The organism is Pseudomonas sp. KCJK9111 (genome assembly GCF_046231935.1).
Classification (GTDB): domain Bacteria; phylum Pseudomonadota; class Gammaproteobacteria; order Pseudomonadales; family Pseudomonadaceae; genus Aquipseudomonas; species Aquipseudomonas parafulva_B.
The window spans coordinates 1-56,372 of the sequence record NZ_JBJJMO010000007.1 but is presented as its reverse complement, the minus strand read 5'-3'; the positions used below and the strand labels follow the sequence as shown (position 1 = coordinate 56,372).

The 56,372-nt window shown below is 61.7% G+C and carries 49 protein-coding genes, 1 tRNA gene and 1 pseudogene (1 of these 51 running past the window's edge); 23 read left to right on the top strand and 28 right to left on the bottom strand.

Features of this window, described 5'->3' with window-relative positions; translation table 11 throughout:
* A protein-coding gene (locus tag ACK59L_RS05015; protein ID WP_409272206.1) for a Fic family protein crosses the window boundary here: on the bottom strand, window positions 1-992 show its 5' portion. It extends 151 nt beyond the left edge of the window; the window shows 992 of its 1,143 coding nt (coding positions 1-992); its start codon is at window positions 990-992; the stop codon falls past the left edge of the window.
* A 292-nt stretch (window positions 993-1,284) separates the two neighbouring features.
* Here ACK59L_RS05015 and ACK59L_RS05010 point away from each other — a divergent pair, with 292 nt between their 5' ends.
* Entirely contained in the window at window positions 1,285-2,241 is a 957-nt protein-coding gene (locus ACK59L_RS05010) for a tetratricopeptide repeat protein (RefSeq protein WP_409272204.1), read from the top strand.
* Window positions 2,242-2,315: 74 nt separating this feature from the next.
* On the opposite strand, the gene ACK59L_RS05005 is transcribed toward ACK59L_RS05010, so the two are convergent.
* From ACK59L_RS05005 to rpsU, 5 genes and pseudogenes are all read right to left on the bottom strand, one after another.
* Window positions 2,316-2,389 (bottom strand) — tRNA-Ile (locus ACK59L_RS05005).
* A 16-nt stretch (window positions 2,390-2,405) separates the two neighbouring features.
* Window positions 2,406-5,369: pseudogene (locus ACK59L_RS05000) on the bottom strand (EAL domain-containing protein); the annotation flags it as partial.
* A 333-nt stretch (window positions 5,370-5,702) separates the two neighbouring features.
* Window positions 5,703-7,550: an RNA polymerase sigma factor RpoD gene (rpoD, locus tag ACK59L_RS04995; protein WP_409272202.1), complete on the bottom strand. Its 1,848-nt coding sequence runs from the start codon at window positions 7,548-7,550 to the stop codon at window positions 5,703-5,705.
* 67 nt (window positions 7,551-7,617) lie between these two features.
* Complete coding sequence (gene dnaG / locus ACK59L_RS04990) at window positions 7,618-9,594, bottom strand: DNA primase (RefSeq protein WP_409272200.1); 1,977 nt, start codon at window positions 9,592-9,594, stop codon at window positions 7,618-7,620.
* Between the two features lie 301 nt (window positions 9,595-9,895).
* The gene (rpsU, locus tag ACK59L_RS04985) at window positions 9,896-10,111 is read right to left on the bottom strand and encodes a 30S ribosomal protein S21 (RefSeq protein ID WP_003255575.1); all 216 of its coding nucleotides are present in this window, start codon (window positions 10,109-10,111) and stop codon (window positions 9,896-9,898) included.
* A 204-nt stretch (window positions 10,112-10,315) separates the two neighbouring features.
* On the opposite strand from rpsU, the gene tsaD reads away from it, so the two are divergent.
* Window positions 10,316-11,341 (top strand): tRNA (adenosine(37)-N6)-threonylcarbamoyltransferase complex transferase subunit TsaD, encoded by a 1,026-nt coding sequence (gene tsaD / locus ACK59L_RS04980; RefSeq protein WP_196134830.1) that lies wholly within the window; start codon window positions 10,316-10,318, stop codon window positions 11,339-11,341.
* Between the two features lie 2 nt (window positions 11,342-11,343).
* Here the strand turns inward: tsaD and plsY are convergent, their stop codons facing one another.
* Window positions 11,344-11,913 carry a glycerol-3-phosphate 1-O-acyltransferase PlsY gene (plsY, locus tag ACK59L_RS04975; protein WP_058603030.1) on the bottom strand — a complete coding sequence of 190 codons (570 nt, stop codon included), beginning with the start codon at window positions 11,911-11,913 and terminating at the stop codon, window positions 11,344-11,346.
* 74 nt (window positions 11,914-11,987) lie between these two features.
* Between plsY and folB the strand changes: the two genes are divergently transcribed.
* Together folB and folK are read left to right on the top strand one after the other, a co-directional pair.
* Window positions 11,988-12,344 (top strand): dihydroneopterin aldolase, encoded by a 357-nt coding sequence (gene folB, locus ACK59L_RS04970; protein WP_027913621.1) that lies wholly within the window; start codon window positions 11,988-11,990, stop codon window positions 12,342-12,344.
* The gene (gene folK, locus ACK59L_RS04965; RefSeq protein ID WP_058639612.1) at window positions 12,335-12,844 is read left to right on the top strand and encodes a 2-amino-4-hydroxy-6-hydroxymethyldihydropteridine diphosphokinase; all 510 of its coding nucleotides are present in this window, start codon (window positions 12,335-12,337) and stop codon (window positions 12,842-12,844) included. Before folB ends, folK begins: the two co-directional genes overlap by 10 nt.
* 94 nt (window positions 12,845-12,938) lie before the next feature.
* On the opposite strand, the gene ACK59L_RS04960 is transcribed toward folK, so the two are convergent.
* The 11 genes from ACK59L_RS04960 to ACK59L_RS04910 form a co-directional block, all read right to left on the bottom strand.
* Window positions 12,939-14,045 carry a multifunctional CCA addition/repair protein gene (locus ACK59L_RS04960; RefSeq protein WP_409272197.1) on the bottom strand — a complete coding sequence of 369 codons (1,107 nt, stop codon included), beginning with the start codon at window positions 14,043-14,045 and terminating at the stop codon, window positions 12,939-12,941.
* Window positions 14,046-14,100: 55 nt separating this feature from the next.
* On the bottom strand, window positions 14,101-15,669 hold the full coding sequence (locus tag ACK59L_RS04955; protein WP_058603034.1) for a SpoVR family protein: 1,569 nt from the start codon (window positions 15,667-15,669) through the stop codon (window positions 14,101-14,103).
* On the bottom strand, window positions 15,666-16,937 hold the full coding sequence (locus tag ACK59L_RS04950; RefSeq protein WP_058639609.1) for a YeaH/YhbH family protein: 1,272 nt from the start codon (window positions 16,935-16,937) through the stop codon (window positions 15,666-15,668). Before ACK59L_RS04950 ends, ACK59L_RS04955 begins: the two co-directional genes overlap by 4 nt.
* A 138-nt stretch (window positions 16,938-17,075) precedes the next feature.
* Window positions 17,076-18,998, bottom strand: coding sequence for a PrkA family serine protein kinase (locus tag ACK59L_RS04945; protein ID WP_058603082.1), 1,923 nt, complete (start codon window positions 18,996-18,998; stop codon window positions 17,076-17,078).
* A gap of 282 nt (window positions 18,999-19,280) precedes the next feature.
* Window positions 19,281-19,610 (bottom strand): thiosulfate sulfurtransferase GlpE, encoded by a 330-nt coding sequence (gene glpE, locus ACK59L_RS04940; RefSeq protein WP_058603036.1) that lies wholly within the window; start codon window positions 19,608-19,610, stop codon window positions 19,281-19,283.
* Entirely contained in the window at window positions 19,607-20,491 is an 885-nt protein-coding gene (locus ACK59L_RS04935; protein ID WP_409272193.1) for a symmetrical bis(5'-nucleosyl)-tetraphosphatase, read from the bottom strand. The genes glpE and ACK59L_RS04935 overlap by 4 nt, the downstream gene beginning before the upstream one ends.
* Window positions 20,491-20,871: a Co2+/Mg2+ efflux protein ApaG gene (gene apaG / locus ACK59L_RS04930; protein WP_058603038.1), complete on the bottom strand. Its 381-nt coding sequence runs from the start codon at window positions 20,869-20,871 to the stop codon at window positions 20,491-20,493. The genes ACK59L_RS04935 and apaG overlap by 1 nt, the downstream gene beginning before the upstream one ends.
* 160 nt (window positions 20,872-21,031) lie before the next feature.
* Window positions 21,032-21,832 carry a 16S rRNA (adenine(1518)-N(6)/adenine(1519)-N(6))-dimethyltransferase RsmA gene (gene rsmA, locus ACK59L_RS04925; RefSeq protein WP_078479218.1) on the bottom strand — a complete coding sequence of 267 codons (801 nt, stop codon included), beginning with the start codon at window positions 21,830-21,832 and terminating at the stop codon, window positions 21,032-21,034.
* Window positions 21,829-22,818: a 4-hydroxythreonine-4-phosphate dehydrogenase PdxA gene (pdxA, locus tag ACK59L_RS04920; protein ID WP_409272191.1), complete on the bottom strand. Its 990-nt coding sequence runs from the start codon at window positions 22,816-22,818 to the stop codon at window positions 21,829-21,831. Before pdxA ends, rsmA begins: the two co-directional genes overlap by 4 nt.
* Window positions 22,815-24,140 carry a peptidylprolyl isomerase SurA gene (gene surA / locus ACK59L_RS04915; RefSeq protein WP_088523757.1) on the bottom strand — a complete coding sequence of 442 codons (1,326 nt, stop codon included), beginning with the start codon at window positions 24,138-24,140 and terminating at the stop codon, window positions 22,815-22,817. Before surA ends, pdxA begins: the two co-directional genes overlap by 4 nt.
* Complete coding sequence (locus tag ACK59L_RS04910; RefSeq protein WP_409272189.1) at window positions 24,115-26,922, bottom strand: LPS-assembly protein LptD; 2,808 nt, start codon at window positions 26,920-26,922, stop codon at window positions 24,115-24,117. The genes surA and ACK59L_RS04910 overlap by 26 nt, the downstream gene beginning before the upstream one ends.
* 130 nt (window positions 26,923-27,052) lie before the next feature.
* Here ACK59L_RS04910 and ACK59L_RS04905 point away from each other — a divergent pair, with 130 nt between their 5' ends.
* From ACK59L_RS04905 to ACK59L_RS04895, 3 genes are read left to right on the top strand one after another with little or no spacing between them, the layout of a single operon-like run.
* On the top strand, window positions 27,053-28,072 hold the full coding sequence (locus ACK59L_RS04905) for an aminoglycoside phosphotransferase family protein (RefSeq protein ID WP_409272187.1): 1,020 nt from the start codon (window positions 27,053-27,055) through the stop codon (window positions 28,070-28,072).
* Window positions 28,069-28,740 (top strand): N-acetylmuramate alpha-1-phosphate uridylyltransferase MurU, encoded by a 672-nt coding sequence (gene murU / locus ACK59L_RS04900; RefSeq protein ID WP_409272185.1) that lies wholly within the window; start codon window positions 28,069-28,071, stop codon window positions 28,738-28,740. The genes ACK59L_RS04905 and murU overlap by 4 nt, the downstream gene beginning before the upstream one ends.
* A 1-nt stretch (window position 28,741) precedes the next feature.
* On the top strand, window positions 28,742-29,509 hold the full coding sequence (locus ACK59L_RS04895; protein WP_078479213.1) for a TerB family tellurite resistance protein: 768 nt from the start codon (window positions 28,742-28,744) through the stop codon (window positions 29,507-29,509).
* Window positions 29,510-29,551: 42 nt separating this feature from the next.
* Here the strand turns inward: ACK59L_RS04895 and ACK59L_RS04890 are convergent, their stop codons facing one another.
* Window positions 29,552-30,547, bottom strand: a complete 996-nt coding sequence (locus ACK59L_RS04890; RefSeq protein WP_167338872.1) for an alpha/beta hydrolase family protein — start codon at window positions 30,545-30,547, stop codon at window positions 29,552-29,554.
* Window positions 30,548-30,642: 95 nt separating this feature from the next.
* Between ACK59L_RS04890 and ACK59L_RS04885 the strand changes: the two genes are divergently transcribed.
* The 9 genes from ACK59L_RS04885 (at window position 30,643) to trpE (ending at window position 41,517) form a co-directional block, all read left to right on the top strand.
* Window positions 30,643-33,045 carry a PAS domain S-box protein gene (locus ACK59L_RS04885; protein WP_409272182.1) on the top strand — a complete coding sequence of 801 codons (2,403 nt, stop codon included), beginning with the start codon at window positions 30,643-30,645 and terminating at the stop codon, window positions 33,043-33,045.
* Complete coding sequence (locus ACK59L_RS04880) at window positions 33,042-33,671, top strand: response regulator transcription factor (protein WP_058603047.1); 630 nt, start codon at window positions 33,042-33,044, stop codon at window positions 33,669-33,671. Before ACK59L_RS04885 ends, ACK59L_RS04880 begins: the two co-directional genes overlap by 4 nt.
* 303 nt (window positions 33,672-33,974) lie before the next feature.
* Window positions 33,975-35,099 carry an ABC transporter ATP-binding protein gene (locus ACK59L_RS04875; protein ID WP_058603048.1) on the top strand — a complete coding sequence of 375 codons (1,125 nt, stop codon included), beginning with the start codon at window positions 33,975-33,977 and terminating at the stop codon, window positions 35,097-35,099.
* A 41-nt stretch (window positions 35,100-35,140) separates the two neighbouring features.
* The gene (locus ACK59L_RS04870; RefSeq protein WP_196134840.1) at window positions 35,141-36,175 is read left to right on the top strand and encodes an ABC transporter substrate-binding protein; all 1,035 of its coding nucleotides are present in this window, start codon (window positions 35,141-35,143) and stop codon (window positions 36,173-36,175) included.
* A gap of 60 nt (window positions 36,176-36,235) precedes the next feature.
* Window positions 36,236-37,483: an ABC transporter permease gene (locus ACK59L_RS04865; protein ID WP_058639599.1), complete on the top strand. Its 1,248-nt coding sequence runs from the start codon at window positions 36,236-36,238 to the stop codon at window positions 37,481-37,483.
* 11 nt (window positions 37,484-37,494) lie between these two features.
* On the top strand, window positions 37,495-38,322 hold the full coding sequence (locus ACK59L_RS04860; protein WP_058603051.1) for an ABC transporter permease: 828 nt from the start codon (window positions 37,495-37,497) through the stop codon (window positions 38,320-38,322).
* A gap of 154 nt (window positions 38,323-38,476) precedes the next feature.
* Window positions 38,477-39,151 carry a ribulose-phosphate 3-epimerase gene (rpe, locus tag ACK59L_RS04855; RefSeq protein ID WP_058639616.1) on the top strand — a complete coding sequence of 225 codons (675 nt, stop codon included), beginning with the start codon at window positions 38,477-38,479 and terminating at the stop codon, window positions 39,149-39,151.
* Window positions 39,148-39,966, top strand: a complete 819-nt coding sequence (locus tag ACK59L_RS04850) for a phosphoglycolate phosphatase (RefSeq protein WP_058603052.1) — start codon at window positions 39,148-39,150, stop codon at window positions 39,964-39,966. The genes rpe and ACK59L_RS04850 overlap by 4 nt, the downstream gene beginning before the upstream one ends.
* 69 nt (window positions 39,967-40,035) lie before the next feature.
* Window positions 40,036-41,517 (top strand): anthranilate synthase component I, encoded by a 1,482-nt coding sequence (gene trpE / locus ACK59L_RS04845; protein WP_409272178.1) that lies wholly within the window; start codon window positions 40,036-40,038, stop codon window positions 41,515-41,517.
* A gap of 210 nt (window positions 41,518-41,727) precedes the next feature.
* Here trpE and estP read toward each other — a convergent pair whose 3' ends face one another.
* Window positions 41,728-43,608: an esterase EstP gene (gene estP, locus ACK59L_RS04840; protein WP_409272176.1), complete on the bottom strand. Its 1,881-nt coding sequence runs from the start codon at window positions 43,606-43,608 to the stop codon at window positions 41,728-41,730.
* 368 nt (window positions 43,609-43,976) lie between these two features.
* Here estP and ACK59L_RS04835 point away from each other — a divergent pair, with 368 nt between their 5' ends.
* From ACK59L_RS04835 to ACK59L_RS04820, 4 genes are all read left to right on the top strand, one after another.
* Window positions 43,977-44,570, top strand: a complete 594-nt coding sequence (locus ACK59L_RS04835; protein WP_058639595.1) for an aminodeoxychorismate/anthranilate synthase component II — start codon at window positions 43,977-43,979, stop codon at window positions 44,568-44,570.
* A 9-nt stretch (window positions 44,571-44,579) separates the two neighbouring features.
* On the top strand, window positions 44,580-45,629 hold the full coding sequence (trpD, locus tag ACK59L_RS04830) for an anthranilate phosphoribosyltransferase (protein ID WP_409272174.1): 1,050 nt from the start codon (window positions 44,580-44,582) through the stop codon (window positions 45,627-45,629).
* A complete protein-coding gene (gene trpC, locus ACK59L_RS04825) occupies window positions 45,626-46,459 on the top strand; it encodes an indole-3-glycerol phosphate synthase TrpC (RefSeq protein WP_409272172.1) in 834 nt (277 codons plus the stop codon). Before trpD ends, trpC begins: the two co-directional genes overlap by 4 nt.
* A gap of 142 nt (window positions 46,460-46,601) precedes the next feature.
* Window positions 46,602-47,306 carry a lipoate--protein ligase family protein gene (locus tag ACK59L_RS04820; RefSeq protein WP_196134848.1) on the top strand — a complete coding sequence of 235 codons (705 nt, stop codon included), beginning with the start codon at window positions 46,602-46,604 and terminating at the stop codon, window positions 47,304-47,306.
* Here ACK59L_RS04820 and crp read toward each other — a convergent pair.
* Complete coding sequence (gene crp / locus ACK59L_RS04815) at window positions 47,303-47,947, bottom strand: cAMP-activated global transcriptional regulator CRP (protein ID WP_196134849.1); 645 nt, start codon at window positions 47,945-47,947, stop codon at window positions 47,303-47,305. The genes ACK59L_RS04820 and crp overlap by 4 nt on opposite strands.
* Before the next feature lie 187 nt (window positions 47,948-48,134).
* Here crp and ACK59L_RS04810 point away from each other — a divergent pair, with 187 nt between their 5' ends.
* Window positions 48,135-48,557: an OsmC family protein gene (locus ACK59L_RS04810; RefSeq protein ID WP_023532673.1), complete on the top strand. Its 423-nt coding sequence runs from the start codon at window positions 48,135-48,137 to the stop codon at window positions 48,555-48,557.
* A 37-nt stretch (window positions 48,558-48,594) separates the two neighbouring features.
* Here the strand turns inward: ACK59L_RS04810 and ACK59L_RS04805 are convergent, their stop codons facing one another.
* From ACK59L_RS04805 to hemJ, 5 genes are all read right to left on the bottom strand, one after another.
* Window positions 48,595-49,635 (bottom strand): DUF2157 domain-containing protein, encoded by a 1,041-nt coding sequence (locus ACK59L_RS04805; RefSeq protein ID WP_409272169.1) that lies wholly within the window; start codon window positions 49,633-49,635, stop codon window positions 48,595-48,597.
* Window positions 49,636-49,644: 9 nt separating this feature from the next.
* On the bottom strand, window positions 49,645-50,292 hold the full coding sequence (coq7, locus tag ACK59L_RS04800; RefSeq protein WP_058603061.1) for a 2-polyprenyl-3-methyl-6-methoxy-1,4-benzoquinone monooxygenase: 648 nt from the start codon (window positions 50,290-50,292) through the stop codon (window positions 49,645-49,647).
* A gap of 65 nt (window positions 50,293-50,357) precedes the next feature.
* Window positions 50,358-50,696, bottom strand: a complete 339-nt coding sequence (locus ACK59L_RS04795; protein ID WP_058603062.1) for a histidine triad nucleotide-binding protein — start codon at window positions 50,694-50,696, stop codon at window positions 50,358-50,360.
* Between the two features lie 64 nt (window positions 50,697-50,760).
* A complete protein-coding gene (locus ACK59L_RS04790) occupies window positions 50,761-51,543 on the bottom strand; it encodes an SDR family oxidoreductase (protein ID WP_058603063.1) in 783 nt (260 codons plus the stop codon).
* A gap of 177 nt (window positions 51,544-51,720) precedes the next feature.
* Window positions 51,721-52,146 carry a protoporphyrinogen oxidase HemJ gene (gene hemJ, locus ACK59L_RS04785; protein ID WP_023532455.1) on the bottom strand — a complete coding sequence of 142 codons (426 nt, stop codon included), beginning with the start codon at window positions 52,144-52,146 and terminating at the stop codon, window positions 51,721-51,723.
* Between the two features lie 142 nt (window positions 52,147-52,288).
* Between hemJ and argC the strand changes: the two genes are divergently transcribed.
* Together argC and erpA are read left to right on the top strand one after the other, a co-directional pair.
* Window positions 52,289-53,323 carry an N-acetyl-gamma-glutamyl-phosphate reductase gene (gene argC / locus ACK59L_RS04780; protein WP_409272166.1) on the top strand — a complete coding sequence of 345 codons (1,035 nt, stop codon included), beginning with the start codon at window positions 52,289-52,291 and terminating at the stop codon, window positions 53,321-53,323.
* Between the two features lie 130 nt (window positions 53,324-53,453).
* Window positions 53,454-53,804 carry an iron-sulfur cluster insertion protein ErpA gene (gene erpA, locus ACK59L_RS04775; protein WP_023532751.1) on the top strand — a complete coding sequence of 117 codons (351 nt, stop codon included), beginning with the start codon at window positions 53,454-53,456 and terminating at the stop codon, window positions 53,802-53,804.
* Between the two features lie 63 nt (window positions 53,805-53,867).
* On the opposite strand, the gene ACK59L_RS04770 is transcribed toward erpA, so the two are convergent.
* Window positions 53,868-54,959: an anhydro-N-acetylmuramic acid kinase gene (locus ACK59L_RS04770; RefSeq protein WP_409272164.1), complete on the bottom strand. Its 1,092-nt coding sequence runs from the start codon at window positions 54,957-54,959 to the stop codon at window positions 53,868-53,870.
* A 4-nt stretch (window positions 54,960-54,963) separates the two neighbouring features.
* Window positions 54,964-56,372: peptidoglycan DD-metalloendopeptidase family protein (locus ACK59L_RS04765; protein WP_409272162.1), on the bottom strand; the 1,409-nt coding region annotated here is incomplete at its 5' end.

Below are 56,372 nucleotides of genomic sequence, written 5' to 3'. Positions count from 1 at the left end.
GCGCTGATGCCTTGCTCGAAGCCGCGCTCGCCACCGTCGAGCAGACGGTTGAGTACTTTTACCTGCTCTGCTGATAACCCCTGGCCGCGGTGCACCTGCCAGAATCGCGCCTTTGCCAGTACCCGATCAATACGTACAAGAGCCTTTTCCAGGCTGTTGAGCAAGGTGGTGAGGAACCAATACAGCCAACGGGTGATATCCAGTCCGCTTTTCTGACTGGCTTCCAGGATACGGTAATAACCGGCACGGTCGTCGAGAATGCTCGCGGACATCGCATAGAAACGGATGGTTTGTCGTTCACCCTGCGCCAATGCCAAGTCGGTGAGCGCACGGGTAAGACGGCCGTTACCGTCATCGAACGGGTGTAGGGTAACGAACCAGAGGTGCGCGATACCTGCACGCAAGAAAGGATCCAGGCTCGCATCGCTGCGACTGCGCTCGAACCACGCTAGAAAGTCCGCCAGTTGTGTTTCCAATCCCGTCCGCGGAGGCGCTTCGAAATGGATTGTCGGGCGGTCGATCCGGCCGGACACCACCTGCATGGGCTCATCGCCGCGCAGTGTGCCGATGTGCAGAGGTCTCGCCAGCAACGGGTCATCGCTTGGAAACAACCAACGGTGCCAAATGAAGAGCCGTTCTGTGTCCAGCGTTTGTTGATACCCCTGAGTGGCATCGAGCAGCAATGCTGCCAGGCCTTCGGAGCGTGGTGTGGTCGATTGGCTTTCTTCGTTCAACCCTAAGCGCCGCGCCAGCGATGAGCGCACGGAACCCACATTCAGTTGCTCGCCTTCGATGGCGCAAGACGTGACGATGTTCTGCAGCAGGGCATCCAGGCTGCTTTGCACTTCAGTGTCATGCCCTACGGCATCGAGCATCCCCAATAGACGGCCTTGTACCTGGCCGCAGGCGCGCAGCAGCGGGGCAAGTGTTTCAGTTTGCCAGGTAAACGCTGGCCAATCGGGCTGCTGCCAGATCCATTGCGGGTCGTTCATGGGTAGCGTTCACGTGAGCCGATTAGCGAGCCTATTCGGCTCATTCAGTGAGCCGATAATGCCGGCTATTCGGCTCACTGTCTAATGAATGGAGGGAAAAAAGCGGCCTCATGAGTGGTTTCAACGCGGGCATTGGGTCCATAACGCCGATATGAAGATGAAAAAAAGCCGCACAACTGCGCGATTTCGCAGAGGCTGGTTCAAACCTGCTCAGCAGAGCATCGTCTTGTTGGCTTCTATACACGCCTCTAGAATGGGAGGCCCTCGCAAGGCAGGAAACACTATGTGGTTCATGAACAAGAAAACGCTCAGTGCCGAGCAGGCGACTGCGCTTAATGACCAGGGCTGGGCGGCGTTCCGAGAGCAGGATCTGGACACCGCGCAGGAGTGCTTCGAAAACCTTGCCAAAGCGTGTCCCGACGACCCGCGCTGGATGAATGGCGTTGGCGCGGTGAGCCTGGCGCGTGACGATCGCGCCGATGCCCATCGACACTTCCAGAGGGCCGCTGATCGTGACTATCCCGGCAGCCACTACAACTTGGGCATCATGGCCTACCAGGACGGTAATCACGAGGTCGCCAGCCGACACTTCCTGAGGGCTGCCGAGCACGATTATCCGGGCAGCCACTACAACCTCGGCAGCATGGCCTTTCAGGAGGGTGATCACGACACCGCCCGCCAGTACTTCCAGAAAGCCGCCGAGTACGATTGTGCCCGTAGCCACTTCTACCTTGGCAGCATGGCCTACCAGGATGGCGATCACGATGCCGCCGTCGAGCACCTCAACAACGCCGTGCGCCATGATCATCCCGAGGCGCTGAACCTGCTCGGCGACGTCCATCTGCATGCCGAGCGTTATCCGCAGGCTGAGCAGGCCTACCGGCGCGCGGCCGAGTTGGGCAATGTCGACGGCTACAACAATCTTGGCCTTCTGTACTTGCAGCTCGAAGATTATCAGCAGGCCAAGCAGGCGTTGTTGCAGGCCCTGCAATCCGACCACGTCTACGCCCAGCACAACCTGGCTGTGGCCTATCACCGTTTGGGCGAGCTGGAGGCGGCCGAGCGCTGGTACCTGATCTCGTTCTCTCTGCACGGTAACCTGCAATCGCTGGAGAACCTTGGGCATGTATATGGTGATACTGGGCGTGAGGTCGAGGGCCAGGCGCTGGTCGCGGCTTCCGACAAGCTCTACGAGGATCAGCCTCTCGATGATGACGAGCAGGCGTTGATCGACCGCTTGCTGGCCTGAGCCACGATAGCCTTGCTGCTAGCGCCGCCGACCCAAAAAGCCGAAAGCCGCGCTAAGCGCGGCTTTGAATATAGTGGGCCCACACGGACTCGAACCGTGGACCAAAGGATTATGAGTCCTCTGCTCTAACCAACTGAGCTATAGGCCCTCAGTAGGAGGCGCGATTATAACGAGGGTTTCGCACCTGTGCCATCCGAAAGATCCGTTAGTGCTATGCGAAGAAACCGCGCAGCGAATTCCTCCGGCAGCAAGGGCAGGCTGACGATGTAGCCTTGGATCTGCTCGCAGCCTTCGGTAGCCAGAAAACGCTGCTGGGCCTGGTTCTCGACGCCTTCGGCAATGATGGTCAGTTGCATGCTGCGGCCAAGCGCGATGATGGCGCGGGCGATGGCGGCATCGTGGGGGTCGTCGGGCAGGCCGCGGATGAAGGATTTGTCGATCTTGAGGATGTCCAGCGGCAGCCGCTTGAGGTAGCTCAACGACGAATAACCGGTGCCGAAATCGTCGATCGCCAGTTGCACGCCCAATTTCTTCAACTGGTGCAGCACCGCCAGGGCTTCTTCGGCCTGGCTCATGATGAAGTTCTCGGTGATCTCCAGCTGCAGGTCGCCGGCCTTGAGTTGGTGTTGCCTGAGCAATACCTCGATGCGCCGTGCGAGGTTGGGTTGGCGCAGTTGCGCGCCGGCCAGGTTGATCGACAGCGGACCAAAGGGTTCGTACCGCTGTTTCCAGGCCTGCATTTGGCGGCAGGCCTGTTCCAGTACCCATTCACCCAGTTGCAGGATGGTGCCGTTTTCCTCTGCCAGGTGAATGAAATGCTCCGGTGGCACTTCGCCAAACGTCGGGTGGCTCCAGCGGATCAGGGCTTCGGCACCGACCAGTGTCTGGGTTTGCAGGCTGAGCTTGGGCTGGAAGCACAGGCTCATCTCGTTGCGTTCGATGGCCCGGCGCAGTTCGTGCTCCAAGGCGACACGCTCACTGGCTTGGGCGGTCAGGTCGCGGGTATAGACTTCCACCCGGTTGCGTCCCTTGGCCTTGGAACGGTACATGGCGGCATCGGCGTTGCGGATGAGCGTGGCGACATCGCTGCCGTCGTGTGGGTAGAGGCTTATGCCAATGCTGGCGCTGGTGAAGAACTCATGCTCGCCGGCCTGGAAGGGGGCGTTGAAACACGCCAGCAGTTTGTTGGCGATGGTGCTCGCGTCACTGGGCTTGTGCAGGCCGGGCAGCAGGATGATGAACTCGTCGCCCCCCAAGCGCGCCACGGTGTCCACATCGCGCACCTGCTCTTTGAGACGCTGCGCGATGCCCTTGAGCAGCAGGTCGCCTACCGGATGGCCAAGGCTGTCGTTGATATGCTTGAAACGGTCCAGGTCCAGGAACAGCACGGCGCCCTGGCGGTTGGACAGTTGTCCACAGGTCAGCACGGCCTGGAGGCGGTTTTCGAACAGGGTACGGTTGGGCAGGCCAGTGAGAGGGTCGTGATGTGCCTGGTAGTCCAGTTCGGCCTGGGCATGCTTGATGCTGGAGATGTCGGCGAACACCGCTACGAAGTGCGTGATCTCGCGCTCGGCATTGCGCACGGCACTGATGGTCAGCCAGCTGGGGTACAGCTCGCCGTTCTTGCGTTTATTGTAGATCTCGCCCTGCCAGTGTCCTTCATCGGTCAGTTGATGCCACAGGGCAGCGTAGAAGGCGCTGTCATGCTGGCCCGAGGCGAGCAGGCGAGGGGTTTGGCCCAGCGCTTCGATCTCGCTGTACCCGGTGATTTCGCTGAAAGCACGGTTCACCGCACTGATGCGCTGGTCGATGTCGGTAATCAGCACGCCCTCGGCGGTGTTTTCGAACACCGTGGCGGCCAGTTGCAGTTTTTCCTGCATCAGGTGGCGCTCGGTGATGTCCCGGGCGATGGTCAACATGCAGTCGGTGCCGGCGATTGGCAGCGGGCGCGCAGACAATTCGCATAGGCGAATCTGCCCGTCGCTACGGCGGATATGGCAGGTGAAGTCGCGTACGAAGCCCTCTCGGTTGAGCTGGTCGAGCAGGCGCTTGCGCTCGTTGAGGTCTACCCAGATGCCAAGGTCGAGCGACGTCTGGTCCAGGGTGGGGTGCAGGGCGTAGCCGGTAAGGCGGCAAAACCCGTCGTTGACCTCCAGCAGCAAGCCATCGTGCTGACGGGACAGCAACAGGCCGTCTGGGGAGGCATGAAACGCCTTGGCGAACTTTTCCTCAGAAATCTGCAGCTGCTGCTGGGTTTCCTTGAGCTGGCTGATGTCGCGTACGGCGACCACCAGCGCAGGCGTGCCGTCGAGTTCGAAGGTTTCAGCGGACGTAAGCCCTGTGAACAACTGGCCGTTGCTACGCCTGAAACTCATTTCCAGGTTACGGATGCCGCCCAGGTGCAGGCGCTCCAGTAGGCGAGGCCCTGAACCCTCGACTGCCCATAGATTGAGCTCGGTCGCCGTCCGGCCGATGACCTGACCAGGCGTCAGGCCTATCTGCTCTTCGAACGCTTCGTTGACCTCCAGTAGGCAGCCATCGCTGTGGCGAGCGATCAGCAAGATGTCCGGGCACTGCTGGAACACTGAGGCAAACTTCTGCTCGGACAGACGCAGCGCGTCTTCGGTGCGCTTGGTTTCGCTGATGTCGATCATCAGGCCGCGCATGACGGGCTGGTGGCCGTGCTTGATCATGCTGACGATGTTGCGTACCCACAACGCTTGGCCGTCGGCACGAATTACCCGGTAATCCAGGCTGTGGTCGCGCCCGGCAGCAGTTTCGCTTTCGCAGTAGGCCTGGGCCCATAGCGCATCGTCAGGGTGCACGATGCTGCGCCAGAAGCCGGGCTTTAGCCAGTTGCTCAGCGGGTAGCCGAGCAGGTCCTCGGCATGGGGCGATACATAGCTGTACGTGAAATCGTTTACGTCCGCTTCCCAGGCGATGGCTGAAAGGCTCTCGACCAGGCCACGGTAGTGGTATTCGCTGCTGCGCAGCTCCTGCTCCAATGCGATGCGCCGGGAGATTTCGGAACTCAGGCGCCGGTTGATACGCATGACCGTGGCCAGCACCAGTACCAGCAACAAAACGGTGGGTACGCCATACACCACCAGATCGGACCAGAACATGCGCGCAGTACCGTGTTGTGCGGAGGCTTGCGGGGGGGCGGGTTGCGCCGTGGTCTGGCCGGGTACCGCTACGGCAACGTACTCGGCGACCGGACTTGGTTGTTGCACTTGCGCAACGCCCGTTGTGGTCCACAGGCTCAGGGCCACCAGCAGGATGGCCGGCATCAGGGGCATAGCGGCCTCTCGCATTCAAATGGTCTGAGTCGAGTGTAGACGGCCAATAAGCTCTGGGATGAGTGTCAGGGAGATTTTTTCAGGCTAAACAGGGCCTTGGAGACGGATGGCCAGCGGTATACGAAGCCCAGAAAAAACCCCGGCCTGGGCCGGGGTTGGTCATCACTCGTCGAGGAAGGAGCGCAAGTGCTCGCTTCGAGTCGGGTGCCGCAGCTTGCGCAGCGCCTTCGCCTCGATCTGACGGATCCGCTCGCGGGTCACGTCGAACTGCTTGCCCACTTCTTCGAGGGTGTGGTCGGTGTTCATGTCGATGCCGAAACGCATGCGCAGCACCTTGGCTTCACGTGCAGTGAGGCCCGACAACACATCGCGGGTCGCTTCCTTGAGGCTTTCGACCGTGGCCACGTCGATCGGGGACTGCATGGTCGAGTCCTCGATGAAGTCACCCAGGTGCGAATCTTCATCGTCACCGATCGGGGTTTCCATGGAGATCGGCTCTTTGGCGATCTTCAGTACCTTGCGGATCTTGTCCTCAGGCATTTCCATGCGCTCGCCCAACTCTTCCGGGGTCGGCTCACGACCCATTTCCTGCAGCATCTGCCGGGAAATGCGGTTGAGCTTGTTGATCGTTTCGATCATGTGCACCGGAATACGAATGGTGCGTGCCTGGTCGGCGATGGAGCGGGTGATCGCCTGACGAATCCACCAGGTGGCATAGGTCGAGAACTTGTAACCGCGACGGTATTCGAACTTGTCCACAGCCTTCATCAAGCCGATGTTGCCTTCCTGAATCAGGTCCAGGAACTGCAAGCCACGGTTGGTGTACTTCTTGGCGATGGAGATCACCAGACGCAGGTTGGCCTCGACCATTTCTTTCTTGGCGCGGCGAGCCTTGGCTTCGCCAATCGACATGCGACGGTTGATTTCCTTGATCTCGGAAACGGTCAGGCCGGTTTCGGTCTCAAGGTCGATCAGTTTCTGCTGGCACGCAACGATGGCTGCGTCCTTTTCACCCAGGGCCGCAGCCCATTTGGTGTTGCGCTTGGCAAGGTCACCGCTCCATGTCTGGTCGGTTTCGTTGCTGGGGAACATGCGCAGGAAGTCGGCACGCGGCATACGGGCATCACGCACGCACAGCTGCATGATGGCGCGTTCTTGCTGACGCAGGCGGCTCAGTGCGCTGCGAACACGCTCGACCAGCACTTCGAACTGCTTGGGGACCAGCTTGATCGGCATGAACAGATCGGCCAGTGCCTGCAGGGCAGCAATGCTTTCCTTGTGATCACGGCCGTTCTTCTTCAGGACCTTGTTGGTGGCCTGAAGCTGATCGGAGACCGCGCCGAAGCGTTGAGCTGCAACGACAGGGTCCGGACCGCTTTCGGCCTCTTCCTCGTCGTCGCTGTCAGACTCTTCTTCCTCGTCCTCGGACTCTTCCTTCGCAGCGGCAGTCTTGGTGCCTGGAATCGGCACTTCCTCTGTCGGTGCAGCGATGTTGTCATCAGGATCGATGTAACCACTGAGGACGTCCGACAGGCGGCCACCTTCGGTGGTGACGCGGTCGTACTCGCCGAGAATGTAATCGACAGTGCCCGGGAAGTGGGCGATGGCGCCCATGACTTCACGAATGCCTTCTTCGATCCGCTTGGCGATTTCGATCTCGCCTTCGCGGGTCAGCAGCTCGACAGTACCCATTTCACGCATGTACATGCGTACTGGGTCGGTCGTGCGGCCGATATCGGTCTCAACTGCCGCCAACGCAGCAGCGGCTTCTTCGGCCGCGGCTTCGTCGGTGTCGGCTTCCGCCAACAGAAGGGCATCCGCATCCGGAGCACTCTCGAATACGTTGATCCCCATGTCGTTGATCATGCGGATGATGTCTTCCACCTGTTCAGGATCTGAAATATCCTCAGGCAGGTGGTCGTTGACCTCCGCGTAAGTCAGGTAGCCCTGCTCACGACCGCGGGTGATCAACTCTTTGATACGAGACTGCTGTTGCGCTTTTCCGGACATAACACCCTATCCACTGAAGGTCTTGGCGGGCAAAAAACAAGCCGAGGATTATACCCGAGCATGGACCTCACGCGCCAGATGAGGTCGGGTTTTGTGCGGGAACATTCCGGCTCAACAAGGCGAGAAGCTGGGTTTTTTCCTCGCTGGTCAATTCGCTTTGACGGGATTTCCTGAGCAGTTGTTCCAGGCTTCGCTCACGTTGGCGAGCGGACAAGCTAGTAATGGTGTCGAAAAACTGTTGTTCAAGGTTGTCGGCCACGATCAGCCATTCCTTCTCCGCCAACGCCCGCAGCAGGCGACCTTGTTCGGTGCCATGCCAGCGTGCGATCAACTGCATTGAGCTTAGCCCAGGATTTTTCTGTGCAGCTTCGATCAATGCCACCAGCAGTTGGCTGTAGAGCTGTTCTTCGTCGGCAAAATGACTAGCGTCTTCCACCTTGCCGGCCAGGAGCGGGTGATGCAACAGCGTGCGCAGCGCCGCCAGCGTAGGCGGTTCGACCGGTGCCGGCACGCGGGGCGCAGGCTCGTCACGCTGCCACGGCTTGCCGCCCCTGCGATGCTTGTCCCAGGGTTTGTCGCTCCAGGCTTTCTTGCCGCCGGCCTTTTTGGGCGTCCAGGCCTGTTCCTGATGAGCGCCAGCATAATCGGGCTGCGGCATGTCGGCGTAATCAGGCGTGTAGCTGACCATGGCATCGTAGTCATAGCCTGGGTCGTAGTCTGCGCTGGGCGCCGCGGGGGCCTGTTGCGCCAGTTGTTCAACCTGCTGCGGATCGAGCCCGGTGATTTCCCGCAAGCGGTTGCGCATCAGTTGACGCAGGTTGGCACCCGGGATTTTTTCGATCAACGGTGCAGCCAGGGTGGCCATGTGCGCCTTGCCTTCGAGCGAGCGAGGGTCTGCCTCGATGCTCAGCTGCTCGAAGAAGTAGTCAGCCAATGGTTGCGCGTGCTGGTTGATGCGGGCCATGAAGGCATCGGTGCCTTCGGCGCGGACCAGGCTGTCTGGGTCTTCACCTTCAGGCAGGAACAGAAAACGCGCGCGACGGCCGTCCTGCAGGTTCGGCAGGGCGGACTCCAGCGCCCGCCAGGCCGCCTTGCGCCCGGCCTGGTCGCCGTCGAAGCAGAACAGTACGCTCGGTACCACGCGAAACAGGCGCTTGAGGTGCTCTTCGCTGGTGGCGGTGCCCAGGGTGGCCACGGCGTTGCGCAAGCCCTGCTGGGCCAGGGCAATCACGTCCATGTAGCCCTCGACCACGATGATTTCGTCGAGGTTGCGGCTGTGCTTGCGGGCCTCGTACAGCCCGTACAGCTCCTGGCCCTTGTGGAACACAGGCGTTTCGGGAGAGTTCAGGTACTTGGGCTTGTCGTCACCTAGCACCCTGCCGCCGAAGGCGATAATGCGGCCACGGCTGTCGCGAATCGGAAACATCACCCGATCGCGGAAGCGGTCGTAGCGTTTGCCGGTCTCGGCATTCTCGATCAGCAGGCCGGCATCGATCATGACCTTCTGCTGCAGCGTGTCGGCACCCAGGTGCTTGAGCAGGTTGTCCCAGCCAGGCGGCGCGAAACCCAGGCCGAAGTCGCGCGCCACTTCGCCGGATAAACCGCGGCCTTTCAGGTACTCCACCGCTGCCTTGCGGGTCGGGTGACTGCGCAGGGCTTGGCGGTAGAACTCCGAGGCGGCGTCCAGCAGCGGATACAACGGTGAGTCGGTCGGCTGGCGCGGTTTCTGGTCGCGCCGGCCTTGCTCGCGCGGGACCTCCATGCCTGCCGCTCGTGCCAGTTCCTCGACGGCCTGGGGGAAATCCAGGTTGTCGTGGTCCATGACGAAGCCAAGGGCGTTGCCACCGGCGCCGCAACCAAAGCAGTAATAGAACTGCTTGTCGGGGCTCACGGTGAAGGAGGGGGTCTTTTCCTTGTGGAACGGGCAACAGGCAGAATAATTCTTGCCGGTTTTTTTCAGTTGGACACGGGAGCTGACCACGTCGACGATGTCGAGGCGGTTGATGAGGTCGTCGATAAAACTCTGGGGAATCAGCCCGGCCATGGCAGTCTCGTCAATCTGGCAACTGGCAAGTCTAATCGCTCACGCGCCGAATGCAGCGGGTGATGCTTGAAGCTATGCGGGGAATAAGTGCCCGTCGCCGGCCCATGAGGCCCGTCAGTCGGACGTGCACGCCTGGCCTACAACACAATGACCAGTTCTGACGTTTCAGGCAGGTTGCCCACATGCACGGTGCTTGAACATGTGCATGGAGCCTTGAGCAAGCTGCTCAAGTTTGAAACGACCACTGCCATCGCCCGGTGGTTAACCGGGCAGGGCAGAAGCTTTGCGATGAACGTCTGTATTAGTACAGACGAACGGCGCGGCGCTGTTCGCGCTGAACTTTCTTGGCGTGACGTTTGACAGCGGCAGCTGCCTTACGCTTACGCTCTGCGGTCGGCTTCTCGTAAAACTCGCGGCTACGAACTTCAGCCAGTACACCGGCTTTTTCGCAGGAGCGCTTGAAACGACGCAGAGCTACGTCGAAGGGTTCGTTCTCTTTAACTTTGACGGCTGGCATCCAGGGCTACCTTAATTCATTACCGGGGTAGACGCGCTCCTGGCAAAACAAAGGTGTGCTGGAGAACGTCGGTTTTCAAGGGTTGCGGATGTTAACCCTTAGCAAGCCGGAATGCAAAGCCTCTGATCGAAAACCGCTGGTCGGCACCTTGCACGGGGACTATCATGCGCGCCTTCGAATTCAGCCCCCACAAGGGACGAGCCCATGCTAGTACTGGGATTGGAAACATCCTGCGACGAAACCGGCGTCGCATTATACGACAGTGAACGGGGCCTGCTGGCCGATGCGCTGTTCAGTCAGATCGACCTGCACCGCGTGTTTGGCGGCGTGGTGCCCGAACTCGCGTCGCGCGACCACGTCAAGCGCATGCTGCCGCTGATTCGCCAAGTGCTGGACGAAGCGGGTTGCGTGGCCACCGAAATCGACGCCATCGCCTATACCGCAGGCCCCGGGCTGGTCGGCGCACTCCTGGTCGGTGCCTCCTGCGCCCAGGCCCTGGCCTTTGCCTGGGACATCCCGGCGATCGGTGTACACCACATGGAAGGTCACTTGCTGGCGCCCATGCTGGAAGAAAACCCGCCGGCGTTTCCGTTCGTCGCCTTGTTGGTTTCCGGCGGTCATACCCAGCTGGTGCGCGTCGATGGCATTGGTCAGTACGAATTGCTGGGCGAGAGCCTGGACGATGCGGCCGGCGAGGCGTTCGACAAGACCGCCAAGCTCATCGGCCTGAACTACCCTGGTGGGCCGGAAATTGCCCGGCTTGCCGAGCGCGGCACACCGGGTCGGTTCGTGTTTCCTCGGCCGATGACCGATCGGCCAGGCCTGGCAATGAGCTTCAGTGGCCTGAAAACCTTCGCCCTCAATACCTGGCAGCAGTGCCGGGAGGCTGGTGACGACAACGAACAAACCCGTTGCGACGTGTCCCTGGCGTTCCAGCAGGCGGTGGTAGAGACTTTGACCATCAAGTGCAAGCGGGCACTCAAGCAGACGGGCCTCAAGCGGTTGGTCATTGCCGGGGGGGTCAGCGCCAACAAGGCCCTGCGCGCTTCGCTGGAAGACATGCTCGGCAACATCAAGGGCAATGTCTATTACGCCCGTCCGCAGTTCTGCACCGACAATGGGGCCATGATCGCCTATGCCGGCTGCCAGCGGCTGCTGGCGGGGCAGCAGCAAGACCTGGCGATCAGCGTGCAGGCGCGCTGGCCGATGGAGCAGTTGCCGCCCCTGTAGGGTCAGAAGTGCCGCTCGCGGCCTGCAAACAGATCACGCAGGTTACTGCGATGGCGCCATACGATCAGGACGGTCAGTACCGTCATCGGCAGCAGGGCCTCGGGCTGGCGCCAGGCCAGCAATGGCAGGGTCAGCGGTGTAGCGATCAGCGCCGCCAGGGAGCTGGTACGAGTGAGGTACAGGGTCAGCACCCAGGCAACGATGGCCAGCAATGCGGCAGGCAAGTACAGGCCGACCAGCATGCCAGCCGCGGTCGCCACGCCCTTGCCACCGCGAAAGCGAAAGTACACGGGGAACAGGTGGCCCAGCACTGCACAGATACCGATCCAGGCCTGCGCGTGCAGGTCCAGCCCGGCAAGGCGGGCGAGCATTACCGGCAACAGCCCCTTGCACAGGTCGCCAAGCAGGGTCAGGATCGCCATCTTGCGCCCTGCCAGGCGCAGCATGTTGGTAGCGCCGGCATTGCCCGAACCACTGCAACGCGGGTCCGGGCTGCCCGCAAGGCGGCTCAGGACAATGGCGAAGGACAGCGAGCCGAGCAGGTAGGCGAGCAGCGCCAGTAACCAAAACATGCTAACTATTCCGGGCGAGGACGCCCTGATTCTAACGGCGCCAGTCGCCCTTGTCGTGCTGTGGAGAGAAGTGCTTGGACAGAGTGTTCATCGAAGGCCTGGAAGTCGATACCGTGATCGGTGCCTATGACTGGGAGCGGGATATTCGCCAGTGCCTGCGTCTTGACCTGAGCTTCGCCTGGGATAACAGGCCTGCGGCCGCGGGCGACGACCTTGCCCTGGCGCTCGATTACGCGAGCGTTTCGACGCGCATCCAAGGGTTCGCCGAGCAGGCACGCTTCGAGTTGGTCGAAACCTTCGCCGAGCGCCTGGTTGCCGTGTTGATGGACGAGTTCGGCATCCCCTGGGTGCGCTTGAAGCTCACCAAGCCGGGCGCAGTGCCGGCAGCGCGCGGTGGTGTTGGCGTGGAGATCGAGCGCGGATGTCTCTGAGCACGGTATACCTGGGCCTTGGCAGCAACGTCGATCGGCACACCCACCTGTGTGCCGGCCTCGATGCGCTGGCGGCCATTCTGACCGACATGCGTTGCTCGCCCGCGTTCGAAAGCCAGGCGGTGGGCATCAAGAGCGGGCCGTTCATCAATTTCGTGGTGACCGGACAGACGACGTTGCCGCTGATCGAACTGGACCGGCGGCTGAAATTCATCGAGGCCGACAATGGCCGGTATGCCCCTGATCGACTCGGCCTGCCGCTGGATATCGACGTGCTGATGTATGACGACCTGCATGGCACTTTCGACGGGCTGGTGCTGCCCCGGGCTGAGATTCTGAAAAATGCCTTCGTGCTGTGGCCGTTGTCGCTGCTGGCGCCTGATCTGGTGCACCCGGGTGTAGGCAAAACCATGGCGCAGGTGTGGCAAGAGTCGCAGATCGATCAGGTCCTGGCGCCCGTTGCCTTCGAGTGGCGCGGGTTGCAACTGACGCCTGCCTGAGGATCATACCGTCGCACACAATGCCCAGCAGGTCGGCCATCAGCTGCTGCTGCGGTTGCCGCGCAGGTCGAGCGTGAGCTGCGCGGCATCGTAGCTAGCTGCCCTTGTAGGCATCGAGCGCCTGCAAGCGCTCATTTTTCAAGGCCTCACCCAGCGCCTGGCCGGTGAAACCAGCCTGAACCAGCGGCTTTACATCTACGGCCCGGGCAGCGGCCATAGCCCCTTGCAGGTAGTCTGCCTGCCGGTAGTCTGTCTGCCCGTTGCCCTGCGCGATCGCCCGACAGGCTGCTAGAAAGTCCTCGAAACGCTGCGGCCTGCGGTAAACGTCGAACGTTTGCAACAGATCCAGCAGCGTCTGGGCAGGCAGCTCTAAGGCCTGGTTGGCCTGCTCCAGGCACTGGCTGGTCAGCATCGACAGGTCCTGGCATTCCCGCGGGGTCTTCAGGCGCTGATTGAGCGCCTTGATCGACGCGGTGGGTAAAGGATGCAGCAGACAGGCCCAGCGTACGGGCAACGCAAGTTGATGCCGGGCTGCCTGTTCCAGTGCGACCAGGGTCTGGAGATGAGGCTCCAGTTCCGGCAGCAGCACGTGCAGGGCATTGCATGCTCGCAGGACTTCGAAGAACACCTGGGGGTGCGCCTCCATCAATGCCCGCTCGATTTCCTTCCAGGTGCGTTCTGCCGTCAACGCCAGCAGTTCACCCGAAGCGCTGATGTGCTGCATCAAGCCCAGCGTGTCGTCGGCCACCTTGAAGCCCAACGGCGCATAACGCGCTGCAAAACGAGCGACGCGCAGCACGCGCAGTGGATCTTCGGCAAACGCGGGCGAAACGTGGCGAAGCAGGCGCCGATCAAGGTCGGCCTTGCCCTGATAAGGGTCGTAGAGAGTGCCGTCCGCGTCCTCCGCCATCGCGTTGATGGTCAGGTCGCGGCGTATCAGGTCTTCCTCGAGTGTGACGTCCGGGCTTGCGTGAAAGGTGAACCCGCCATAGCCCCTGCCGCTCTTGCGCTCGGTACGGGCCAACGCATATTCCTGGCCGGTCTCGGGATGCAGGAACACCGGAAAGTCGGCGCCAACCGGGCGGAACCCTTTGGCGAGCATGTCTTCAACCGTGGCGCCTACCACGAGCCAGTCGATATCGGTGACCGGGCGGCCGAGTAGGCGGTCGCGTACTGCGCCCCCCACTTTGTAAATGTGCATAGGTAACTCCCCCTGATTGCCGACAGCATAACCTGCCGACCGCCAGGGGGGCGCATCACAGGTGGTGAATGACCGCCATGTCCAGGCGCCCGTAGTCAGAGCCTTCGCCGTGCTCGCCACGAGGGGGCATGTGATGGGTTTTCATCACCTGGTCGCCTTGCACGGTTTCCAGGTGAATATCGAACCCCCACAAGCGATGCAGGTGCTTGAGTACCTCTTCGGTCGAATCCCCCAAGGGCTTGCGGTTGTGTTGCTGGTGACGAAGCGTCAGCGACCGATCTCCGCGACGATCGACGCTCCATATCTGCACGTTAGGCTCGCGATTGCCGAGGTTGTACTGGGCGGCCAATTGTTCGCGGATGGTGCGATAGCCTGCATCATCGTGGATGGCAGGCACGTACAGTTCGTCCCGCTGGTCATCGTCCAGGATGCTGAACAGTTTCAGATCACGCATCACCTTGGGCGACAGGTATTGAAGGATGAAGCTTTCGTCCTTGAAGCTGCTCATGGCGAACTTGAGGGTTGAAAGCCAATCGCTGCCGGCAATGTCCGGGAACCAGTGGCGATCTTCCTCGGTGGGTGCCTCGCACATGCGCCGAATGTCGGTGTACATGGCAAAGCCCAGTGCGTAAGGGTTGATGCCGTTGTAATAGGGGCTATCGAAACCCGGCTGGAAGACCACGCTGGTATGGGACTGAAGGAACTCCATCATGAAGCCTTCGGTGATCAGCCCCTCGTCATACAGATCGTTCATCAGTGTGTAGTGCCAGAAGGTCGCCCAGCCTTCGTTCATCACCTGGGTCTGGCGCTGTGGATAGAAATACTGGGCGATCTTGCGCACGATCCGCACCACCTCGCGCTGCCAGGGTTCGAGTAGCGGTGCGTTCTTCTCGATGAAGTAGAGGATATTTTCCTGAGGTTCGGCGGGGAAACGCACGTCGTCCCGTTCACTGGCCTTGTCGGCACTTTTGGGAATGGTGCGCCACAGGTCGTTGATCTGCCGTTGGAGGTGTTCCTCCCGATCCTTCTGCCGGCGACGCTCTTCTTCGGCGGAAATGGGGTAGGGGCGCTTGTAGCGGTCCACCCCGTAATTCATCAGGGCGTGGCAAGAGTCGATGAGGTCTTCCACCGCATCGATCCCGTGACGCTCCTCGCACTGGGCGATGTACTGCTTGGCAAAGACCAGGTAATCGATGATCGAGCTGGCATCGGTCCAGGTGCGGAACAGGTAGTTGCCCTTGAAGAAACTGTTGTGCCCATAGCACGCATGAGCGATTACCAGGGCCTGCATGCACATGGTGTTCTCTTCCATGAGATAGGCGATGCAGGGGTCGGAGTTGATGACGATTTCGTAGGCAAGCCCCATTTGCCCGCGGCTGTAGGATTTCTCGGTACTGAGGAATTGCTTGCCGTAGGACCAGTGGTGATAACCCAGCGGCATGCCGACCGAAGCGTAGGCGTCCATCATCTGCTCGGCGGTGATTACCTCGATCTGATTGGGGTAGGTGTCCAGGGCGTAACGTTCGGCCAGGCGGCCGATTTCCCGGTCGTAGGTTCGGATCAGGTCGAACGTCCACTCTGAGCCGGTGGAGATAGGCTGGCGTCTCTGTGCTCTGGCGGTCATGTGGCTAACCTGCGCTGGAAGAGTTCACGGAAGACCGGGTAGATATCGCCGGCCGATACCAATTGCTGTTGCGCGAACGTATCGGGGAAGGCATCGCCGATACGTTCGTACTCGTACCAGAGCGCCTGATGTTCACGTGGGGTGATTTCCACGTAAGTGTAGTACTGAACGTGCGGCATGATCTGCCGGGTGAGGATGTCGCGGCAGATCGGTGAGTCGTCGTTCCAGTTGTCGCCATCCGATGCCTGGGCCGCGTAGATGTTCCAGTCACTGGCTGGGTAGCGTTCGGCCATGATTTCCTGCATCAGCTTCAAGGCACTGGAGACGATGGTGCCGCCGGTTTCGCGACTGTAGAAGAACTCTTCTTCATCCACCTCGCGTGCGCTGGTGTGGTGCCGTATGAACACGACTTCGATCCGGTCGTAGTTACGCTTGAGGAACAGATACAGCAGGATGAAGAAGCGCTTGGCGATGTCCTTGGTGGCCTGGGTCATCGAGCCCGAAACGTCCATCAGGCAGAACATGACGGCCTTGGAACTGGGGTTCGGTTGCTTCACCAGCAGGTTGTATTTGAGGTCGAAGGTGTCGAGGAAGGGCAGCCGATTGATACGCGCCTTCAACCGCTCGATCTCCTGCTCGGTTTCCTGGATGTCGGTAAAGTTGTCAGGCTCCTCGACGCGCAGGCGGGCAAGCTCCTTCTGGGCTTCGCGAAGCAGGGCGCGGCTGCTGCCGGTCAACGCGATGCGCCGAGCATGGGCCGAGCGCAGTGTACGTACGATATTGATGCGTGACGGGTTGCCCTCGCTTGCGATACCGGCGCGCACGTTCTTGAAAGTGTCTGCACCCGTCAGGTGACGCTTGACCAGGTTGGGCAACTCCAGATCCTCGAACATGAACTCCAGGAATTCCTCCTGGGTGATCTGGAAAACGAAGTCGTCCATGCCGTCACCGGCATTGCCGGCCTTGCCACGGCCACTGCCGCCGCCGCCACCCTGTGGACGGGGGATATGCTCGCCTGCGGTGAATTCCTTGTTGCCCGGGTGTACGACGGTTTGCTTGCCGCCACGGCCATGGTGCAGCACTGGCTCGTCGATATCACGGCCAGGGATGCTGATCTGCTCACCGTGCTCCATATCGGTGATGGAGCGGCGACTGACCGCTTCTTCCACGGCCTTTTTGATGTGATCACGGTACCGGCGCAAAAAGCGCTGGCGGTTGACCGTGCTCTTGTTCTTGCCGTTCAGGCGTCGGTCGATAACGTAGCTCATGGTTCCTCCTGCGGGGAGCAGCTGCAAGCCATAAGCTTCAAGCTGCAAGAAAGAGCAGCCGCCGCAGCTGCGGGCACTGGCGCCGAAGGGGTGCACGGCGCCGGCCAGCGTGAAGCCTGCGGCTTGTCGCTTGCCGCTTTATTGCGATTTCCTGACCCGCAGGTACCATTCCGACAGCAGGCGTACCTGCTTGTCGGTGTAGCCACGCTCCACCATGCGCGTGACGAAGTCGTTGTGTTTCTGTTGATCCTCCTTGCTGGCCTTGGCGTTGAAGCTGATGACAGGCAGCAAGTCTTCGGTGTTGGAGAACATTTTCTTCTCGATCACCACCCGCAGCTTCTCGTAGCTGAGCCAGCTTGGGTTCTTGCCGTTGTTGTTGGCCCGGGCGCGCAGCACGAAGTTGACGATCTCGTTGCGGAAGTCTTTGGGGTTGCTGATACCCGCCGGTTTCTCGATCTTCTCCAGCTCTTCGTTCAGGGCGATGCGGTTGAGGATTTCGCCGGTTTCCGGATCGCGGTACTCCTGATCCTGGATCCAGAAGTCGGCGTACAGCACATAACGGTCGAAGATGTTCTGGCCGTACTCGCTGTAGGACTCCAGGTAAGCCGTCTGGATTTCCTTGCCGATAAACTCGATGTACCGAGGAGCCAGGTATTCCTTCAGGTAGCGCAGGTAGCGTTCGCGCACCTCGGCCGGGAATTGTTCCTGTTCGATCTGCTGTTCGAGCACGTACAGCAGGTGGACCGGGTTGGCCGCCACTTCGTGGGGGTCGAAGTTGAACACCTTGGACAGGATCTTGAAGGCGAAGCGGGTCGACAGGCCGTTCATGCCTTCATCGACGCCTGCCGAGTCGCGGTACTCCTGGATGGACTTGGCCTTGGGGTCGGTGTCTTTGAGGTTTTCGCCGTCGTACACCCGCATCTTCGAATAGATGTTGGAGTTGTCAGGCTCCTTGAGGCGCGAGAGGACGGTGAACTGGGCCAGCATTTTCAGCGTGTCCGGGGCGCAGTGGGCCTTGGACAGCGAGCTGTTGATCAGGAGCTTGTCGTAGATGCGGATCTCGTCGCTGACCCGCAGGCAGTAAGGCACCTTCACGATGTAGATACGGTCGATGAAAGCTTCGTTGTTCTTGTTGTTGCGGAAGGTGTGCCATTCGGACTCGTTGGAGTGCGCCAGCAGGATCCCGGAGTAGGGAATAGCGCCCAGGCCTTCGGTGCTGTTGTAGTTGCCTTCCTGGGTGGCCGTCAGCAGCGGGTGAAGCACCTTGATGGGCGCCTTGAACATCTCGACGAATTCCATCAGGCCTTGGTTGGCTCGGCAAAGTGCGCCCGAATAACTGTAGGCGTCGGCGTCGTTCTGCGGGAATTCTTCAAGCTTGCGGATATCCACCTTGCCCACGAGCGCAGAGATATCCTGGTTGTTCTCGTCGCCAGGCTCGGTCTTGGCGATGGCAATCTGGTTGAGGATGGAGGGGTAGAGCTTGACCACCTTGAACTTACTGATATCGCCGCCGAATTCCTGCAAGCGTTTGGTGGCCCACGGCGACATGATGGTGTTCAGGTAGCGCCGCGGGATGCCGTACTCTTCCTCGAGAATGGCCCCGTCTTCGGTGGCGTTGAACAACCCCAGCGGCGACTCGAAGACCGGCGACCCCTTGATGGCGTAGAAGGGCACCCGCTCCATGAGCTGTTTGAGCTTTTCGGCCAAGGAGGATTTACCGCCACCCACCGGGCCAAGCAGGTAAAGAATCTGTTTCTTCTCTTCCAGACCTTGGGCGGCATGGCGGAAGTACGACACGATCTGGTCGATGCACTCTTCCATGCCATGGAAGTCGGCAAAGGCCGGATAGCGCCGGATCACCTTGTTGGAAAAGATGCGCGACAGCCTGGAGTTGGTGGAGGTGTCGATCAGCTCTGGCTCACCGATGGCCAGTAACAGGCGCTCGGATGCCGATGCGTAGGCGCTACGATCCTCCTTGCACAGTTCCAGGTACTCCTGCAGCGAGAGTTCTTCCTGGCGCGTGGACTCGAAGCGTTGTTGGAAGTGGCTAAAAATACTCATGACGTCACCTCGCTCGATACGTTGAGACGACGCCGGATCAGTCAGCTGATGCTGGTATGCAAGCGGCATTGCCGGTTGCCATATACCCCCCAAACACCCTATAGCGCTACCGATGACCCGCACGCCGGTGTACCGGCTCTCCCCTTTTTCCGGATGGCCTGCGCTTAAGGATAGTTGGTAATCGGCAAGGTCAAGGGCACGGGTGACGGAAGTTGCTAGCGACCGTTCGTCAGAACGGACTCAAGCCCGCGCATGGCGCGGGCTGCAGTGACGATGAAAAATTTATTCTTCAATGCCTTGGGCGGTTTCGGCAGGGTAGGTCGAGCGCCATAGCTCGAAGCCACCATCGACGCTGTACACGTCGGAAAAGCCTTGCCCTACCAGGTAGGCAGCCGCGCTTTGGCTCGAATTACCGTGGTAGCAGACGACCAGCGTCGGTGCGTCCAGGTCGGCATTGCGAATGAAGTCGGCAACCGAGTGGTTGTCCAGGTGGCGGGCTCCGGTGATGTGACCTGCTGCGTAGGCCTGCGGGTCACGAATGTCGACCACGACGGCACCTTGCGCACGCAGGGCCAGGGCCTGTTCGGGAGGGATGCGCTTGAATTCGCTCATGGAGTTGGCTCTGTTCCGGGTTGATCGTTTAAGGTTGGAATTGGTGCCGCAGGGCGCAGGGTGCCGTCATCGGCACAATCGCAGTGGTGGTACTGACCGTCATCGACGTTGTACAGGGTCATGGATCCACCCCATACGCAGCCTGTGTCCAGCGCGATGACTCCGGGTTCCTCGACCTGGCCCTGCAAGGCGGCCCAGTGCCCGAAGATGATCTTCACGTGACGCGAACGCCGACCTTTGTGGGCGAACCAGGGCTTGTACCCTTTGGGGGCGCTGTCCAGCCCTTCCTTGCTCTTGAATTCGAGTTTGCCTTCTGCGGTGCAGAAGCGCATGCGCGTCAGGTAATTGGTAATGACCCTCAGGCGTTCGATACCCGCCAGACGCTTGCTCCACTTGGCGGGCTCGTTGCCGTACATACCGTCCAGATACAGCGGCAGACGGCTGTCATCGCGCAGTACTTCTTCGACTTCGGCAGCCAGCTCCAGAGCTTTGCCCAGTGTCCATTGCGGTGGAATGCCCGCGTGTACCAAGGCGATGCCGCGCGGTTCATCGTAATGCAGCAGCTTTTGCTGGCGCAGCCAGTCGAGCAGCTGGTCGGCGTCAGGGGCCTCGATGATTTCGCGCAACGTGTCGCTCTTCTTGAGGCGTTCGACGTTGCGCCAGGCCGCAAGCAGGTGCAGGTCATGGTTGCCCAGCACGCAGGTGAGCGACTGGCGAATCGAATACAGATAGCGCAGCGTCTCGAGCGACTCGGGGCCACGGTTCACCAGGTCGCCGACCAGCCACAACTTGTCCACCGCCGGGTCGAAGCGCACACGTTCAAGCAGGCATTTGAGCGGCTGCAGGCATCCTTGCAAGTCACCGACGGCGTACGTGGCCATCAGTGCAGCGCCCCAGGTACTGCCAGGCGGAACGGCGCGATCTGTGCGTCGAAGCGCTTGCCGTCCTCGGCAAACATTTCGTAGCTGCCCTGCATGGTCCCCACGCGGGTGGTGATGACGGCGCCGCTGCTGTAGGTATGGCTCTGGCCCGGCTCGATCGTAGGTTGTTGACCGACCACGCCAGAGCCTTGCACTTCTTCAACCTCGCCATCACCGTTGGTGATCAGCCAGTGCCGGGACAGCAGCCTGGCCTTGAGCGAGCCATTGTTATGGATCGTGATGGTGTAGGCGAAAGCGAAGCGGCTGCTCTCGGGGTCGGATTGCTCTTTGAGGTAACGGGTCACGACGCTGACGTCGATCTGATAGCGAGGGTCGGTCATGCAAGGGCCTTGGGGAACTGACGCAATGATGCAGTCTAGGCCATAGGGAGGGGAGAGGGCCAGCGGCGCGATGGCAGGCTGGCCCGGCAAGCAAGCCCCAAGCATCGGGGCGGCGATCAGCTTGCAGGTGCTGACTGCGGTCAGCGGGGCAGGGGGCCGGTCAGGCCGGTTGATCAGCCAACTGGTCGGCCAGGCGCACGAAAGCCGCCAGATCCAGCTGCTCGGGGCGCAGGCTGCCATCCACGCCAGCGGCCTCGATGGCGGCGCTGTCGAGCAAGCCTTTGAGGGTATTACGCAACGTCTTACGACGCTGGTTGAACGCATCGCGAACCACCCGCTCAAGCAACTGCGGGTCCTTGGCCGGGTGAGGCAGCACATCGTGCGGCACCAGCCGGACGATGGCTGAGTCCACTTTCGGCGGCGGGTTGAAGGCGCCGGGGCCTACGTTGAACAAGTGTTCGACGCGGCAGTGATACTGGACCATGATCGACAGCCGACCCCAATCACCGCCCCCAGGCCCTGCGGCCATGCGCTCGACCACTTCCTTCTGCAGCATGAAGTGCATGTCCCGGATCAGGCCGGCGTGGCTGAGCAGGTGGAAGATCAAAGGTGTAGAGATGTTGTAGGGCAGGTTGCCCACCACCTTGAGGCTACGTGCCGGTACGCCGAGCTGGTTGAAGTCGAACTTCAGGGCGTCACCTTGGTGCAGGCGGAAATTGCCATTGCCTGCAAACTTGTGTTGCAGGATCGGCACCAGGTCCTTGTCCAGCTCCACCACATCCAGTTGCGCGCCGCTGCTCAGCAAGCCTTCGGTCAATGCGCCCTGGCCCGGGCCGATTTCAAGCAAGTGTTCGCCTGGCTTGGCATTGATGGCGCGCAGGATGCGGTCGATGATGCCTGCATCGTGCAGGAAGTTCTGCCCGAAACGCTTGCGCGCCCGGTGTTGGTATTGCTCGTTCATGGTCGGTTCTCGGCCATCTGGTAGGCGGTGTCCAAGGCAACGCGCAGGCTGCCGGTATCGACTTTGCCGGTGCCGGCCAGGTCCAAGGCCGTGCCATGATCAACCGAGGTACGGATGATCGGCAGGCCCAGCGTGACATTGACCGCAGCGCCGAAGCCCTTGTACTTGAGTACGGGAAGCCCTTGGTCGTGGTACATCGCCAGCACCGCGTCGCAGTGCTCCAGATATTTGGGGGTAAACAGGGTATCGGCCGGCAGTGGCCCGCGCAGGTCCATGCCTTCGGCACGCAGGCGGGTCAGGGTAGGCTCGATGATGTCGATTTCCTCGCGGCCCAGGTGGCCACCTTCTCCCGCATGGGGGTTCAGGCCGCATACCAGGATGCGAGGGTTGGCGATGCCGAATTTATCGCGCATGTCGGTGTGCAGAATGCGTGTCACGCGCTCGATGCGCTCGGCAGTAATGGCCTCGGCGATGTCACGCAGGGGCAGGTGGGTGGTGACCAGGGCGACGCGCAGGCCATGGGTAGCCAGCATCATCACCACTTGGGCGGTATGGGTCAGCTCAGCGAGAAACTCGGTATGCCCCGAAAAAGGAATACCGCTTTCGTTGATAACGCCCTTGTGCACGGGCGCTGTGATCATGCCGTCGAAATCGCCGTCCAGGCAGCCTTGTCCGGCACGGGTCAAGGTCTGCAGCACGAACGGCGCATTGGCCTTGTCCAGCTGACCGGCGACCACTGGGGCAGACAGCGGCGTGTCCCACACATACAGGCTGCCAGCGGGTGCCGGTTGACTCGGCCATTGCCCTGGCACGACAGCCAGCAAGGTGATGTCCAGCCCCAGCTGGGTGGCCCGCTCGGCGAGCAGGTCACGGCTGGAGATGGCAATCAGGGGGTGGGGCTGGGCGTCGGCGGCGAGCAGCAGGCATAGGTCAGGACCTATCCCCGCTGGCTCGCCGGGTGTGACGGCGAAGCGCAGGGGCTTCACTGAGCGGCCTGGTCAGCGCCAGGCAGCTTGATTTCAACGTAGGCTTCGTCGCGAATCTGGCGCAGCCAGGTTTGCAGCTCTTCGTCGTACTTGCGGTTGCGCAGCACGCTCAGGGCTTGCTGTTCACGGGCCTGTTCGGTGCTGTCAGTGGCGCGGCGGCCCAGCACTTCCATCACATGCCAGCCATATTGGGTCTTGAACGGCTTGGTCACCACGCCTTGCTGGGCGTTGGCCATCTGCTCGCGGAACTCCGGCACCAGGGTGTTCGGGTCTACCCAATTGAGGTCGCCGCCGTTGAGCGCCGAGCCCGGATCTTCCGAGAAGCTCTTGGCCAGGGTGGCAAAGTCTTCACCATTTTCGATGCGCTCGTAGATCTTTTCAGCCAGTTGTTGGGTGGCGGCTTCGCTGCGCACTTCACTTGGCTTGATCAGGATGTGGCGTACGTGCACCTCGTCGCGCAGCACGTTCTCGCTGCCACCACGCTTCTCCTCGAGTTTGAGGATGATGAAGCCGTTGGGGATGCGAATGGGCTGGGTGATCTCACCCACCGGCATGCTGCTCAGCATCTTGGCAAAGTCTGGGGGCAGTTGACCGGCTTTGCGCCAGCCCATCTCGCCGCCCTCGAGCGCGTTCTCGCTGGCCGAGTTGGCGATTGCCATCTGACCGAAGTCCGCGCCTTGCTTGAGCTGCTGGTAGACATCGCCCACTTTGCGCGCAGCCTTCTGGATGTCGCTGGAGTTGGCCGCTTCCGGCGTTGGGATCAGGATGTTGGCCAGACGGTATTCTTCGGACATCTGCATCTTGCCCATGTCCGAATTCAGGAAGTTCTTCACTTCCTGCTCTGACACCTGGATGCGCTCTGCCACCCGGCGTTGGCGCACGCGGCTGATGATCATCTCGCGCTTGACCTGCTCGCGAGCATCGTCGAACGACAGGCCGTCATGGGCCAGGGCCGCGCGGAACTGGTCGATGGACATGCCGTTGCGCTGGGCAATGGTGCCGATCGCTTGGTTCAGCTCCTCATCGGTAATGCGGATGCCCGAGCGCTCGCCGATCTGCAGCTGCAGGTTTTCGACGATCAGGCGTTCCAGCACCTGCTGCTGCAGGGCGCCGCTTGGCGGCACGCTGCCGCCGCGCTTGGCGATGGTCTGCTGAACTTCACGCACGCGCTGGTCCAATTGGCTTTGCATGACCACGTCGTTGTCGACGATGGCCACCACCCGATCAAGCGGTTGCACCGCGGCATGCACCGCGCCACTCAGCAAAGCGACGCCCAGCAGTACTGGGCGCAGTCGATCAATAAGCTTGTTCTTCACGTTCACGGTAACCTTGAATGCCTTGGCCGAGGAAGGATTCGACCTTGTTGCCAACGACGCCGCCGAGGCCCTTGAGAACGACCTGCAGGAATACGCCATGGTCGCCTTTTTCGTTCTGCGGCAGTGCCTGGCTGTAGTCGTCGAAGTCGAGCCAGTAACGGTTGATCAAGCGCAGCTTCCAGCAGCAGTTGTCGTACTCGAAACCGCCCATGGCTTCCAGGGTGCGGTTGCGGTTGTAGTCATGCTGCCAGCGAGCGATGACGCTCCACTGCGGGACGATCGGCCAGATGACCGAGAAGTCGTGCTGCTGGATCTTGTAGTAGTCCTTGATGTAGTTCGGGCTACCTGGGGTGCCGTAGTCGCCACCGTCCACTTTCCAGCGACCCGTGCTGGAATCGAAGGCGACCGTGTCGTTTCGGTAGCGATAGCCCAGGTTGACGATCTTGTTCGGATTGGCCTCAGGCTGGTAGTGGAACATGGCGCTGGCCGAGCGAGTGCTGTGGCTGTCCTGGTCCCAGTTGAAATCCGAATTGAAGCGCCAATCGCGGTTGAAGTAGTAGTTGTACACCAACGCGTAAGGCGAAGTGTCGGACTGGGCATAGCTGCGGTTCTTGTAATCGATACCCGGCAGCTGAACCTTGCGGTCCTTGAAGTAGTACGCCTGGCCGATGCTGAAGTTCTGACGCTCGAAGCCGTCGTCTTCGATCCAGCGAGTGGTGACACCCAGCGAGAGCTTGTTCTCGTCGCCAATGCGGTCCGAACCGCTGAAACGGTTGTCGCGGAACAGCGAGTCGTAGCTGAACAGGGTTTCGCTGGTATCGAACAGCGGAATGTCTTTCTGGTCCTTGTAGGGGACATAGAGGTAGAACAGGCGCGGCTCGAGTGTTTGCTTGTAGTTCGTACCGAACAGTGAAGTGTTGCGATCGAAATACAGGCCGCTGTCTACGCTGAAGATCGGGACGTCGCGGCTTTGGCTGCTCTTGAAGTCACCTTCGAGCGCAACGCGGCTCGGGTCTTCGATAAGGTTGCGTTTGCCTTCGCTGTCTAGATCCAAGTCGTACTTGGTGTATGCATACTTGAGCTTGGGGGTGAGGTAACCGTAGCTGGCCGTCATCGGCAGGCTGATGGACGGTGCCACGTTCAAGCGCGTGCCGTTGGCGCGCGCCACGCCGAAGATATTCTGATCCAGACGGCGGCCAGGGAACCCTGCAGACAGATCTGGGTTGCCATCCTTGTCGCGGACGAAGTCGCTCTTAAGGTCACGATCGAAACGTACCGCTTCGGTTTCGTAGCCCATGGTCAAGCCGCCCGGTTGATACGGCAGCACACCGTTGAGGGTGATCTGCGGCAGGCGGTCGTAAGGCGTGATCTGCGAGATGGTCGCCGCCTCGTAGGCATGCACGTTCAACCGCGCGGTGTAGCTGTCGCCGCGGTAGGTCAGGGCACCCTGCTGGTCGAGGAAGTCCTTGTTCTCGACGCCGATCTGGTCCGACTCCAGGTCCTGGAAGTAGAACGGATCGCTGATGTCGGTGTAGTTCACCTCGGTCATCAGGCGCTCGTTCAGGCCACCCTTGTGCTGCCAGTTGACCATGTAGCGCTGGTCTTTGTAGTCGGTCTGGTCCTTGCGCTCGTCGCTCTTGTCGTTGAGGTAGGCGCCGCCGAACTGGCCTTCGCTCGAAGGCGTCAGGTAGCGGAACTCGCCTTCCATCAACAGGCCACGCTTGGTCATGTAGCGCGGGTACAAGGTGGCGTCGTAGTTGGGCGCCAGGTTGAAGTAGTACGGGGTCACCAGCATGAAGCCGGTGTCGCTGCTGGTGCTGAACGACGGCGGCAGGAAGCCGGACTGGCGGCGGTCGTCGATCGGGAAGTAGATGTACGGTGTGTAGAACACCGGGAAATCCTTGACCCGCAGCGTGACGTTGGTGGCGGTGCCGAACCCGGTGGCCGGGTTGAGGGTGATGTTGTTGCCCTTGAGCTGCCAGGCGTTGCTGCCCGGTTCGCAGGTGGTGTACGTACCGTCCTTGAGGCGGATGATGGCGTTCTCACCGCGCTTGGCGTACAGGGCACTGCCGCGAATGTGCGACTTGTGCATCACGTATTCGGCGTTGTCGACCTGGGCTTCGCCGGTGTCGAGCTGGATCTGCGCCTGGTCACCGACGACCAGCGAGCCGTTGTCGCGGATCTTGACGTTGCCCTTGAGCTCGCCACGGTTCTCGGCCTGGTACAGGTTGGCCTCGTCGGCCTGGGCCTGCATGCTGCCCTGGCGCATGACCACGTCACCGGCCAGGGTCGCAATCTGCTGCTCCTGCTGGTACTTGGATACCTTAGCGTTGATGTAGGTCGGCGACTCGTCCTTGGGCGTGGTGTCAGCCATGCCGGGGCGTAGCGGCTCGACATAGGCACCGCCGCAGTACGGGCCGGTTTCGGCCAGTTGCGCGGCGGTCAGCTTGTCACGTGGGACCCAGTCCAGGTGGCTGTAGTCCTCGCTGCGCGACTTCAGCCCACGGCCCTTGGCCTCGGTGACCAGCACCGGCCGGTCGGCCTCGGCTTCGCCAGCCGCTTCGGTGCCGGTACCGCCAGCAGCGGCGGCACCCTCGTGCACCGGGCGCGGTGGCAGGTTGGTGACGGCGGTTTTGGGCTTGCAGTCCCAACCACCGGAGGCGGACACTTGGCAGTCGAATTGTTCGGCTGCCATGACGTGCGACATGGCCAGAGGTTGCAGGGCCAGCAGACTGCCGGTGACGAGCAACGGAAACTTTCTACGAAACGCGGGGGATTTCAATGCCATCTTATTAGTCCGGGCTTCCTGCGTGCCATCTGCCCGCGTGTGGGGCCGCACGCCTCTCGATGGTCTGAAAAAGATGCTGGATAATAAAGCATGACCCGCTTGACGGCTAGGGCCGTCGGAGACCCTTGTAATGCCTGAACACGATGTACGCCTGCAGCAACTGTCCGCGTGGCTCGACCAGCAACTCCAAGACCTTTTCCTGCGCCAGGCCTGGGGCCCGGTGCCGGCCGGCAGCCTGACGCCTGCCAGCAGCGATGCGAGCTTTCGCCGTTATTTTCGCTGGGAGGGCGCAGGGCACAGTTTCGTGATCATGGATGCACCGCCGCCACAGGAAGATTGCCGACCGTTCGTCGCCATCGATCACCTGCTGGCCAGTGGCGGTGTGCATGTGCCCGTGATTCATGCCCAGGACCTTGAGCGCGGTTTCCTGTTACTGGGCGACCTGGGCCGCCAGACCTACCTGGACGTCATCGACGCCGACAATGCCGATGCCCTGTTCGCCGATGCCATTGATGCCTTGCTGGCCTTGCAAGCGCTGCCCATGGACGCACCGTTGCCCCGCTATGACGAGGCACTGCTGCGCCGGGAAGTGGAACTGTTCCCCCAGTGGTACGTGAAGCATGCGCTTGGCCTGGCGTTCGACGAGGCCCAGGCGGCAGCGTGGCAGCGGTCCAGCCAGTTGCTGATCGACAGCGCCCTGGCCCAGCCGCAGGTGCTGGTACACCGCGACTACATGCCGCGCAACCTGATGCAGAGCGCCCCTAACCCCGGTGTGCTGGATTTCCAGGATGCCGTTTACGGCCCGGTCACCTACGACATCACCTGCCTGTTCAAGGATGCATTTCTCAGTTGGCCGCAAGCGAGGGTCGAAGGTTGGCTGCGCGATTACTGGCACAAGGCCAAGGCCACAGGCGTACCGGTGCAGGGCACGTTCGAAGCCTTCCAGCGTGCCAGCGACCTGATGGGCGTACAGCGCCACCTCAAGGTGATCGGTATCTTTGCCCGCATCTGCCACCGTGACGGCAAACCCCGTTATCTGGCCGACGTACCGCGCTTCTTCGCCTATATAGAAGAAGTGATCGGCCGGCGGCCGGAGCTTGCCGAGCTGGGCGAGCTGATTGCTGGCCTGCAAGCGGGAGCGCGTGCATGAAGGCGATGATTCTGGCAGCAGGCAAAGGCGAGCGCATGCGCCCGCTGACCCTGCACACGCCCAAGCCGCTGATACCGCTGGCGGGGCGCCCGCTGATCGAATACCACCTGATGGCCCTTGCCGCGACAGGGGTCACCGACGTCGTGATCAACCACGCCTGGCTGGGTCAGCAGATCGAGGACCACTTGGGCGATGGCAGCCGTTACGGCTTGCGTATTGCCTATTCCCCGGAAGGCGAACCGCTGGAGACCGGAGGCGGTATCTTCAAGGCCTTGCCTTTGCTGGGAGATGCGCCGTTCCTGTTGATCAACGGTGACATCTGGACCGATTACGATTTCTCGCGTTTGCAGGCGCCGCTGCAAGGGCAGGCCCACCTGGTGCTGGTGGACAACCCCGGCCATCACGGCCAAGGCGACTTTCGCCTGGCCGGTACCCAAGTGGTCGATGGGGACGGTGCAGCCGGTACGTTGACCTTCAGCGGTATTTCGGTGCTGCATCCGGCGTTGTTCGAAGGCTGCAAACCCGGCGCCTTCAAGTTGGCGCCCTTGCTGCGCCAGGCCATGGCCAGCGGCCAGGTGAGCGGTGAGCATTTTGCCGGGCACTGGGTCGACGTGGGCACCGTCGAGCGCCTGGCCGAGGCCGAGCGTCTGCTGGGCGAGCACCGCTGAGATGTGGTGGCCAGGCACGTTGATCGGGGCTGGAGCAGGGTTTGCCATCGCCAGTATTCCTGGTGCCCTGCTCGGTGCGCTGGCGGGGCAGATGATGGACCGTCACCTGCGCCTGCAAGGCTGGGACGATGTGCGCGAGCGTTTGGGCGGGCGTCCGGCGCCAAGGGACGAAGAGTTGCTGTTCGTGCTGCTCGGGCGCCTGGCCAAGAGCGATGGGCGTGTGGTCGAGCAGCATATCCAGCAGGCTCGGCAAGAAATGGCCCGGCTGAACCTGGATGAAGCGGCCAGGTTGCGGGCAATCGATGCCTTCAATCGGGGCAAGGGTGGCAAGGAGCGGTTGGGCAGCTATCTGCGCCGGATCCGCCAGCAGCCCCATGGGGCGGAAGGCACCTTGCGCGCCAGCTGGCGCATGGTCTGGGCCGACGGCAAGATGGGCAACAAGGAGCGGGAGCTGCTGCTGGACTGGGGGCACAAACTGGGCATGAGCCGGCGCCAGGTGCAGGCCATGTCCCAGGAGTACGAACCTCGTCGAACGGCTGGCATGGCAGGGGTCGGCATGACCTATGCGGCCGCGATGCGCCTGCTTGGCGTGGACACCGACACCGAGGGCGCGCTTGTCAAACAGGCTTATCGGCGACTGGTCAGTCGTCACCACCCGGACAAGCTGGCCGGCACCGGCGCCAGCGAGGCGCAGCTACGCGAAGCCACCGAGCGAACCCGCGAACTGCACCAGGCTTACGCGCTGATCCGTAAGCGCCGCGATTTCTAGCCGGGACCGAGCGCCGGCAGAGATCCTGCCCTGCCCGCACCATCAGGGCTGCATCCAGCCCCGCACGCGACGAAACAACTGTTCCTGGTCGGCGGCCTGATTGCCCGGCATGGCGATCAGGGACAGCTGGCGGTATTGACTGTCTTTCTGCCGCTTGCTGGCCTGCAGGCGCTGCATGGCAGCGTTGCGATCAGCGCTGCGGGTCACGTAGTAGATGTCGGCCGTGGGCACTTTCAGGGTGGGCGTCAGGCTCTCCAGGTCATGCTCGACACGCGCCGGTGTCTGGGCGGCAACCATGACCAGCTTCTGCACCTCTGGCGGCTGTTTTTCGCTCAGGTAACGGGCTGCCCAGTAGGCGCCACTGCCATGGCCGATCAGCACGATGCTGCGGGCATTGTGTTGCTGGGCGAACGCGACGGCGGCGTCCAGGCGGGCGAAAATGCGCTCGGCATCGGCGGGGTCGGCCTGCTGGCTGGCAGCTTCGGCATCGGTCCCTTGTGCCGCTTCGGGCTCGGCAGCGGTGGCTTGCGCCACATTGGCGTTGGCGTCGGCAGGTTCGTCCTTGGCAGGCGCCGTTTGCCCATCGGCCTGAACAGGCGCCGTGGCAGGCTTGGCCTGCACACGCGCCAATGGGCTGTCGAGCAGCAGGTCAGGCAGGCTTACGCTCAGGCTGTGCCAGCCCACATCCGGGAATTTCTGGCGCAGGGGCCCCACGGCGTTGGGCCAGTCGGCCGTTTCGCCGGCCCCTGGCACGATGATCACCGCGCCCTGCGGGTCGCTGTCGTTGGCGGGTTTCCACAACGCCAGGAAGCTGTCGGCACCGGCTTGCAGGGTCTGCTGTTCGGCCTTGGGCACGCGGCGTTCGAGTGCCTGGGCGTCCTCCTGGCTGCGCTCGATCAGGGGCGGGCGCGAGGGCGTAGCTTCTGCTGCAGGCGGTGTCTCGGGCGGGGTAGCCGGTGCGTCGTCAGCCAGCGCCGCCACAGGAAGGAGCGAGACCAGGCAGCACATTGCCAGCGTCGTGCGATAGAGTGTGAACATGTCTCAACCCAAAGCCAGAATGATTCCGGCAGCGTAATGGTATTTGCCCGTTACGGCCACGGTCGATGGCCGCCCCTGTGTGGACGAACGTGTAGATGAAGCGAGTGCATCGCCTGTTGATGATCGGCTGCCTGTGGCTGCCGCTGATGGTCATGGCAAGGCCTGAGACGTTGCCTGGCGTCACACTGGAGCCGACGCAGCAACAATGGCTCGAGACCCATCGCAGCTTGCGCGTGGGGTTGGTATTGCAAGCCCCCTATGCCCAGTTCGACCGGCGCCTGCAGCAGCTGTACGGGGCTAACGTGGAGCTGGTGAGCAGCTTGGCCAAAGTGCTGCATCTGGACCTTACGTGGCGCCATTATCCAGACCAGGCCAATCTCGAAAGGGCCTTGCAAGCAGGGGAGATCGACTTCGCGCCAGGTTTGACCCAGACGCCGGCCACCTTGCGCCTATGGTTATTCAGCGATCCCTACATGCGCGTGCCGCAGTTGATCGTGGGCCCCCGCAACGCGGCGCTGGGCGTTGAGCTGGAAAAACTGGACGCCGCCCAGCGCGTGGCCGTGCGCATGCCCGGGGTTCTGGCCAATTACCTGCGCGCCAACTACGGCAACCTGAACCTGCAGGGCGTACCGAACGACCGTGAGGCCCTGCAACTGGTGGTCGGAGGGCAGGCCAGCTACGCCGTCATGGACGAGGCCCAACTCAGTCGTCTGTCCCGTGAAAGCGAGTTCAGCGAACTGGCGGTGGTGGGGGATATCGGCCTGCCGCAGCTGCTGCGCATGGGTTCTCGGCCAGACTGGCCACTGTTGGCCGAGGTGCTGGAGCGTGGTTTGCAGGCACTGCCGGCCAAAGAACTGGAACAGCTGCATCAGCGCTGGTTGCAGCCCAGGTATCCCAGGATCAGCGAGTCGCCGGGGTTCTGGCAAAACCTGGCCTTGTTACTGGGGCTGTTGCTGATCTGCGCGTTGATCACCCTGGTATGGCAGCGCCGCCAGCAGAGCCAGCTGGAGCGCAGTCTGTTGGCCACCCGTGAGCGACTGGTAGAGCGGCATGCGCGCGATGAAGCCTCGCGCCTGAGCCAGTTCGCCATTGACCAGAGCACCGTGGGTATTCTCTGGGTCAACTGGGACAGCCATGTGCGCTATGCCAACCCGGCCGCCGAGCGCATGCTGGGCTATGGCGAAGGCGCCTTGCTGGAAAAGCCGTTGGGGGACTTCGAGCCCTCGTTGAGCATGGAACGCTGGCTGGAACTGTGGAAAGGTGCGCGTTCAGGCGACAGCGGTGTGGGGCAGTTCGAAACCAGATGCCTGCGCGCTGACGGTCGTCTGCTGCCGGTGGAGCTGTCTTTGAGTTTCCTGCGGTTTCGCGATGCGGAATACCTGGTGGTGTATCTGGCCGATGTCACCGAGCGCCATCGCGCCACGGCTGCCTTGCGCGAAAGCGAGGCACGGCTGAAGGGGATCGCTGGCAACGTACCAGGGCTGGTGTTTCGCCTGGAACGAGACCCCGCTGAGGGTGGACTTGAATTTCCCTATGTCAGCGAGGGAAGTGAAGCATTGGTGGGCTATACGCCTGGCGAGATCCAGCACCCACGGATGGGGCTGCGCAACCTGGTACATCCCGACGACCGCGCCGACTATCACCGGGTGCAAGACCTGGCGCTGGCCAATGAGCAGGACTGGGCCTGGCAGGGGCGCATCCTTACGCGTCAGGGCGAGCAACGCTGGGCCGATATCAAGGCCAGCACCCGGCGCCTGGGCAACGGCCAGCTGGTCTGGGACGGGGTGGTCTGGGACATCACCCAGGGCAAGCGCGCCGAGCGGGCCCTAGCCCGTTCCCAAGAGCAGCTGCGCGAACTCTCGGCGCACCTTGAAAGCGTGCGCGAGGAGGAAAAAGCCCGAATCGCCCGCGAGGTGCACGATGAGCTGGGCCAGATGCTGACCGTACTCAAGCTTGAAGTATCCATGTGCGAACTGGCCTTTGCCGAACTGGACCCCGGCCTCAATGAGCGGCTGACCACCATGAAGCGTCTGATCAGCCAGTTGTTTCAGCTGGTACGCGATGTCGCCACGGCGCTGCGCCCGCCCATTCTGGATGCCGGGATTGCCTCGGCCATCGAGTGGCAAGCCCGGCGCTTCGAGGCGCGCACCCAGATTCCTTGCCTGGTGCAGGTTCCTGACCATCTGCCGGCGTTGAGCGACGCCCGGGCAACGGGCCTTTTCCGTATCCTTCAGGAAGCACTCACCAATGTGATGCGCCACGCCCAGGCGCACAGCGTGGAAATCGAGCTGGTGCGCGAGGCCGGGCAGTTGCGCATGACGGTCAGTGACGACGGGCAGGGTTTCTGCCCAGACCAGCCGCGCCCCAGCTCGTTTGGCCTGGTCGGGATGCGCGAGCGGGTATTGATGATGGGCGGCAGCATGGTGCTGCACAGTGAGCCCGGCGACGGCACGCGCTTGAGCGTAGCCATTGCCCTGGAGCAGGAGGAGCGAACGTGATTCGAGTGCTGGTGGCCGAGGACCACACCATTGTCCGGGAAGGGATCAAGCAGTTGATCGGGCTGGCCAAGGACATGCAGGTGGTAGGGGAAGCCGCAAACGGCGAGCAGTTGCTCGACAGCCTGCGGCACACCCGGTGCGACGTGGTGCTGCTGGATATTTCGATGCCGGGCGTGAGTGGACTGGAAGCGATCCCGCGCATCCGTGCCCTGCACGATGCGCCTGCGATCCTGATGCTGTCGATGCATGACGAGGCGCAGATGGCAGCCCGCGCCCTGAAGGCCGGGGCGGCCGGGTACGCGACCAAGGACAGCGACCCGGCATTATTGCTGGCGGCGATACGCCGGGTAGCCGGTGGTGGGCGTTACATCGATCCGGCGCTGGCAGACCGCATGGTGTTCGAAGTGGGCCTGACCGAATCCAGGCCTTTGCACACCTTGCTGTCGGAACGGGAGTTTTCGGTGTTCGAACGCCTGGCCCAGGGCGCCAACGTCAATGACATCGCCCAGCAACTGGCGTTGTCGAGCAAGACCATCAGCACCCACAAGGCGCGCCTGATGCAGAAGCTGAAGGTGAATTCGCTGGCCGAGCTGGTCAAGTATGCGATGGAGCACAAGCTGATCTGATTGCGACATTCACGGCCGCGCCATCGCTGCCGTGACCCGGTGCCTAGACGAAGGCTGCCAGCCTGTATCTTCCGCCGCCCGCAGCGCCGCTGCCTGCATAGGCGCGGTCTTGCGCTCAAGGGCTGGCGGTCAAGCACCTGGAACTGTGTGGGCCTGTGTTCTGAAAGCGCCATGCTTGTAGGGCGTGCCCTACAACAAATCTTCCATCCGGACGATGGCATTCTCTCTGGGCGCCCGATTTGCGGGGGGATGCGGCTCTTCTACGCTTTGCCCCACGCAGTCATCCAACAATAAGGTGCAGGCATGAGCGAGGCGAAGTCGAACGCTGCCACCGGCGAAACGCTGGTCAGCTTCCGTGGTGTGCAGAAGAGCTACGACGGCGAGTCGCTGATCGTCAAGAACCTCAACCTCGACATCCGCAAGGGCGAGTTCCTCACCCTGCTGGGGCCTTCCGGGTCCGGCAAGACCACCAGCCTGATGATGCTCGCTGGCTTCGAGACCCCTACCGCCGGGGAAATCCAGCTGGCCGGTCGCTCCATCAACAACGTACCCCCGCACAAGCGCGATATCGGCATGGTGTTCCAGAACTACGCCTTGTTCCCGCACATGACCGTGGCCGAGAACCTCGCGTTTCCCCTGACCGTGCGCAACCTGAGCAAGACCGATATCAGCGAGCGGGTCAAACGGGTATTGAACATGGTTCAGCTCGACAGCTTCGCCAAGCGCTACCCGGGCCAATTGTCCGGTGGGCAGCAACAGCGCGTGGCCTTGGCGCGGGCGTTGGTGTTCGAGCCGCAACTGGTGTTGATGGACGAGCCACTGGGCGCGCTGGACAAGCAACTGCGTGAACACATGCAGATGGAGATCAAGCACATCCACCAGCGCCTGGGCGTGACCGTGGTGTACGTGACCCACGATCAGGGCGAAGCGCTGACCATGTCCGATCGGGTGGCGGTGTTCCACCAGGGGGAGATTCAGCAGATCGCCGATCCACGCACCCTGTATGAAGCACCCAGCAACACGTTCGTCGCCAACTTCATTGGTGAGAACAACCGGCTCAACGGCACCTTGCTCACCCATGACGGTAACCGCTGTCAGGTGCAGTTGGCGCGCGGCGAGCGGGTCGAGGCCTTGGCTGTAAACGTGGGCCGGCCAGGCGAAGCGGTGACCCTGTCGATCCGTCCGGAGCGGGTACGGCTCAATGGCCACAGCGAGCACTGCGCCAACCGCTTTTCCGGCCGTGTGGCCGAGTTCATCTACCTGGGCGACCACGTGCGCGTTCGTCTGGAGGTGTGTGGCAAGGCCGACTTCTTCGTCAAGCAGCCCATCGCCGAACTCGACCCGGCCCTGGCCGTGGGCGATGTGGTGCCACTGGGTTGGGAGGTAGAACACGCCCGTGCACTGGATCCGATCACCGAAGCCCATTGATGGTTTGCAGCACCAACCCTGAACTGTGGAGAGAATAATAAATGCGCAAGCAGTTGAAACTGACCGCCCTGGCCCTTGGGCTGTTCGCCGCTGGCCAGAGCATGGCTGCGGACCTGACCGTGGTGTCGTTCGGCGGCGCCAACAAGGCCGCCCAGGTAAAGGCGTTTTACGAGCCGTGGGAAAAGGCCGGCAAGGGCAAGATCGTCGCCGGTGAGTACAACGGTGAAATGGCCAAGGTCAAGGCCATGGTCGACACCAAGAGTGTCTCCTGGAACCTGGTCGAGGTGGAATCACCCGAACTGGCCCGAGGCTGCGACGAGGGCATGTTCGAAGAGCTCGACCCTGCGCTGTTCGGCAACGAGGCCGACTACGTGCCAGGTGCGATCCAGCCTTGTGGTGTCGGCTTCTTCGTCTGGTCGACGGTGCTGGCCTACAACGCCGACAAGCTCAAGACCGCCCCGAGCAGCTGGGCCGATTTCTGGGACACCGAGAAATTCCCAGGCAAGCGCGGCCTGCGCAAAGGCGCCAAGTACACCCTGGAATTCGCCTTGATGGCCGATGGTGTGGCGCCCAAGGAAGTGTACAAGGTGCTGGGTACCAAAGAAGGCGTGGACCGCGCCTTCAAGAAGCTCGACCAGCTCAAACCGAGCATTCAGTGGTGGGAAGCCGGCGCCCAGCCGCCGCAGTACCTGGCCTCGGGCGACGTGGTCATGAGTTCGGCGTACAACGGGCGCATCGCTGCCGTGCAGAAGGAGAGCAATCTGAAGGTGGTGTGGAACGGCGGCATCTATGACTTCGACGCCTGGGCCATTCCCAAGGGCGCCAAGAACAGCGACGAGGCGAAGAAATTCATCGCCTTCAGCGTGCAGCCTGAACAGCAGAAGGTGTATTCCGAAAACATCGCCTATGGCCCGGCCAACAGCAAGGCGGTCGACCTGCTGTCCGAAGAGGTCAAGAAAGACATGCCGACCACGCCTGAGAACATCGCCAATCAGGTGCAGATCGACGTGGCCTTCTGGGCGGACAACAGCGAGCAGCTGGAGCAACGTTTCAACGCCTGGGCGGCGAAGAAGTAAACGTCCAGTGCAAGGGGCCGCGCGGCGGCCCCTCTTTCAGTGTGTATCGTGGAGTTCGCCATGGCCATTGCAGTGCCCCTCAACGAAGGCGCCGGTCCCAATCTCAAACAGCGCCTTAAACACGCCGAGCGGGTCAACCGCTGGAAGGCCCAGGCGCTGATCGCGCCCCTGGCGCTGTTTCTGCTGCTGGTGTTTCTGGTGCCGATCGCAGCCTTGTTGTACAAGAGCGTCGGTAACCCGGAAGTGGTCGCCGGCTTGCCGCGCACGGTCGATATCATCACCCAGTGGGATGGCAAGGGCCTGCCTGGCGAGGACGTCTACAAGGCGTTGAGCCAGGACTTGGCCGAATCGCGCAAGAACCAGACCCTGGGTGACCTGTCCAAGCGCTTGAACATGGAGCTGGCCGGCTACCGCAGCCTGTTGGCCAAGACCGCACGGGCGCTGCCCTTCAAGGCCGAGCCTGTCTCCTACAAGGACGGCTTGCAGGCGCTGGACGAGCGCTGGGGCGACCCTGCCTATTGGCAGGCGATTCGCCGCAATACCAGTACCCTGACACCTTTCTATCTGTTGGCGTCGCTGGACCACCGTATCGACGACCTGGGCGAACTGGCCAAGGCCACGCCGGACCAAGCCATCTACCTGGATATTTTCACCCGCACCCTGTGGATGGGCGTGGTGATCACCGCCATCTGCCTGGTGCTGGCCTATCCGCTGGCTTACCTGCTGGCCAACCTGCCGACACGCCAGAGCAACCTGTTGATGATCCTGGTCCTGCTGCCGTTCTGGACCTCGATCCTGGTAAGGGTGGCCGCGTGGATCGTGCTGCTGCAGTCCGGAGGGTTGATCAACAGTGCGCTGATGGCCATGGGCATCATCGATCAGCCGCTGGAGCTGGTCTTCAACCGTACCGGCGTGTACATCTCGATGGTGCACATCCTGCTGCCCTTCATGATCCTGCCGTTGTACAGCGTGATGAAAGGCATTTCCCCGAGCTACATGCGCGCTGCCATTTCCCTGGGCTGCCATCCGTTCGCCAGCTTCTGGCGAGTGTACTTCCCGCAGACCTATGCCGGGGTAGGTGCCGGGTGCTTGCTGGTATTCATTCTGGCCATCGGCTACTACATCACGCCTGCGCTGCTTGGCAGCCCGAACGACCAGATGGTCAGTTATTTCGTGGCGTTCTACACCAACACCAGCATCAACTGGGGCATGGCCACCGCGCTGGGCGGTCTGCTGCTGCTGGCCACCGTGCTGCTGTACCTGATCTATAGCTGGCTGGTCGGCGCCAGCCGCCTGCGCCTGAGCTGAGGAGCCTTGTCATGCTGAGCCCTTACATGTCGCCCATCGAGCGGGTCTGGTTCTACAGCCTGCGTATTCTCTGTGGCCTGATATTGCTGTTTCTGATCCTGCCGGTGCTGGTGATCGTGCCCCTGTCGTTCAACAGCGGCAGCTTCCTGGTCTACCCGCTGCAAGGCTTCTCGCTGCAGTGGTACCAGGACTTCTTCGGCTCGGCCGAATGGATGCGGGCCTTGAAGAACAGCATCATCGTCGCCCCGGCGGCGACCGTGCTGGCCATGGTCTTCGGGACGCTGGCGGCCATCGGGCTGACCCGCGGTGATTTCCCCGGCAAGTCCCTGGTAATGGCCTTGGTGATATCACCGATGGTGGTGCCGGTGGTGATCATCGGCGTGGCCAGCTACCTGTTCTTCGCGCCCTTGGGCCTTGGCAACAGCTTCACCTCGCTGATTCTGGTGCACGCGGTGTTGGGTGTGCCGTTCGTGATCATCACCGTGTCGGCGACGCTGCAAGGCTTCAACTACAACCTGGTGCGCGCGGCTGCCAGCCTGGGTGCTTCGCCGCTGCTGGCGTTCCGCAAGGTGACTTTGCCGTTGATCGCGCCCGGCGTGATTTCCGGGGCGTTGTTTGCCTTCGCCACATCCTTCGACGAGGTGGTGGTGACCTTGTTTCTGGCCGGACCAGAGCAGGCGACCCTGCCACGGCAGATGTTCAGTGGCATTCGCGAGAACCTGAGCCCGACCATTGCGGCTGCGGCGACCCTGCTGATCGGTTTTTCGGTGGTGCTGCTGCTGACCCTGGAATGGCTACGGGGGCGCAGCGAGAAACTGCGCACCCAGCAGCCGGCCTGACAGCGCTGTCTGTGCTGGCTTGTCAGCCCGTGTGGCGACAGACAAGCCAGCGCCTGTTGCAACCGCTGCTCGACCTGCGTTGATACCAATCAGCCTTCACCGCTTTGCCTGAGTTACAATGCGCGCCACCGTGATTCTGCCCAACAGGTGCGCCATGCAGCCCTACGCTATTGCCCCCTCCATTCTTTCCGCCGACTTCGCCCGCCTGGGCCAGGAGGTCGACAATGTCCTGGCCGCAGGCGCCGATATCGTCCACTTCGACGTGATGGACAACCACTACGTCCCCAACCTGACCATCGGCCCCATGGTCTGCTCTGCGCTGCGCAAGTACGGCGTGACCGCGCCGATCGACGTGCACCTGATGGTCAGCCCCGTGGACCGCATCATCGGCGACTTCATCGAGGCCGGCGCCACCTACATCACCTTCCACCCGGAAGCGACCCAGCACATCGACCGTTCGTTGCAACTGATCAAGGACGGCGGCTGCAAGGCCGGTCTGGTGTTCAACCCGGCCACCAGCCTGGACGTCCTGAAATACGTGATGGACAAGGTCGACATGGTGCTGCTGATGAGCGTCAACCCAGGCTTCGGTGGCCAGAAGTTCATTCCGGGCACGCTCGACAAGCTGCGTGAGGCGCGCGCGCTGATCGATGCCAGCGGCCGCGACATTCGTCTGGAAATCGACGGTGGTGTGAACGTGAAGAACATCCGTGAGATCGCCGCCGCCGGTGCCGATACCTTCGTGGCCGGGTCGGCGATCTTCAACGCCCCCGACTACCAGCAGGTCATCGCCCAGATGCGCAGCGAACTGGCACAGGCGCGCCCATGAGCGGCTTCGAGCAGCTGTTCCCAGGAGCGCTGCCCAGGCTGGTGATGTTCGATCTGGATGGCACTTTGGTCGACTCCGTCCCGGACCTGGCCGCAGCGGTGGACCGCATGCTGCTCGAACTCGGCCGACCCGCCGCTGGCCTCGATGCCGTGCGCCAGTGGGTGGGCAATGGCGCGCAGGTGCTGGTACGCCGTGCTCTGGCGGATGATATCGATCACGCCGGGGTGGACGATGCCCTGGCCGAACAGGCCTTGGCGCTGTTCATGGACGCCTACGCCGAAAGCCACGACCTGACAGTCGTGTATCCAGGCGTGCAGGACACCTTGCGCTGGCTGCGCAAGCGCGGTGTGGAAATGGCCTTGATCACCAATAAGCCGGAGCGCTTCGTGGGGCCTTTGCTGGACCAGATGAAGCTGGGCAGCTATTTCCGCTGGATCATCGGCGGAGACACCCTGGCTCAGAAGAAGCCGGACCCAGCGGCGTTGCTGTTCGTGATGCAGATGGCCGGCGTAACCCCGCAGCAAGCGTTGTTCGTCGGCGATTCGCGCAGCGACGTGCTGGCTGCGAAGGCAGCCGGCGTGCAATGCGTCGGGCTGACCTATGGCTACAACCACGGGCGGCCCATCGAAGAGGAATCGCCCAGCCTTGTGATCGATGACCTGCGGGCTTTGTTGCCCGGTTGCGTAGACCCTGCCACTGGGATAACGTTGGCGGACCTTCAAGCCTCAGACCAAAAAGGGTCCAACGTGGCGGTTACCGGCAAATTCTGGATGAAAGTCATCAAGGCCCTGGCCCGATGGCGTTGGCGCGCCTGACGCCTGCCTGCCGGCGTATGCCGGCCCATCCGTTTGCCCGAACCAATGCTGTTTGCCACGAGGCTACTCATGATCCGCGAAGAATTCCTGCGCCTGGCCGCTGCCGGCTATAACCGCATCCCCCTGGCCTGCGAAACCCTGGCCGACTTCGATACGCCCCTGTCGATCTACCTGAAACTGGCTGACCAGCCCAATTCCTACCTGCTCGAATCGGTGCAGGGCGGCGAGAAATGGGGGCGGTACTCGATGATTGGTCTGCCGTCGCGGACCGTGCTGCGTGTGCATGGCTACCACGTGTCCATCCTGCAGGACGGCGTCGAGGTCGAAAGCCATGACGTCGAGGACCCCCTGGCGTTCGTCGAAGCCTTCAAGCAGCGCTACAACGTGGCCGACGTTCCGGGCCTGCCGCGCTTCAACGGTGGACTGGTCGGCTATTTCGGGTATGACTGCGTGCGTTACGTTGAAAAGCGCTTGGGCGCGAGCCCCAACCCGGACCCTCTCGGGGTGCCGGACATCCTGCTGATGGTCTCCGATGCCGTGGTGGTGTTCGACAACCTCGCTGGCAAGATGCACGCCATCGTGCTGGTTGACCCTGCCCAGGAACAGGCCTATGAGCAAGGCCAGGCGCGCCTGCAAAGCCTGCTCGAAACGCTGCGCCAACCCATCACGCCACGCCGCGGGCTGGACCTGAGCGGGCCTCAGGCAGCCGAGCCTGCATTCCGGTCGAGCTACACGCGTGACGATTATGAGCATGCCGTCGGCCGTATCAAGGAATACATCCTGGCCGGTGACTGCATGCAGGTGGTGCCGTCGCAGCGCATGTCCATCGACTTCAAGGCAGCACCCATCGACCTCTACCGCGCCTTGCGTTGCTTCAACCCGACGCCGTACATGTATTTCTTCAACTTTGGGGACTTTCATGTCGTCGGCAGCTCGCCCGAAGTGCTGGTGCGGGTCGAGGACAACCTGGTCACGGTGCGACCCATCGCCGGTACACGCCCACGCGGTGCGACAGAGGAGGCCGATCGCGCGCTGGAAGACGATTTGCTGTCGGACGACAAGGAAATCGCAGAGCACCTGATGCTGATTGACCTGGGGCGCAACGACGTCGGCCGCGTATCGTCCACAGGCAGTGTGCGCCTGACCGAGAAGATGGTGATCGAGCGTTATTCCAATGTCATGCACATCGTTTCCAACGTCACCGGCCAGTTGCGCGAAGGGTTGACGGCGATGGATGCACTGCGGGCCATCCTGCCTGCCGGTACGCTGTCCGGGGCGCCCAAGATCCGTGCGATGGAGATCATCGATGAGCTGGAACCGGTCAAACGCGGGGTTTATGGCGGCGCAGTGGGGTACTTCGCCTGGAACGGCAACATGGATACGGCGATCGCCATCCGTACGGCCGTGATCAAGGATGGAGAGCTGCACGTACAGGCCGGCGGTGGCATTGTTGCCGATTCGGTGCCAGCGCTGGAGTGGGAAGAAACCATCAACAAGCGTCGGGCCATGTTCCGTGCGGTGGCGCTGGCCGAACAGACCACTTCTCGGTAGGTGGCGGTTGCCTGAGGGGTGACGCAGTCCAAGCCCCTGTATGAGCGTAATGCTGTTCACTCAAGATCGTTGGGGCCGTTTCACGGCCCATCGCGGCACAAGACCGCTCCTACACTGCCCTCGTAATGCCTGAGTTAGTAGGCTCAAAGGGTTTTGTAGGAGCGGTCTTGTGCCGCGAAGCGGCCCCGTTAATTTCAGGCTGGCCCTTTGCTAGAAATCCACGCTAACGCCAAGGCTCATACCTTGTTGCTTGAGCTCATCGCTCTTGCGCCAGTTGTAGCCGGCACGCACATTCACCCCTGCCACCACTTCATGGCTGACCCCAAGGCTCGCTCGGGTCAAGTTGCTATGGGGGGTATAGCCGTCGAGTGTGAAATCATTGGCTGGCAAAGCGGTGAAGTTCAGGCGTACGTCCTGCTGGTCATGCTCGAACTCGTGCTCCTGAGCCACCTCGGCAAATACTCGGGTAGCAGGCAATACCTGCACGCTACCCAGCAGGCCCAGGCCCAGCCGTCGTGACGTGCGCTCCTGGTCATCGAACCCCAGCGCCGTCGCGCGACCGCTCCTTTCGTCATAGCCATCGACCTTGACCCTGGCATAGTCAGCGCTCAGGAATGGCGCCAGCTGCCAGCGGGCACTTTCCGGCGCCAGGTTATAGCCCAGTCGGCCAGACACGGCCCATGTTTCGCCCTGGGTATCGCCTTTTTCACTGCGCTCGCTCACCCCCAGCGCGAAGGTGCGTTTCAGATCGTCATAATCCAGGTGCCCGACGGTCAATGCCGCATCTGCCCACCAGCGGTGCTGGCGGTACTGCGCAAAGACACTGGCCAGGTAGCTGTCGAGTGTGTAGTCCGAATCATGGCTGCCCACTTCCAGCTTCTGCCGGTACACGCCGCCAGCCAGCCCCAGCCGCCAGGCATCATCGACCCGGTAGCTACCGCCGAAAGTCAGGTTGTAACCGTGGCCGTCACCGTTGGCGGCGCTGCGTTGCCCGCCGAAGTCCAGGTCTTGCGCACCAGCGGCGATGAAAGGCTGCCACTGACCGACCGCTTGCCAAGGGGCCTGCCATTGGTTGCGCAGTTCATCCTGATGAGCGCTGACGCTGGCGTGGGCCATTTCGGGAAGCAGGGTAAGCTCCCAAGGGGCGGCCAGAACGGAGTAGGCGTAATCGGCGATCAGTTGCTGGCCAGCAATGGTCGGGTGCACGGCGTCGTTGAACAATAGCTTCGTGGGGTCTGGCGTGATGCCGTTGACGCCATACACGGGGTTGCCGACGCAGCTTTCGCCGCTATAGCACGTACCGACCAGGTTCTGGTCGCTGGCCAGTCCGAACTGAGCGGGGTGGGCCAGGGCCTCGCTCAGCAACAGTGGGACATTCAGGGGGATGACCTGAGCGTCGATTTGCCTGAGTTGGCTGACCAGTGCCTGGTTAAAGACACCGGACAGCAACGACAGGGGATTTTGCTGCGCCGTACCGCTGAAGTTGGGCGTCTGGCCAAGATCAGGCAACAGCCAAACCATGATGTAGCGGGCACCACCCTGTTGCAGGGCCTGAGCACTGGCGGCCAGGCGTGCACCGGCAGCCACGGCGTCGGCTGGGCTGTTGACCAGGCCCTGCAGGAAGTCGTTGCCGCCGCCTGTCACGTAATAAAGTGCATTGGGATCGGCGCGAAGGCCCGTTGCCAGGTAGCCAGGCTTTTCCCGAAGCACCAGGCCCGCGCCCAGAAGTCCCGGTGGGATGACCGTGCTGGAGGTGGTGGTGATGGAGTCCAGGATCTGCTTGGTGGTATAGCCGCCAACCGCCCAGTTGTTGCCATCGGGCAGGCCCAGCGCCGCATTGACCGGTGATGTGGAAGGCCCAAGCGCATCGGCGCCCAGGCCCAGGCGAGCGCCCAGGATCATCGGCGACACAGGTGCATAGCTGCCATCGGCATTGCGGTTGGTGAAGCGAAGGCCTGCGAACTGGCCGGCGTCGCTCAGGCTGTCACCGAATACGATCAATGAAGCGTACGGGTCAGCAGATGCAAATGCCTGGCCGCAGGCCAATGCCAGTGAGGCGGCGGTGACGCGCAATAACGGTACGTTGAGCATCAAGAAACATCCTTTTCTTTGTTTTTATCAGGACAACTTCATCGACCTTAGCAAAACGCCGCGCATCGCACCTGATGCCATTCGTTTCCCAGTGTTTACGGGCATATTGCGCCCGCCGCCCCGGTAGGCTACTGTGCCGAGACGTATGAGCGAGACCTACCCTGTGTTGATCGTCAGCAAACTCTTGATGCGCGTTATCAAGGCCCACGCCCGTTGGCGTTGGCGCGCCTGACTTTATCCTCTGCCGGTCCGTCCGGCCCGCCCCTGTTTGCCTTCCTGTCTCAACGTCTTTAGCGGCAAAGTTGCGCCTGCGACAGGTACAGGAAGGTTCGAATCATGAAGTCAGTAGGTTCAAGAGGTTTCATCCGATGTTACTGATGATCGACAATTACGACTCATTCACTTACAACGTCGTCCAGTACCTGGGCGAGTTAGGGGCTGATGTGCGGGTCATTCGCAATGACGAAATGACCATTGCCCAGATCGAAGCCCTCGCGCCGGAGCGCATCGTCGTTTCGCCTGGGCCCTGTACGCCGAGCGAAGCCGGTGTGTCCATCGAAGCCATCCTTCATTTCGCCGGTAAACTGCCGATTCTGGGCGTGTGCCTGGGCCATCAGTCCATCGGCCAGGCGTTCGGTGGCGATGTCGTGCGTGCACGCCAGGTGATGCACGGTAAGACGAGCCCCGTCCACCATCGCGACCTTGGCGTATTCAGCGGCCTGAACAATCCGGTGACCGTGACCCGCTACCATTCGCTGGTGATCAAGCGCCAGACGCTGCCGGAGTGCCTGGAAGTGACGGCCTGGACCGCACACGAAGATGGCTCGGTCGACGAGATCATGGGTGTACGGCACAAGACGTTGAATATCGAGGGCGTGCAATTTCACCCCGAGTCGATACTCACCGAGCAGGGCCATGAACTGTTCGCCAATTTCCTCCAGCAGACTGGCGGCCACCGCTAAGGAACGAATATGGATATCAAGAACGCGCTGGGTCGCATCGTCGGCCATCTGGACCTTTCCACCGATGAAATGCGCGGCGTGATGCGCCAGATCATGACCGGCCAATGCAGTGAAGCGCAGATTGGCGCATTTCTGATGGGCATGCGCATGAAAAGTGAAAGCATCGACGAAATCGTTGGCGCGGTGTCGGTCATGCGGGAGTTGGCTGACAAGGTCGAGCTGAACACCCTTGATGGGGTAGTCGACATCGTGGGTACCGGGGGCGATGGTGCCAATATCTTCAACGTGTCTACCGCATCCGCTTTTGTACTGGCCGCTGCCGGCTGCACCGTCGCCAAGCATGGGAACCGGGCGGTGTCCGGCAAAAGTGGCAGCGCAGACCTGCTGGAAGCGGCTGGCATCTACCTGAACCTGACGCCCGTTCAGGTGGCCCGCTGCATCGACAGCCTGGGTATCGGCTTCATGTTCGCCCAGAGTCACCACAGCGCCATGAAACATGCCGCTGGGCCGCGTCGCGATCTAGGGCTCAGGACCTTGTTCAACATGCTTGGCCCGCTTACGAATCCGGCCGGTGTGAAGCATCAGGTGGTTGGGGTGTTCACCCAGGCGCTCTGCCGTCCTTTGGCCGAGGTGCTGCACCGCCTGGGCAGCAAGCATGTGCTGGTGGTGCATTCCAAGGATGGACTGGACGAGTTCAGCCTGGCAGCGCCCACTTTCGTGGCTGAATTGAAAAATGGCGAGATTTCCGAGTACTGGGTTGAACCGGAAGACTTGGGCATGAAGAGCCAGAGCCTTCATGGCCTGGCGGTCGAGGACCCGCAAGCGTCCCTGGCGCTGATTCGTGATGCGCTGGGTCGACGCAAGACCGAGAACGGCCAGAAGGCCGCCGAGATGATCGTGCTCAATGCCGGTGCAGCCCTATATGCCGCAGATCACGCCATGAGCCTGAAGGCCGGCGTTGAACTTGCCCACGACGTGCTGCACACCGGGTTGGCCTGGGAGAAACTGCAGGAGCTGGGTGCGTTTACGGCCGTATTCAAGGTGGAGAATGAAGCATGAGCGTGCCAACGGTGCTGGAAAAGATCATCGCCCGCAAGTTCGAGGAAGTGGCCGAGCGCAGTGCTCGCGTAAGCCTTGCCGAACTTGAGCAGTTGGCCAAGGCGGCCGACGCGCCCCGTGGTTTCGCCAAGGCCATGCTGCGTCAGGCCGAGCGCAAGCAGCCAGCGGTGATCGCTGAAATCAAGAAGGCCTCCCCTAGCAAAGGTGTGATCCGGGAGCCTTTCGTCCCTGCAGACATTGCCGTGAGCTACGAGAAAGGCGGCGCAACTTGCCTGTCGGTGTTAACGGATGTCGATTATTTTCAGGGGGCGGACGACTACCTCAAAGAAGCGCGCGCAGCCGTGTCGCTGCCGGTGATCCGCAAGGACTTCATGGTCGACCCTTATCAAATCGTCGAGGCCCGTGCTCTGGGCGCAGATTGCGTGCTGCTGATCGTGTCGGCGCTCGACGATGTGAAAATGGCCGAGCTGGCCGCCACGGCCAAGTCGGTCGGGCTCGATGTGCTGGTGGAGGTGCACGATGGTGCTGAGCTTGAGCGCGCACTCAAGACGCTGGACACGCCATTGGTGGGGGTCAACAACCGTAACCTTCATACCTTCGAAGTGAACCTGGAGGCCACGCTGGACCTGCTGCCACGTATCCCCGCGGATCGGCTCGCCATTACCGAGAGCGGCATCCTCAATCAGGCCGATGTGCAGCTGATGAAGATCAACCGCGTCTATTCATTCCTGGTGGGTGAGGCATTCATGCGGGCTGAGAACCCGGGGCTCGAGCTCCAGCGCTTGTTCTTCCCTGATCAAGTGAAAAAGACCATTCAGCAACTGGACTGAATGAACCAAGCCGGCCATGTTGCCGGCTTTTTCATGGTTGCCATCTGGCTCAGGGGCGCGTTCGCCCTGATGCCTGTCGTGCAGAGGCTGTGACGCTAACGGTAGTGGCCACAGGCTGCGTAACTCAATCGAAGGTGAATCAATGACTGACCAGCCCCTGGCCCTTACCGTCGAGCAAGGGCTGCTTGCCGAACAGGACCTGCTGGCCGCCGTTTGCCGGGGCGAGCGCGATAACGGTGTGTTGTTCTGGCGCCCCACTGACCAGGCGCTAGTGATGCCTCGCAGGATGAGCCGGCTGGAGCACTTTGAAGCGGCGAGTGCGCAATTGGCTGGCGCTGGCTGGCCAGTGCTGCTGCGCGAAACCGGCGGCGAACCTGTACCGCAGTCCCATTCGACGGTAAATATCGCCCTGGTCTATGCGGCCCCGCGCAGTGAGGGCGATCAAGGGCGTATCGAAAAAGCCTACCAGCGCTTGTGCCTGCCACTGTGCGAGGTGCTGCAGGAGTGGGGAGGTGTCGCCTCGGTGGGCGAGATCGAGGGTGCATTCTGCGATGGCCGGTACAACGTCAACCTCAATGGCCGCAAGTTGGTGGGGACCGCCCAGCGCTGGCGCCAGGCCGCCGCAAGCAACGGCCCGGTGGTGCTGGTGCATGGGGCATTGCTGCTGGATAACGACCGGGAGGCAATGGTAGCTGCCGTCAACCACTTCAATATGTGCTGCAACCTTGAACAGCGATGCCGCGCCGATGCACACATCGCCTTGCATGAGGTAGCACCGGCGGCACCGTGGTTCGCACGGCTATCCCAAGCGTACGCGCAGGTGCTGGCTGAGGTGCCCGTCAGCTAGCGCGTGCCATGTACCACCATGGTCTTGCCCTTGACCTGGACCAGGCTGCGTTCTTCCAGGTCCTTCAGGACGCGGCCGACCATCTCCCGTGAACAACCGACGATTCGCCCGATTTCCTGACGGGTGATCTTGATCTGCATGCCGTCTGGATGGGTCATGGCGTCGGGCTGCTTGCACAAATCGAGCAAGCACCGCGCAACTCGGCCGGTGACATCGAAGAAGGCCAGGTCCCCAACCTTGCGGGTAGTGTCGCGCAGGCGCTGGGCCATCTGGCTACTGACGGCGTAGAGCATGTCCGGCTCGTGTCGTACTAGTTCGCGGAACTTGTCGTAGCTGATTTCCGCCACTTCGCACTCGGTCTTGGCCCGAACCCAGGCGCTACGATGCTGCTGCGCCTCAACCGGTTCGAACAGCCCTAGCTCACCGAAGAAGTCACCGCTGTTGAGGTAGGCGATGATCATTTCATGGCCATTTTCGTCTTCGATGAGGATGGTGACCGACCCCTTGATGATGAACGACAACGTCTGCGCGCGTTCACCTGCACTGATGATGTTGCTCTTGGCGCTGTAGCGCCGGCGTTGGCAGTGCACCAGCAGTTTGTCGATGTTCTTGATCTTTGGGGGTAGGGCAGAGGCTACCATCGCGAAATCCTGTTCTGTGCAGTCCATGGGCGTCCATGGCTGTTGGCTGGAAAAACGCCATTCGATTGGCGCCAGCTTATCAGACACTACAAAATGTTTCGGCACTAAAGCGCCTCCTTACATACTTTTCCCACAGCGGCACAACGACTAAGCTGACACCCTTTTTGCGAATTCAGGAGTTCGGGTGATGAAGGCACGTATCCAGTGGGCCGGTGAGGCAATGTTCCTTGGCGAGTCCGGCAGCGGCCACGTCGTGGTGATGGATGGCCCACCCGAGGCCGGCGGCCGCAACCTGGGCGTCAGGCCGATGGAAATGCTGTTGTTGGGCCTGGGCGGGTGCAGCAGTTTCGATGTGGTCAGCATCCTGAAAAAGTCGCGCCAGGCGGTGGAGAGCTGCGAAGCGTTTCTCGAGGCCGAGCGGGCAGGCGAGGATCCAAAGGTATTTACCAAGATCCACATGAATTTCGTGGTAAAGGGCCGCGGGTTGAAAGAGGCCCAGGTCAAGCGTGCCGTCGAGCTTTCGGCCGAAAAATACTGCTCGGCGTCGATCATGCTTGAGCGTGCCGGGGTCGAAATCACCCATGGCTACGAGATCGTGGAACTGGGTTGAGCAACGGGTCGAGCTGCGCGGCGCGTGCCGGCGGCGCTTAATGGCGCAGTGCTGGCAGTGTCGCGTATAGCCAGCCTGGTAGTGCGCTTCTGACCGACTGGCTCAACGCCTCCCGGTGTTTTTGGTAAAGCAGGCCCAGCCCTATGACGCCCAGGCCGATCAAGCTGACCAACACCGGGAACAGCAGGGATTGGGCAAATACGTCATACGCCAGGTACCCCAGGTAGGCGGCAACGCCAAGTGCTCCGAACACCATGAAGACGGGCCGGCGCAGCAACACTGCAACCCCCATGAGCACAAGGTTTATCAGGCAGTAGGTGGCTTTCCCCCATTCACTGCCGCTGTCGAGCATCGTCAACCCACCCCAGAAGGCTGCAAGGCCGGCCAGATAGCCCCAATGGGCATAGTCTTGCCGCGTCCTGCCATCGACTACCAGAAACACCAGCAAGGTCGCCAACCCGAACCACAGAGATACCACTCGGCGTTGTTCCCAACTGAATGGCGCGCCGAATACCCACTCGGTAAGGTCCATCGACATGAACCACAGGGCAACGGCAATGGGCATGACGATAAACGGGTAGGGGACAAGGCGGAGCATCGCCACACCTGCAACAACGGTGGCGGCCTCCATGGCCAGCCAACCGCCCTGTACATGGGTGTAGTACTGGTGGTAATCGGCTTGCACGTCATCGAGCGGCCACCAACCGAGCAACCGCTCCAGCGCGAAGACCGCCAGTGGCACGATACTGACCGCGGCTGCGGCCAGTACGCCGGCCGCAATGGGTTGCTTGCGCTTTTGAAGACTGAGTGCGACCAGGGTCAGCAACCCGATATAGGCACTGGCCACGGCCAGCAACGCGGTGTCGCCGATGCGTAGCCATGCCTCGTTGAGCAGCCAGCCCATGGCCCCCATGACCAGCAGCGCGCCGAAGTAGAACGCGCTGTGGGCCAGTTGAAGGCTGCCCGTCGCCTCTTGATGCTGGCTGAGAAAGGCTTGCAAGGCCTGGTCCTGGCCTGGCTGGAGAATCCCCGCCTCGACCGCTCGCGCCAGGTCCTTGGCATCGAAACGTGTTGTCATGGCGAGCCTTCAGATGCGATAGGTGCTCTTGGTCATGACCTTGGCCAGCAGGCTCATGCCAAAACGCACAGGCGCAGGGAAGCGGTAGCCACCGGCTTGCAGTGCCGTATCGGCGTGCTGTTCTTCGTCGACGCGCATCTGCTCGAGGATGGCTCGGGATTTTTCATCTTCAGTAGGGATCTGTACCAGGTGCTCGTCCAGGTGCTTGCAGACTTGGTGCTCCGTCGCTGCCACGAAGCCCAGGCTCACCTTGTCGCTCACCAGCCCGGCAAAAGCGCCGATGCCGAATGACATGCCGTAGAACAGCGGGTTCAGGACGCTGGGGTGGCTGTTGAGTTGACGGATGCGTTGTTCGCACCAGGCCAGATGATCGATTTCCTCATCTGCAGCACGCTCCATGGCCTTGCGCACCGACGGCAGCTTGGCCGTCAAAGCCTGGCCTTGATAAAGCGCCTGGGCGCAGACTTCACCGGTGTGGTTGATGCGCATCAGCCCTGCCACGTGACGTGCCTGCCGATCTTCGAGTTCGACGGCGGGCTTGACGATGGCCGGGGACGGACGAGAGGGTTGGCCGCTGAACGGCAGCAAGGTGCGCATGGCGGTGTCGGCCTGCAGCAACAAGCGGTCGAGCGGGGAATAGTGACGTTCGGTAGCCATCGGGCACCTCCGCAAGAATGTGCCCGACAGTCTAACCCAATCGCGCTCGAGTCGCTTGCGGTGGATCAGCCCGGTGGCCAGTTCATCTGGCGTTGGCCGAGCACGTGCATGTGAATGTGGTAGACCGTCTGCCCACCTTGTTCATTGCAGTTCATGACCACGCGAAAGCCTTCCTCGCAGCCCAGTTCCCTGGCCAGACGCTGGGCCGTGAACAGAATGTGCCCAGCCAGGCCCTTGTCTTCTTCGGTCAGGTCGTTGAGGGTGCGGATGTGCTTTTTCGGAATGACCAGAAAATGCACCGGGGCCTGGGGGGCGATGTCGTGAAATGCCAGAACCTGGTCATCTTCGTAGATGATCTTCGCCGGGATCTCCCGGTTAATGATCTTGAGGAATAAATCGTCCACAGCACTTGCTCCATGGTGAGGGTCCGGGCCGAGTGTACTCAGGCCGAAGCCGCTCGCCCAGCGACTATTCCATACCGACTGGACAATAACGCCGGTGAATCACACCTGCCAGCTTGCGCACCAACCCGTTCGGCAGCAGGCGCGGGGCGAACGCCAGCCAGCGATTGCGTCGCCCCGGCAGAATCAAGGCGCGGTTGCGGGCGAGCGCGCGAACGGTGTACAGCGCCACTTCCTCGGGGCTGAGGCAGCGGCTTTTGCCTTCGAGCCGGGCGATGTGGCGCCGTGAGGAACGCACCGGCCCCGGGCACAGCACGCAGACCTTGATGCCTGTGGGTTTGAGCTCTTCGCGCAGGGCCTGGGAGAAATTCATTACGTATGCCTTGCTGGCGGCATAGGTGGCCATCCATGGCCCGGGGGCCACGCCGGCCAGCCCGGCAACGTTGAGGATCTGGCCGCCGCCCTGTACCGCCATCAGATTGCCGATGGCATGACACAAGCGGCTCAGTGCCAGCACGTTGACTTCGAGCAGGTCCTGTTCGTCGGCCCATTCATGGGCCAGGAATGGGCCATAGGTGCGCTGACCGGCGCAGTTGACCAGCAAATCGATGCGCCGCTCGCCTTCTTCCAGCTCGAGGACGAACCCTGACAGCCTAAGCGGTTGGCTCAGATCGCACGCACGCAACAGCACTTCGACGCCGAAACGCTGGGCAAGCTCGATGGCGACCGGCTCCAGGGTTTCACGGTGGCGTGCGACCAGGATCAGGTTGCGCCCGCGCCGTGCCAGGGCCTCCGCCAGGGCCAGGCCCAAGCCGGTGGAGGCGCCGGTGATCATGGCGTAACGGGTCATGCAGGGCTCCTGGGGCCGAAGAGGGCATCTAGTGTACAGCTTGGCGGTGGCGGATGCTGCGTTTTGCTGGGCCGCCCAAGCTTGGGAGTGCGCCGCTGCGTGGGCTGTCAGTGGCGCTTACGACGATCGGCGAGTAGCTTTGCACCTTCCTGGCAGCCCCAGTGCTGGGCACCATTCTCAGAACGGTTTGACCACCACCAAGATGACGACCGCCAGGAGGATCAGAACAGGTACCTCGTTGAACCAGCGATAGTAGACATGGCTGCGGGTGTTGGTGCCGGCGGCGAAGCGTTTGCGCTGGGCCCCGCACACATGGTGGTAGCCGGTCAGCAGAAGCACCAGTGTCAGCTTGGCGTGCAGCCAGCCCTGGCTCAGCCACCCCGGTGTGAGGTAGAGCATCCAGGCGCCGAACACATACGTGGCGATCATCGCCGGGTTCATGATGCCTCGGTACAGCTTGCGTTCCATCGTCACGAACCGGTCCTGGCTGATGCTGTCCTGGCTCTGGGCATGGTAGACGAACAGCCGTGGCAAGTAGAACAGGCCGGCGAACCAGCATACGACGCTGACGATGTGCAGCGCTTTGATCCATAGGTAGAGCATCGGGGCATTCCTTCAGGTATTCACGGTCGTCAGATAGTAGTGCCCAGGCGCCCTCAGGGACACCTGAAGTGTTGTGACAGACGCATCACGCCCCTATCATCGTGCGTTTTTCCAGACGGCTCGTTGATAAGGGGCAAGCGTTATGATCAAGGTCGGTATCGTCGGCGGCACGGGTTACACCGGCGTCGAACTGTTGCGTCTGCTGGCTCAGCACCCACAGGCCGAGGTAGCGGTCATCACCTCGCGCTCGGAAGCCGGTGTGGCGGTGGCCGACATGTATCCGAACCTGCGCGGCCATTACGACGGCCTTGCATTCAGCGTGCCTGACAGCAAGACCCTGGGCGCGTGTGATGTGGTGTTTTTTGCCACCCCCCATGGTGTCGCTCATGCCCTGGCGGGCGAGCTCCTGGCGGCGGGCACCAAGGTCATAGACCTGTCGGCCGACTTCCGCCTGCAGGACGCAGTGGAGTGGGCAAAGTGGTACGGCCAGCCTCACGGCGCGCCTGATCTGCTCGACGGTGCCGTGTACGGTTTGCCTGAGGTCAACCGCGACAAGATCCGCCAGGCGCGCCTGATCGCGGTTCCGGGCTGCTACCCAACCGCCACTCAACTGGGTTTCCTGCCGTTGCTCGAAGCTGGCTTGGCCGACGCGTCGCGCTTGATCGCCGACTGCAAATCCGGTGTCAGCGGTGCCGGACGGGGTGCGGCGGTCGGGTCGCTGTTCTGTGAGGCCGGTGAGAGCATGAAGGCCTACGCGGTCAAGGGGCATCGTCACCTTCCGGAAATCAGCCAGGGCCTGCGTCTGGCTGCGGGCAAGGACATTGGCCTGACCTTCGTCCCTCACCTGACGCCGATGATCCGCGGCATCCATGCCACCTTGTATGCGACTGTCGCCGACACATCGGTCGACCTCCAGGCGCTTTACGAGAAGCGCTACGCCAACGAACCCTTCGTGGACGTGATGCCCGCCGGTAGCCACCCCGAAACCCGCAGCGTGCGCGGCGCCAACGTCTGCCGCATTGCTGTTCATCGTCCACAAGGGAGTGATCTGGTCGTGGTGTTGTCGGTCATCGACAACCTGGTCAAAGGCGCTTCCGGGCAGGCCGTGCAGAACCTGAACATCGTATTCGGGCTTGATGAGCGCATGGGGCTGAGCCATGCCGGCCTGTTGCCGTAAGCTGACGAGGGCTTACGGCGAGCTGTGCTGATCGCGACCTGCCCGTCGCCTATTGTTGACCGATTTTCTCGGGAAAGCGGATAATGGCCGTCATCGAGTTTTATGACGGCCGTCGGCCGGGAGAATCAACATGAGCGTCGAAACCTTCACCCCTACGGTTTTGGAATTTACCCACGGTGCTGCGCTGAAGGTGAAGAACCTGGTTTCCGAAGAGGGCAATGACCGCCTGAAACTGCGTGTATTCGTCACCGGTGGTGGTTGCTCGGGTTTCCAGTATGGCTTCACGTTCGATGAGGAAGTGGCCGACGACGATACCATCGTGGAGCGCGAGGGGGTCTCGCTGGTAGTGGACCCGATGAGCTTCCAGTACCTGGCCGGTGCCGAGGTGGATTACCAGGAGGGCCTGGAAGGCTCGCGCTTCATTATCAAGAACCCCAATGCTGCCACCACCTGTGGCTGTGGCTCTTCGTTCTCGATCTGAAGCCTTGCCTTCGTCAAAACGCCGCGCTTAAGCGCGGCGTTTTTCGTTGGACAGGTCAATGGCTCAGGCCGGATAGATGGCGCCCAGAACACGCAGGCCTTTGGCGGCTGTAACGCTGGGGCGGTTGGCAGGGATGCCCTCAAGGCAGCAATGCGCCAGCCAGGCGAACGCCATGGCCTCAACCCAATCAGGGTCTACCCCCTGTTCGGCTGTGCTGGATACCTTCACGCCAGGCAGACCTGTTGCAAGGCGAGCCATCAAGGCGCCATTGTGTGCGCCACCCCCACATACCAGAAGGGTCCTGGTGCCCTGCTGTGCGGTGCTCAGCGAATCGATGATGCTTTGGGCGCTGACTTCCAGCAGCGTTGCCTGGACGTCCTCGTCGCGGTAGGCAGGCAGCGCAGCGAGATGGCTGTCCAGCCAGCGCAGGTTGAAGACTTCTCGGCCTGTACTCTTAGGCCCACTGCCGGCAAAGAATGGGTCGGCCATGAGGGAGGCCAGCAGGGCAGGTTGCACAGCCCCGTACGCCGCCCAGGCGCCGTTGGCATCGTATGTCTGGCCGCGTTTGCGCTCGATCCAGGCGTCCATCAGGACATTGCCCGGTCCGCAATCGAAGCCTCGGACCGGCTTGTCTTTGGCAATCAAGCTGAGGTTGCTGAAACCGCCCACGTTCAGAATGGCCAGCGGCTGTTCGAGATGGCCGAACAGCGTTTCGTGGAACGCCGGGACGAGCGGCGCGCCCTGACCACCGGCCGCTACGTCACGGCGACGAAAGTCGGCCACGACCGTGATGCCTGACAGTTCAGCCAGGAGCGCCGGGTTGCCGATCTGCACGGTGAAGCCTCGGGCAGGCTCATGGCGAATGGTCTGGCCATGGCTGCCGATAGCGCGAATGTCTTTGGGCTGCAAGGCATGGTGGTCGAGCAAATCCAGTATGCCTCGGGCTGCCAAGGCCGCCCACAGGTTCTCAGCGAGGGCGACCCGCGCTACTTCATCCGGCCCAGAAGTACACAGGTCAAGCAGCGCTTGCCGCAGCTCCGTTGGCATGGGCAGATAATGGGTGGCGAGCAGTTCGATGTGCTCGCCTTGCTCGATCAGGGCGATGTCCAGCCCATCCAGGCTGGTCCCTGACATCACACCTAGGTAAAGGCCCATGGGCTCACCGTTTGTTCATGGCAAGTAGCGTGGCTTTTTCCTGATCCATGCGTGCGATCAGCGGCTGGCTTTGCTGCAGGAAACGCTGGCGCTCGTTCTTGGCGATCGGATCGGACATCGGCACTTTCTGGCTCAGCGGGTCAACATGCACGCCGTTGACCTGGAACTCGTAGTGCAGGTGGGGACCGGTGGAAAGGCCGGTGGTCCCGATATAGCCGATGATCTGGCCCTGCTTGACCGAGCCCCCGGTCTTGATGCCTTTGGCAAAGCCTTGCATGTGACCGTACAAGGTCTTGTACCGATTGCCGTGCTGAATGATCACCGTATTGCCGTAGCCGCCGCGCCGGCCGGCCAGCTCGATACGGCCATCACCCGCGGCCTTGATGGGCGTGCCTCGCGGGGCTGCATAGTCCACCCCCTTGTGGGCGCGGATCTTGTTGAGAATCGGGTGCTTGCGCCCGGCAGAGAAGCGGGAGCTGATGCGCGCGAAATCCACGGGTGTGCGGATGAAGGCTTTGCGCAGGCTGTTGCCATCGGCCGTGTAGTAGCTGGTGTTGCCTTGCTTGTTGGTATAGCGCACGGCCGTGTAGGTCTTGCCGCGGTTGGTAAAGCGCGCCGAGAGGATATTACCGGTGCCGACCACTTTGCCGTCCATCACCTTCTGCTCATAGACCACGTCGAACTCGTCACCTTGGCGAATATCCTGGGCGAAGTCGATGTCGTAGCCCAGCACCTTGGCCATGTCCATGGTCAGGCTGTGGGACAACCCGGCGCGTTGTGCCGATGCCGAGAGCGAGCTCTTGATGACGCCATGGGCGTAGGCGGTGCGCACTACGGGTTTGCTGATTTCACGGTTGAAGGTGTAGCCCTTGGCCGTCTTGGTCAGGCGAATGGTTTCGAGGCTGCCGACCTTGCTGTGCAAGCTGGCCAGCTGGCCTTGCTTGTCCAATTCGAACTGCAGGACCTGGCCATGCTTGAGCTGGCTGAACTGCTTGGCTTGCTTGCTGCTGGCAAGAATGTCGTGGACCGCATTGGCCGGCAGGCCGACCTTGGCGAACAGCGTTGACAAGGTATCCCCGCTTGCGACGGTGACTTCCCGGTGGGCAGGGTCTTTCGCAGGCTGTGCGGCGGCTTCGGCTGGTGGGGTTTGCTGTTCGGCTTTCTGGGTGGAGGCAGCCGCCTCATCGATCTGCGCAAACGGCGAGCCTTGCTCACCGTTTGCCTGCACCAGTGGCGCCGCGCGGGATTCGTCTTTCAGTTGCTCGGCTGGGGTTTCCAGCTCGAGGTTGAGAGTGGTTTTCTTGGCTTCCACGTCGCTGGATGGGAACACCAGCAATGCCAGGCTAAGCAGGGCGGCAATGCCGCTGGCGGCCAACAGGTGTGTTTTCGGATAAAGCGGAGGCGCTTTAGGCG

What these genes read in the sequence shown, in the direction of transcription:
- ACK59L_RS04910 (WP_409272189.1), bottom strand. Translation starts at nt 26,922, where the DNA reads ATGGCATTGAAATCCCCCGCGTTTCGTAGAAAGTTTCCGTTGCTCGTC.
- ACK59L_RS04895 (WP_078479213.1), top strand. Translation starts at nt 28,742, where the DNA reads ATGTGGTGGCCAGGCACGTTGATCGGGGCTGGAGCAGGGTTTGCCATC.
- ACK59L_RS04955 (WP_058603034.1), bottom strand. Translation starts at nt 15,669, where the DNA reads ATGACCGCCAGAGCACAGAGACGCCAGCCTATCTCCACCGGCTCAGAG.
- dnaG (WP_409272200.1), bottom strand. Translation starts at nt 9,594, where the DNA reads ATGGCCGGGCTGATTCCCCAGAGTTTTATCGACGACCTCATCAACCGC.
- erpA (WP_023532751.1), top strand. Translation starts at nt 53,454, where the DNA reads ATGAGCGTCGAAACCTTCACCCCTACGGTTTTGGAATTTACCCACGGT.
- ACK59L_RS04870 (WP_196134840.1), top strand. Translation starts at nt 35,141, where the DNA reads ATGCGCAAGCAGTTGAAACTGACCGCCCTGGCCCTTGGGCTGTTCGCC.
- rsmA (WP_078479218.1), bottom strand. Translation starts at nt 21,832, where the DNA reads ATGAACGAGCAATACCAACACCGGGCGCGCAAGCGTTTCGGGCAGAAC.
- ACK59L_RS04860 (WP_058603051.1), top strand. Translation starts at nt 37,495, where the DNA reads ATGCTGAGCCCTTACATGTCGCCCATCGAGCGGGTCTGGTTCTACAGC.
- ACK59L_RS04875 (WP_058603048.1), top strand. Translation starts at nt 33,975, where the DNA reads ATGAGCGAGGCGAAGTCGAACGCTGCCACCGGCGAAACGCTGGTCAGC.
- crp (WP_196134849.1), bottom strand. Translation starts at nt 47,947, where the DNA reads ATGGTAGCCTCTGCCCTACCCCCAAAGATCAAGAACATCGACAAACTG.
- trpD (WP_409272174.1), top strand. Translation starts at nt 44,580, where the DNA reads ATGGATATCAAGAACGCGCTGGGTCGCATCGTCGGCCATCTGGACCTT.
- ACK59L_RS04790 (WP_058603063.1), bottom strand. Translation starts at nt 51,543, where the DNA reads ATGACCCGTTACGCCATGATCACCGGCGCCTCCACCGGCTTGGGCCTG.
- ACK59L_RS04850 (WP_058603052.1), top strand. Translation starts at nt 39,148, where the DNA reads ATGAGCGGCTTCGAGCAGCTGTTCCCAGGAGCGCTGCCCAGGCTGGTG.
- argC (WP_409272166.1), top strand. Translation starts at nt 52,289, where the DNA reads ATGATCAAGGTCGGTATCGTCGGCGGCACGGGTTACACCGGCGTCGAA.
- ACK59L_RS04935 (WP_409272193.1), bottom strand. Translation starts at nt 20,491, where the DNA reads ATGGCCACGTACGCCGTCGGTGACTTGCAAGGATGCCTGCAGCCGCTC.
- tsaD (WP_196134830.1), top strand. Translation starts at nt 10,316, where the DNA reads ATGCTAGTACTGGGATTGGAAACATCCTGCGACGAAACCGGCGTCGCA.
- plsY (WP_058603030.1), bottom strand. Translation starts at nt 11,913, where the DNA reads ATGTTTTGGTTACTGGCGCTGCTCGCCTACCTGCTCGGCTCGCTGTCC.
- ACK59L_RS05010 (WP_409272204.1), top strand. Translation starts at nt 1,285, where the DNA reads ATGAACAAGAAAACGCTCAGTGCCGAGCAGGCGACTGCGCTTAATGAC.
- hemJ (WP_023532455.1), bottom strand. Translation starts at nt 52,146, where the DNA reads ATGCTCTACCTATGGATCAAAGCGCTGCACATCGTCAGCGTCGTATGC.
- trpC (WP_409272172.1), top strand. Translation starts at nt 45,626, where the DNA reads ATGAGCGTGCCAACGGTGCTGGAAAAGATCATCGCCCGCAAGTTCGAG.
- estP (WP_409272176.1), bottom strand. Translation starts at nt 43,608, where the DNA reads ATGCTCAACGTACCGTTATTGCGCGTCACCGCCGCCTCACTGGCATTG.
- ACK59L_RS04905 (WP_409272187.1), top strand. Translation starts at nt 27,053, where the DNA reads ATGCCTGAACACGATGTACGCCTGCAGCAACTGTCCGCGTGGCTCGAC.
- ACK59L_RS04945 (WP_058603082.1), bottom strand. Translation starts at nt 18,998, where the DNA reads ATGAGTATTTTTAGCCACTTCCAACAACGCTTCGAGTCCACGCGCCAG.
- ACK59L_RS04865 (WP_058639599.1), top strand. Translation starts at nt 36,236, where the DNA reads ATGGCCATTGCAGTGCCCCTCAACGAAGGCGCCGGTCCCAATCTCAAA.
- ACK59L_RS04950 (WP_058639609.1), bottom strand. Translation starts at nt 16,937, where the DNA reads ATGAGCTACGTTATCGACCGACGCCTGAACGGCAAGAACAAGAGCACG.
- ACK59L_RS04805 (WP_409272169.1), bottom strand. Translation starts at nt 49,635, where the DNA reads ATGACAACACGTTTCGATGCCAAGGACCTGGCGCGAGCGGTCGAGGCG.
- ACK59L_RS04960 (WP_409272197.1), bottom strand. Translation starts at nt 14,045, where the DNA reads ATGCACATTTACAAAGTGGGGGGCGCAGTACGCGACCGCCTACTCGGC.
- trpE (WP_409272178.1), top strand. Translation starts at nt 40,036, where the DNA reads ATGATCCGCGAAGAATTCCTGCGCCTGGCCGCTGCCGGCTATAACCGC.
- ACK59L_RS04885 (WP_409272182.1), top strand. Translation starts at nt 30,643, where the DNA reads ATGAAGCGAGTGCATCGCCTGTTGATGATCGGCTGCCTGTGGCTGCCG.
- ACK59L_RS04820 (WP_196134848.1), top strand. Translation starts at nt 46,602, where the DNA reads ATGACTGACCAGCCCCTGGCCCTTACCGTCGAGCAAGGGCTGCTTGCC.
- ACK59L_RS04770 (WP_409272164.1), bottom strand. Translation starts at nt 54,959, where the DNA reads ATGGGCCTTTACCTAGGTGTGATGTCAGGGACCAGCCTGGATGGGCTG.
- ACK59L_RS04810 (WP_023532673.1), top strand. Translation starts at nt 48,135, where the DNA reads ATGAAGGCACGTATCCAGTGGGCCGGTGAGGCAATGTTCCTTGGCGAG.
- murU (WP_409272185.1), top strand. Translation starts at nt 28,069, where the DNA reads ATGAAGGCGATGATTCTGGCAGCAGGCAAAGGCGAGCGCATGCGCCCG.
- ACK59L_RS04835 (WP_058639595.1), top strand. Translation starts at nt 43,977, where the DNA reads ATGTTACTGATGATCGACAATTACGACTCATTCACTTACAACGTCGTC.
- ACK59L_RS04890 (WP_167338872.1), bottom strand. Translation starts at nt 30,547, where the DNA reads ATGTTCACACTCTATCGCACGACGCTGGCAATGTGCTGCCTGGTCTCG.
- apaG (WP_058603038.1), bottom strand. Translation starts at nt 20,871, where the DNA reads ATGACCGACCCTCGCTATCAGATCGACGTCAGCGTCGTGACCCGTTAC.
- rpe (WP_058639616.1), top strand. Translation starts at nt 38,477, where the DNA reads ATGCAGCCCTACGCTATTGCCCCCTCCATTCTTTCCGCCGACTTCGCC.
- rpoD (WP_409272202.1), bottom strand. Translation starts at nt 7,550, where the DNA reads ATGTCCGGAAAAGCGCAACAGCAGTCTCGTATCAAAGAGTTGATCACC.
- rpsU (WP_003255575.1), bottom strand. Translation starts at nt 10,111, where the DNA reads ATGCCAGCCGTCAAAGTTAAAGAGAACGAACCCTTCGACGTAGCTCTG.
- glpE (WP_058603036.1), bottom strand. Translation starts at nt 19,610, where the DNA reads ATGAGCGAATTCAAGCGCATCCCTCCCGAACAGGCCCTGGCCCTGCGT.
- coq7 (WP_058603061.1), bottom strand. Translation starts at nt 50,292, where the DNA reads ATGGCTACCGAACGTCACTATTCCCCGCTCGACCGCTTGTTGCTGCAG.
- folK (WP_058639612.1), top strand. Translation starts at nt 12,335, where the DNA reads ATGTCTCTGAGCACGGTATACCTGGGCCTTGGCAGCAACGTCGATCGG.